Raw genomic sequence first — 57,248 nt, 5'->3', positions numbered from 1 at the left:
TAAGCTGCAACCATGGCGCCCGTAATCGATGCTGTGCGTGTTCCGCCATCAGCCTGTATCACATCGCAATCCAGATGCAGCGTCCGCTCGCCAAAGGCTTCCAGATCGAAGGCTGCTCTTAAAGAGCGCCCGATCAGGCGCTGGATTTCCTGAGTACGTCCAGACTGCTTCCCTTTCGCGGCTTCACGATCCATGCGCATATGCGTTGAACGCGGCAACATGCCGTATTCCGCAGTCAGCCAGCCCTGCCCTTTGCCTTTCAAAAAACCAGGTACTTTATCTTCGATGCTGGCGGTGCAGATAACCTGCGTGTCACCAAATTCAATCAATACGGAACCTTCAGCGTGTTTCGTGAAATGGCGACTGATCACGATGGGGCGCAAAGCATCCGTTGCGCGTCCATCAGGGCGTTGAGTAATAGACATAAATAGTTAAGTTTTTGAAGTAATACGGGAAGATTTGTGAATGGCATTGCGTATTTCAGCAATGGCTTTTTCAATCTCGGCATCGTTGAACATATCCGGCTCACCATTTTCAACCGGAATATCCGGATCAATCTGAACCTGAATCGTCGTAGTGATAGAACCAATTGGCAAGGTGTTGGTAGAAATAATGGATGAGTCCTCAAGACGGTCATCACCTTCCCACATCATGACAAGCGCTGTCGCATTGTCACTCTGTTTACCGGCAATACTGACGGCAGAACGGATCAGCTCAGGAATTGCACGGACAATCGTGTTTTCGTGCAGTTTTTGCGCCAGCATATAATCTGGCAACATCGACCAAAGGCCATCAGAGCACAATAAAATCAGGTCGCCCGGCTGCAATGCCGCACGGCGGGATAATTCAACAATCGGGGAATTCGGCGCACCGAGACAATTGAACAGCTTATTCCGATCAGGATGCGTATGGCGCTCAGCCGGATCCACTTTGCCCTGCGCAATCAGCGTTTCAAGCCGGGAATGGTCTTTGGTACGCAACAGGATCTGCCCCTGGCGCATCCAGTACAAACGAGAATCACCGCAATGCGCCCAGTATGCGTAACCGTTCTGAATCAGGCAAGCGACAATGGTGGTTCTTGGTGTTTCCGGGAGATTATTCATCGCCCGGTAGCGATGAATTTCCTGATGGGCGGCCAAAAAGCTATCTTCAAGAAAACGTTCCGGACGCGCAATGAATGGCTGCGCCTGCTGCTGGAATAAAGACCCGATCGTCTGCATGGCGATTGCTGCAGCCATTTCCCCCAGAATGTGTCCGCCCATGCCATCTGCCAGCAGCAACAAAATAGCGTCACGGGTAAAGCTGTACCCCATGCGGTCCTGATTCACTTTACGACCGCCGATGTGGCTCTCTTGATAAACGGAAAAACGCATGGATAATCAGACTGAAAACAATGGGGTCAAATTAAAAATTTCAGAGTAAATGGTCTGCACAGTCATCCCATGCACCGGGGAACACCAATTTTATATTCAGTTCAGGGTACTTTCCTGTATGGTTGTATGATCGCCATCCGATCTTTTCTTTTTGTCCCGGCGAAACAATGATGATACAGCGATCCTGGCTTTTTCCAGCATGCCTGGTTCGGGTTGAGGCTGCGCCTTGGTTGCCAGTGCTTTTTGCAGTGCAAAAACGCTTTGCGGGCGCTCTAGCGGATCCATTTTCAGACACCAGCGCACCACTTCAATCAGCTCGGGCGAATACATCCCTTCCAATTTACGATAATGCGCCTCCATTTTATCTTGCGTCTTGCGCTGATCAGATGGTTGCGGTGGAGCGCCTATCATACAAGCAAATATAGAAGCTCCTATACTGTAAATATCTGTCCACGGCCCCAGATTTCCATTTTTTTGATATAGCTCAGGCGCGGCAAAGCCAGGAGTGTACATAGGGTATAGCTTGGGAATGTCCGTTTTCAAAGTCTGGCGCGCAGCACCAAAGTCCAGCAAAATCGGTGTTCCGTCCAGACGCAGATAAATATTCGCAGGTTTCAGATCAAGGTGAAGCAGTTTATTGGTATGCACTTCGCGCAAACCGTTCATCACCTGATTAAACATCCTCCGGACAAAACGCTCTGACACCAGCGGCTTTTCGCCTTTATCGCGCCGGCGCAGGATGTGTTCCTGTAAAGAACGGCCAGACTCATACGCCATGACCATATAAACAGTCTCGTTCGCCCGGAAGAAATTGATAACACTCACAACATTTGGGTGAGAAATACGCGCCAGTGCCCGTCCTTCCTCAAAAAAACATTTCAACCCGATCCGGTAAATCGGCAAGTTTTCATTAGAAATAGCGGGAACCAGTTCCCCTTGCTGGCGCAGCGCGAGCGAACTCGGCAGATATTCCTTGATTGCCACCGCATTGCCATCTTCATCCGTCGCCAGATAAACGATACTAAAGCCACCGGAGGCAATTTTCTTTACAATGCGGTATCCGGCAATCTCCAGCCCATCTGGTAAAGGTGCGTTGTTTTGTGCGGCCATTGCTGTTCCAATCCTTTAGATAAAGGGGATTGTGTTGATAATTGGGATATTTGTAAAGACTATATCTTGTTTTACACAACTGCTTTCAATACCTCCTCACTCTGGTCACTCATAAAATATTACACAAATTTCCAAAGGATACATTTTGAGTATTTACAGTATGACTGGTTATGCTACCAGCACCCAGGAAACCGAAGCGGGAACCATGACGATTGAAATCAAGAGCGTGAATTCCCGCTTCCTTGATCTGCAGTTCCGCATCAACGATGATTTCCGCTCTGTAGAAAATCTGTTCCGGGAAGCGGTCTCGCGGCGTGTTGTCAGGGGAAAAGTTGAATGCCGCTTCAGCTTTGGTAAAAAAAATAATGAAAATAACAATAAAGCTCTCAACCATTCCCTGCTGACACAACTAGCCGCATTCCAGCAAACACTGCAAGGGCAGTTTCCACAGGCAGCGACATTGAGCGTTAATGAACTTCTGCGCTGGCCTGGTGTGATCGAAGAAGCTGAAATCAACACCGAACATTTGCAGCAGGCGATCAGCCAGACCATCCAGCAGACACTTGATCAATTCATCATCAGCCGTGAGCGCGAAGGCGCAGCACTGGGGCAGGTTTTGTTAGGCTGCATCACCTCGATGGAAGCCATCGTCGAAAAAATCCGACCACTGCTACCGCAGGTCTTGCAGCAGTTCCAGCAAAAATCCATTACACGCCTTGAAGAAGCATTAGGATTAGCTGCTCCCGACGGTAACTCAGCCGCCATTTCGCGAGAAGAAGCCATGGACCGGATCCGACAGGAAGTGACGCTATACGGTATCCGCATTGATGTCGCAGAGGAACTGTCACGCTTGTCTGCCCACCTGACGGAAACCCGGCACATCCTGCAAAAAGGCGGACAAGTCGGAAAACGTCTCGATTTCATGATGCAGGAACTTAATCGTGAAGCAAACACGCTGGGCTCCAAGGCCGCGCTGAAAGAACTCGCAGACGCTTCAATGGATTTAAAGCTGTTGATAGAACAAATGCGTGAACAAGTGCAGAATCTTGAATAAGCGCGTACATTTGCTTATACTCCCGCCGATATTTTAACGGCGGGAATATTTCCCAATCCAGAGAAAGCGGACCATCCGGCCATTTTCCGCCGGAAATTATCGTTCCTCAAAGGTTACCTATGCTTCCCATCACTTCCACATCCGGCAGTCTCTTTATTGTCGCTGCACCATCGGGTGCCGGCAAATCGACACTGGTCAATGCATTACTGAGCCAGGAACCGCAAATCAAGCTCTCCATTTCATACACCACACGCCCGCCCCGGCCTGGTGAACAGAATGGCCGCGAATATCATTTCACCACCCCGGAAGACTTCCTGGCCAGAAAAGCGCAGGGAGAATTTCTGGAATCTGCAGAAGTACATGGCAATTATTATGGCACTTCCCGTCTGCAGATTGAAAAGCAGATGCGTGCCGGCACCGATGTGCTGCTAGAAATCGATTGGCAGGGTGCGCAGCAGGTGCGCAAACAGTTTCCGGATGCTGTTGGGATATTTATTCTCCCGCCATCGATTCCCGCACTCGAAGAGCGTCTGAAGAAGCGCGGTCAGGACGAACCTCTCATCATTACACGCCGGATTCTGGCGGCAGGCGGCGAAATGGCGCACTCTCCAGAGTTCGAGTATGTTATTATTAATCAAGATTTTGCCACTGCGCTCTCAGAATTAAACGCGATTGTCAAAGCAACACGATGCCGCTTCACCCAGCAATCGGCCCGTAACAGCGCGCTGTTTGCACAGCTAGGTATACATGCAAACCCCAATTAATCATCCATATCAGTCATTAGGAAACATCATGGCACGTATTACTATTGAAGACTCTCTGAAACAGATCCCTAACCGGTTCCAACTGACTTTGTGCGCGACTTACCGTGCACGCCAGCTGCTGCAAGGCCATACGCCGAAGGTGGAGTCCAAAGACAAGCCAACCGTGATCGCACTGCGTGAAATCGCGCAAGGCAAAGTCGGTATTGAAATGCTCAAGAAAGTCCCTGTTTAATCTGGCTGTAACCGAAGTACTGCATAGTATTACTGGCCGGGAGTCGCATCATGAACGTCGCCGAATCTGCACCGTCGTTGACTGCCACTCCGGCTGTACCGGTGACTACGTCCGCCGACCCGGATGCGGCTGAGGGTAACACCGCCAAGCCTGTCGCCCGTAGCTCCAAAAAATCCGTATCCGTCAGCTCCACCGCTTCATCCCCTTCTCAATCATCCTCTACCATTGTTGGCGTTGCTTCAACCAGTGCGCTCAGCGCCCGGCTGGCAGAATACATGTCGCCGGCTGACCTGAAACTGGTCAAGGAAGCATATCGTTTTTCTGATGAAATGCATCTGGGACAGGTCCGTAAATCCGGTGAACCTTATATCTCGCATCCGATCGCGGTGGCGGAAATCTGTGCTGAATGGAAGCTGGATGTGCAGGCCATCATGGCTGCGCTGCTGCACGATGTGATGGAAGATCAGGATGTCCAGAAGGAAGAACTGATTGAACGCTTCGGCGCGCCCGTCGCCACGCTGGTCGATGGCTTATCGAAACTGGAAAAAATTGAATTCCAGAGCCAGATTGAAGCGCAGGCCGAAAATTTCCGCAAGATGCTGCTGGCGATGGCGCGCGATGTGCGGGTGATTCTGGTCAAGCTGGCCGACCGGCTGCACAATATGCGCACGCTGGCAGTCATGTCGCCGGAAAAAAAACGTCGCATCTCACGGGAAACCATGGATGTGTACGTTCCGATTGCACACCGGCTCGGACTCAATAATATTTACCGGGAACTGCAAGATCTCGCGTTTTCACATCTCTACCCGATGCGCTACCGAACGCTGTCCAAAGCGGTCAAGGCAGCGCGCGGCAACCGGCGTGAAGTCGTCAATAAAATCCTGGAAGCAGTGAAAATTACGCTGAAAGAAGCCGATATCCGCGCAGAAGTCTATGGTCGCGAAAAGACGCTGTACGGCATTTACCGGAAAATGCATGACAAGCACCTGAGTTTTTCCCAGGTATTGGATGTGTATGGCTTTCGCATCGTAGTCGACAATTTCCGGGAAAGCTATTATGCGTTGGGAGCGCTGCATGCGCTGTACAAGCCTATGCCGGGCAAGTTCAAGGATTACATTGCGATTCCGAAAACGAATGGCTACCAATCACTGCACACCACGCTGATCGGTCCTTACGGCACGCCGGTTGAATTTCAGATCCGCACACAGGATATGCATCGCGTCGCCGAATCCGGTGTGGCAGCACACTGGCTGTATAAAGATGACGATGGCAGTCTGACCGATCTGCAGCAGCGCACCCATGCCTGGCTGCAGTCGCTGCTGGATATTCAGAAGCAGACTGGTGACTCAGCCGAATTTCTGGAGCATGTCAAAGTCGATCTGTTTCCCGACTCAGTCTATGTATTCACGCCAAAATCCAAGATTATCGCCCTGCCGCGCGGAGCGACGGCATTGGACTTCGCCTACAGCATCCATACCGATATCGGGGACCAGGCGATCGCTACCCGCATCAATCATGAGCCGGTGCCGCTCCGCTCTGAACTGAAAAACGGTGACATCGTCGAGATCATCACGTCACCCAATTCACGCCCGACACCTAACTGGCTGACCTATGTGCGTACCGGCAAAGCGCGTTCTGCGATTCGCCATTATCTGCGAACCATCAATCTGAGCGAATCCACCGAACTCGGCAAACAATTGTTGGCGCAGGCACTGGTAGCAGTCAACCTGAATCCGGAATTACCATCCACACTGATCGACAAATTGCTGAATGAATCAACGGCCAAATCGATGGATGAAATCTATACCGACATCGGTATTGGCAAACGCATGGCGGCACTGGTGGCGCGCCATATTCTGGATCTGGTCGAGGATGATGCGCCCTTCCCGTTCCAGCAATTCGGAGACAAACACGCGTACAAACGTGATCCGGTCATCATTTACGGTAGCGAAGGTTTGTCGGTGCAACTGGCTCCCTGTTGCCTGCCGATTCCCGGCGACGGCATTGTCGGCCAGCTGAAACGCGATCAGGGACTGGTGGTACACAGCGACGATTGCGAACATGCGAAACGCCTGCACATCAAAGAACCCGATCGCTGGATTGATGTGACCTGGGGCGAGGAACTCAATCGCAGTTTTGACACCCGGATCGAGGTCACCGTCACCAATGAACGTGGCGCGCTGGCACGTATTGCTGCTGAAATCGGCGAATCAGAAGCGAATATCAGTCATGTCAACATGGAAGATGGCGATGCCAACGACATGACCCATATCCACTTCACGATACAAGTTGAAGACCGCGCCCACCTCGCGCGCATCATGCGCAACATCAAGCACTTAAGCGGCGTGTCACGCATTCTGCGTGAACGTGGCTGAAGTCTATTACCTAGCTACGTCAGCCTGCCAGCAATATACTCCCCTCGCTTTTAAGAAAAAATACCCTGATGCCCTGAAAGATAAAGGGTGTTTAAATATACTCCCCAGGAGTATATTTAAATAATTGAGTATCATCTTCTGAGTACCGTAACGCCGACAAGCCTGACAACACTTAATGCAGGCTTTTGTGCATCCTTCTCAAGCCCCACCAGACAGCCAGCGCAATCACAGGAATCAGCAAACCTGTCAACATATCCGGGTTGATATTGACGCCCAGAGCTTTGAGCCCCTTTCCGGCATAGGAAAATAATCCGGCCACATAATAACTGATTGCTGCCACCGACAAGCCCTCTACCGCCTGCTGCAAACGCAGTTGCTGGGCTGCGCGCTGATTCATACTTTGCAGGATTTTCCGGTTCTGCTGTTCCTGCACAATGCCGACGCGGGTGCGCAGCAGGTCATTGGTGTGAGCAATCCTCGCCGCCAGCGCCTCCTGCCTTCGCACGATCGCTTCGCAGGTGTGCATGGCCGGAGCCAACCGCCGCTCCATGAACTCAGCAATCGTCGGAATTCCTTCAATCCGGCTTTCGCGCAACTCATCAATCCGCGCATTCACCAGACTGAAATAAGCTTTCGATGCAGAAAAGCGGTAGCTGTTTTCCAGTACCAGTTTTTCGATCCGGGCCGCCAGATCAATGATTTCCCGCAGCATCTTCTGTTCGGCATCTGTATCACTCAATTCGCCTTGCTGACCGCTCGCAACCGTCATCGCAGCGGTCAGCTGCACCAGCTCGTTCTCAATCGCACTGAGTACAGGTGCCGCGGCCTGCGCCTGTGGCAAACCGAGCAATGCCATCATGCGGTAAGTTTCAATTTCCAGAATACGTTGTATCGTCCGGCCCGGCTGCTGATCCAGAAAATCCTGATCACATACGATGAAACGGCTGAAGCCATCTGCCTGAATCAGGAAATCGGTCCAGACCTCACCACGCTCAATCACCTTGCTGCCGACCAGCACTCCACCTTCAAACACGCCATGCAGCAGATTTGCCGGTCCGGCCCAGAATTTGGTCGCAGAAATCAACGCCACATGCGCCGCCACCATGACTTTTCCTTCCAGAGAAGCCAGCCATTGCTGCGGAACATGGCGCAACGGAACCTGATCGAAAATCCGCTCAACCTGCTTCAATGAAGGCGCCGCTTCGGCGCCGGATTCATCCGGATTATCGAGAAAACTATAGGTGGCAAATTCAGTATGACATTCCCACTTCAGCCGGAAGCGCCCAAAATCATGGAAAAAATATTTGGCACCGGCTGCCGGAGCAGCAACACCGAAATGCGTGCAAAAATCCGTCAGGATCGCCAGTTGCTGCGACAGATTATCAGCACCACTTTCCCCTTCGTCATGCGTGAAAATCGCAAAATGGGTCAGCAATTCGGGAGAACGCAGGCGCAACGATGGACGGGAATGAATCTCCGCTGCCAGTGGTATGCGCAAAGGATGATTGATATGTGTGTAATTCAGCGCCATGATGATCCGTTTCAAAATGAGAAATCAGCCCGGATAACTCACATCCAGTATCGTCAGCTCATCGGTTCCCAGCGGAGTTTTCAGCGTCACCACATCACCGATGCGTGCTTTAGTCAGCGCCCGGGCGACCGGTGAAATCCAGCTGATCTTCCCCTGCAAAGGATCAAATTCATCCACACCGACAATCGTCACACGCATTTCTTCTCCTTGCAGATTTTCATAAACCACGGTCGCCCCGAAGAAAATCTGATCCGATCCATGATGAACGCGAGGATCAACCACCTCCGCGATATCCAGACGCTTGCTCAGGAAGCGAATACGGCGGTCAATCTCACGCAAACGACGTTTTCCATAAATATAGTCACCATTCTCAGAACGATCACCATTCGACGCTGCCCAGGAAACGATATTCACTACTTCAGGTCGCGCCACGTCAATCAGATGCAGAAACTCATCTTTCATACGCTGATGCCCCTCTGGGGTCATGTAATTTTTGGAACCGGCCGGTATGGGAGGTGCACCACCCTCCTCATCCTCATCCACGTCGGTTTCTTTGATAAATGCTTTGCTCATGTTGATATTTTATCGGAGTCCGTCAAATTTATTAGTATCTTCTTACCACCACTATGTCATCCCTTATAAAATAAGCGATAAGGCGGCACCGATCAACGCGTGCGGCAACCGGCATGACCCGATCAGGATTGTTCGCGCACACTTTTGCGTCAAAACACTACTGATCTGAAACAGAAATGGACCAGGCATGAATGAATATGCATCAATAAAAATCATTATTACAGACGACTGCGCCATCGTCAGGGAAGGAATTAAAAGCATTATCGCAACAACCAGCGACATGTCATTAACAGGAGAAGCCAGCTCAGGAAGCGAGGCGATCCGTTTGTCACGCCAAATGGATTACCAGGTTTTATTGCTGGATATTGCGCTGGCGGATAAAAATGGCATTGAAGTACTGAAACAGATTAAAACAGAAAACCCAGCCATTCAGGTTCTCATGTTTTCGCACTATCGTGAAGATCAGTATGCCATACGTTGTTTAAAAGCCGGTGCGTCAGGTTATCTGAATAAAAACTGCGCGATCACCGAATTGCTGACGGCAATCCGGCAGGTGGCCGGCGGACTGAAATATATCGGCCCGCAGCTGGCGCAGGCGCTGGCCAACAACCTGAATCAGGAACACGAAGACGAGCCGCACAAAACCTTGTCAGACCGTGAATTTCAGACCATGACAATGATCGCTTCCGGCAAATCTGTGAGCGACATTGCCAAAGAATTATCTTTATCAGTCAAAACTATCAGCGAATACCGTTCCAGAATTTTGCTGAAGATGAAATTGCGGCACAATGCAGAACTGACGCATTATGCGATTAAAAATCAGCTTGTTGATTAATTCGATTCACGATGAATGGCAGGGCAATCATGTCCAATAAAATCCCACCTTCACAAGCCAAAAGTCCGACCGACATTGCCCGGGAAACCTTCCGCCAGCTCGCTATTCAGCGCATTGCACCGACACCGGATGCCTATCGCAAACTGTATAACGAAATCGCCGGTATCCCGGATGAAAATCCGTTGACGGACACCGATACGGTACAGCATGCAGACAACGGGGAAACAAAAAATCCCGTCTCCGAAGCTGAAAACCTGTTGAACAGCTTTGCGGCCAGCCTGCAAAACTCAAACAGTGATTTGTCCACTTTCGGACATCGCTTCAGCCGTGCCGTCAAAACAGGCAACTGGGAAGATTACGCCAAAGGGCTGGAACTGCTGACTCAGCACATCACCAGCAGTCCGGCAGTTTCCGCCACAACAGCCGCGACTAACGCCCCCCCCTCCGTTTCTCCAGCAAGCTCTAATCTGATGGCTACCGGCATATCGCTGGTTGACGCGCCGGCAGAAGACCCCCGTCAGAAACTGCTGAAAGATTTACTCTACCGGACGCTGACGCTTGCACTCAGCTCTCTGCTGAAGTCCAATCCACCGCTCGCCAGCGAATCCGAAGCATTAGGACTCGCCGTCAGGGATGCCGACACGGAAGCAGCATTAAACCAGGTCGGCCAGCGTCTGAAGCAGCTTTGTTTTCAGATCGAACTGCAAAGCGGCGACAGCGCCGAGCAACATGAATTGCTGTTGCGCCTGTTCGATCTGCTGCTGACAAATATTCACGACTTGCTGGACAACGACAATTGGCTGCGCGGCCAGATAGAAGTCGTGCAAAACCTCATCTCAGGCCCGATTGACCACCGCGCATTGCAGGAAGCAACCCGCAGCCTGAAAGACGTCATTTACAAACAGGGCGTTCTGAAAAACAGCATTTCCGAATCCAAGACCTCCGTCAAAAACATGATGGAAGCCTTTATCGATAGACTCAATACCATGGTAGCCAGCACCGGCGCCTATCAACAAAAAATGGATGCTTATGCCGGCAAAATCAGCGCGGCACGTGATGCAAATGAAGTTACCAGTCTGATCAGTCATATTCTGGCAGAAACCAGAGTCGTTCAGAACGAAACCTTGCGCTCACGCGACATCATCATTGCCGCACAAAAGGAGGTGGCCGAAGCTGAAACCAGGATTAAAGAACTGGAAAATAAACTGGCTCACATGAGTGAACTGGTGCGCGAAGATCAGCTGACCGGTAGCCTGAACCGGCGTGGCATGGAAGACATTTTTGACCGTGAGGCAGATCGTGCCGACCGTCGCAACACACCGCTCTGCGTTGCATTACTGGATCTCGACAATTTTAAAAAACTGAATGATGTTCACGGCCATGCCGTCGGGGACGAAGCATTGGTACATCTGGTCAGGATTGTGAAACAAACCCTGCGCTCGATCGACGTCATTGCCCGTTATGGTGGTGAAGAATTTGTCATTATCATGCCAGAAACCGGACTGGATGAAGCAGCGCAGGCAATGATCCGCGTACAACGGGAGCTGACCAGACATTTCTTTACCGCGAACGATCAGCGCCTGTTCATCACATTCAGCGCCGGAGTTGCCATGCGCGCACCGCGAGAACCACAGGAGATCTTACTGAAACGTGCAGACAAAGCCATGTATGAAGCTAAACAGACGGGTAAAAACCGGGTGGTGAAAGCCATATAAGCATATGGCATAAGCTTACTCCAGCACTGCCCAGGCACAGTAAGGTTGATTGGGGTCTCTTCTTAATCTGAGCTGATTTAAGCCTATTGTTTCCATCAGAGCCAAGGTCTCTCCGGGGAAGCGGGGACAATTCAGCTCATCAAATACCAGCAATGACCCTTTCACCAGTCGCGGCAATATTTGCTGCAAAACATCTTTGGTCGGTTGATAAACATCCATATCAAAAATTGCCATAGAAATCACGGCATGCGGATTCGCTATCAACCAGTTTTTGATGGTCAATGAGGCGTCCCCCTTAATCAGTTCAAATTTTTTAATATGGCTGATCGGCGATAAACTCTCATGCAGGCTAAGAATTTCCTCCAGTTGTTCCGCATAATCGTCCATGCTGGAATAATCTCCTTTTGCTACGGCAACGCCATCCTTTTCATGCGGCGACTCAAAGCCGGTAAAGGTATCAAAACCAATAATCTTCCTCGAATAATTATATGGTTCGATGATAGCGCGCAAATTCGACAACAATGCCAATGATGCGCCCCATTGCACGCCAAATTCGCAAATAACACCTGGCACATCTTTAATCAACGAATACAGTTGATTAAAATATAAAATCCGTGACAGTGAAATCCGCTTAATAAACAAATTGGAGTGCAAATTCCAGTGTGGTCCCATATGAGGGACGATCTTGTCACGTAATGCCTGCAAACGTTCATCCGCATTCGTCTCGAACTCACTACGATTTAAGGATTCACCGAGATTTGTTTTCATATCGCACACTCAAAGGATGGATAAAGCCGGGATAGCTCTGATAAAAAATATTTTTCTTGTCCCCTGTCGGACACCCCGCTTCGAGAAATCCGGGGTAAGCCAAATCAGAAATTCTGATCTGCGCAGTCCACCTGACTCTCCCTGACATATTTGGCAAACTACGATGCAGCATCATTTGTTTGAACAAAATGAGATCACCAGGGTCAGCCTCCACAGTGACAGGGGTCGATGTGACATCCTCATCAAGGGATAAATCCCGTTGTAAAAACTGACGCTGCTCTTCGATTAACTTATCAGATATTTTTTTGTAAGGATGGATCCCAGTCTGATGACTGCGAGGTATTAATTGCACAGTTCCATGATGCTCATCAACTCTGCTGAACGGTATCCAGGCTGTCACAGCATTAACGGAGCCAAGCAAATAGAGCGTATCCTGGTGCCAATCAAACAAATGTTTGATATCGTGTGGGCGGTCATAGCGCATATTGCAACACCCCATCAGTACGGGTAATGTCAGACCCAGTTCCCGACATGCTGTAAGTAAATCGAGATTCCCTGACAATCGACTCAGGCAAGGTAAATAATGCAGACGGTCGTAGAGTTGCGACTGTTTTTCCGGAGTCATTATCTCTGGCTGATAGGTGTCAAAATCAAATTCTTTCCCAATAATGAATTGACCGATTTGATTAATTTCTTGCCTGACTTCATGGAATAACCCGACATTAAAAAATTGAGGTAAAACAATATAGCCATTTTCTTCAAAGAATTCTTTTTGTGAAATATCCATGTTTTACCCTTCTATTTCGTCCCGGTATTGCATTGAGGAATAAAGCACCATCAATCTATCCGATGCAATTAACCAATCCGCTTTAAAAAACCATCTGGTGCGACGGTAATCTGCAATTTATATTGCATTGCCCGATCAATCATCCATTCAGGATGAGACTGCAGATAGGCGTGAACGGCTGATTTAGGACTATTGCCCGGATGCCACGGGCGATCATCAAACACATCTGCCGGCACATCTTCGACAAACGTATCAAATACCACGCAATAGCTGTCCTTCGTTACCAGCGGGGCATAAGCATTCAGTTCTGCCAGTACATGTTCATGGGTGTGATTCGAGTCGAGAAACACCATGATTTTCTGCTTGCCTTCAGCCATTTTCTTTACCTGAGCAACGACATCTTCGGCAACACTGGAACCTTGCAACATCGTGATGCGTCGTGACATCGGATGCTGCAAAATCGCCTGCCGGTTATGGTCGCGAATATCGATATCGATGCCGATCACTTTTGCATCAGGATTACCGCCGCAAGCAGCGATCAGCTCCAGCATAGAAGCAGAAAAAATGATGGAGCCGCCATGTGCAATGCCAGTTTCAATGACCAGATCCGGCTGCACCTGCCACAACAATTCCTGCATCGCGATCATATCAATCGGATTCTGGATAATCGGGCGGCCCATCCAGGAAAAGTTATACACGTACTGCCGGCGCATGCTCTGCTCAAGCCAGTCGCGTGACTGCGCCTGAAACGCCTGATCCTGTCCAAGTTTCTCGATACGCTGCGCTCTTTCGAGTTCGAATTGTTGCGTCGGATTATTTGGATTCATGATTCCTCGTGATAGAAAGAAAAAAGAGCCGGTAAGTCTTTCTCCAGCCCGTGTTGAGCAGCACCGAATTCGGCGAATAATTTGCAGGTATCAATAACCGGGAAAGTCAGCTCAGGAGCATCAGCAGCAAATTCGCACCCGATACCCTGCGCCTCAAGAAACCTGGCGATACTGGCGTGCGTCGTATTGCTGCCACTCGCCAGATTGTAAATGGACTGCCTGCCATTCAAGGCAATTAACGGTAAATAACGCACCACATCCTGCACGGAAATATAGTCCTTTTGCGATTGCCGGGCGCTGCGGAACAACACTCTTCCGGTTTTAGCTGATTCACGCAATATTTCCGCCAGAAAATTTTGTGCGGGCATCTGTGTGCCATAGACGTTCGACAAACGGACAATGCGCACGGGACGCTGACTCGCAAGGCACAGGCTTTCCCCCATTAATTTAGAAAGGTTGTACAGGTCACCCGGTACATCAGAGCGCACATGCAGGGTTGCGTTTTCACTGGTACTTTCCGCTCCGGAATAAACGCGGGTGCTCGACAGGTAAGTCAGGCTGGTAAATGTGCAATGCTGTAATACCTGCGACAGCAGGTTGACATGCGCCTCCACCGTTGCAAATGGATGCTGGCGAAAATTGGCAGTCAAGCCTGCACAATAAAACACATGACCAAGCTCTTCTTGTTGCGGAACAGGATCATTTTTCCCGCTGACCCGATATTGCCATCCGGCCTGAGTCAGTGCCGTCTGCAAATGTCTGCCGACAAAGCCATGGCCGCCGATCAGCGTTGCCTGCATTGATGCGCTCATTGCCGCATTCCGATCTGACGCAATGGATTCCCGGCATGGACTGTGTATGCCGCAATCTCGCCACGGACAATTGCACCGGCCCCGATAACGCATCCCTGCCGCAAAATAGCGCCATCAAGAATGACGCAATTTGCGCCGATCCACACATCATCCTCAATCACGATGCCGCCTTTACCCGGCAAAAAGCCTTGCTGGTTAATGCGACGACTTTTATCCTGATAAGCATGGTTCACGGGAGCAAAAGTGCAGTTGGCAGCAATCGCGACGTCGTTACCGATACGAATGCCATTACCAGTGTATAAAACACAGCCGGAATTGATCACGGTACGCTCACCGATCAGGACATCGCCACTGCCGCCGGCAGGTTTAAACTTAACGAAGCTATCAACCGCCGAACCAGCACCGATCAGTATCCGGGTTCCCCGGACCGAATCTTCGATATCCGCCAAAGGAGATATTTTTGCTTCAGGATGAATTTCTATCATGCCATCGACCTTAACATCCACACATTTATAACAACCGCATTTCCGGTATGGCCACCCCAAAGCGCCCGCCCCAGCTGCTGATCTCTTGCAAGTCATGCCGGATTTCAGCTTCCAGATTCCACGGCAGGATCAGCACCACATCTGGCTGTTCACGTATCAGATGTGCCAGGCTGACGATAGGAATCCTGCTGCCGGGCATATACTTACCCTGTTTATGCGGGTTGATATCCACCACATAAGGAAGCAGGTCTGGCCGGATACCCGCAAAATTCAGAAAGGTATTGCCTTTCGCCGCGGCACCGTAGGCGGCGACTTTACGTCCCTCGCGCCGGCATTGAAGCAAAAACTCCAGCAAGGCGAATTTAGCCTGCTCGGCCGCCGCCTGCGCCCTGATATAAAACGCTGTAGTAGTGACTCCGGCATCCTGTTCACGGATCAGCATCCGGGCGACAGCTTCTGTGACGGGGTGATTTCCGGTATCACTGCGTTGCGCCAGCACCCGCAGACTGCCGCCATGTGTTGGCCATTCCTCGACATCAAACACCTGCAGCCCCTGCCCTGCAAAAATATGCCGAACGGCATGCAGCGACAGATACGAATAATGCTCGTGATAGGCTGTATCAAACTGGTTTTGCTGAACCATATTCAGTAAATGCGGAAATTCAAAACTGGCAACGCCGTGGGGCTTCAGAATAGTCCGGAATCCCGATACAAAATCATTAATATCCGGCACATGCGCCAGCACATTGTTGGCAACCGTCAGATCAGCTGTCAGGCCTTGCCCTGCCAGAGTCTGCGCCAGAGTTTGCCCAAAAAATTCCTCATGAATCGTGAGCCCAATGTCTCGTGCAGCTGCTGCGGTGCTGGCGGTCGGTTCAACGCCGTAACAGGGAATACCAGCCTGCTGCACATATTGCAGCAGATAACCATCATTGGCAGCAACTTCCAATACCCTGCTTCCGGAATTCAGATGGAATCTTGTCTGCATGTCCTGCACAAAGCGCCGGGCATGGGTCAGCCAGCTGGATGAGCAGGAACTGAAATACGCATAATCGGCGTCAAATAAATTTTCCCTGCCTGTAAAATCCAGCGTCTGTACCAGCCAGCAATGCTGGCAAACCATCAATTTCAACGGCAGCCAGATTTCTGCCTGCTGCAATGCTTCAGGACGCAAATAGGCATTCGATGGCGGTGCGCTGCCCAGATCAAGAAAACCGGTCGTTAATGGCTGCTGACAATGGCGACACTTCATACACTGACTCCTGCAAAATCATCCGGCAACCATGCCGTTGCGGCATCTTTTTCCGACTGGACGGTAAACGGCAGCGGCCAGGTGATCGCCAGACGCGGATCGAGGACATGTATTCCGAATTCACTCTGAGACACATAAGGCTGGCTGTGGCAGTACAGCATTTCCACATCGTCTGTCAGACTTTGAAATCCATGTGCGAAACCAGCCGGAATCAGATACGAACAGGCCTGCTCTGCGATCAGATGCACAGCATGCCACTGCAAAAATGTCGGCGACCCTGCCCGCATGTCAACTGCCACATCCCAGACTTCACCACGCAGACAGGTAATCAGCTTATCCTCGGCATGAGGCGCCCTCTGCATGTGCAAACCGCGGACACTGCCCCGTTCACGGGTCAGTGTATGGTTGATCTGGGCGACAGGCTGATTCCAGCCAAATATCTGCAGATCTTCCGCACAAAACAGGCGTTGCAAAAAGCCGCGGCTGTCCCCGAGCAGCTGACGCTGTATCAGGTGCAGCCCTTTCATCGGTGTTTCAATCAGTTCAAAGCGTTCTGTCATCATCCTCTCTCGCCCTGACACTTGGAAAAAAATATCCGTTGAAATCAGATACTCCCCCCGCAGAACAGGATAATTTCTCTATCGACCAGATAAATCAAGAGCTAAAAAATATACTCTCCCGGAGTATTCTTTGGCATCAATTTGCCTCATAGGCTTCCAGATCACGTGCACATAGTACGGCAGCGGGGATACCCTGCTCAAAATCACGATACCAGCGCATGCTCCGGGCTATCGATTCCTGCAAACTCCAGCGTTCGTAAATCTGCAATTCTTCCCTGGCCTTACGAACATCCAGCGCCAGCAGGCCTGATTCATGTGGTCCTTCTTCCCGGGTGGCAAATTCGGTACGCCCACGGCCATACGCCTGTGTGGCGAACTGAATCACCTCGCGCACAGTGGCAGCACCATCCGGTCCAAAATTCCAGGCGCAGGCATAACCAGGGTTTTGCGGAAGCAATTCCGCCAGGCACAAATACGCCGACAGCGGCTCCAACACATGCTGCCACGGACGCACCGCATCCGGCCGGCGGATATGCAGCAATCTATCCTGCTGCCAGGCACGCACCGCATCCGGCAACAGCCGGTCGCATGACCAGTCCCCACCGCCAATCACGTTTCCGGCACGCGCAACCGCCAGCGCAATGCCCTGTTCGCGTAAAAATGCGTCGCGGTAACTCGCAATCACCATTTCAGAAGCAGCTTTGCTGGCGCTGTAAGGATCATAGCCCCCCAGTTCTGCCGTTTCCGGGTAAGGTGCCATGTGCTCCAGATTTTTATACACTTTATCAGTGGTAATCAGCACAGCCGCACGTATCGACGCCACACCGCGCATCGCTTCCAGTAAATTCGCGGTACCCATCACATTCGTCGCAAAAGTCTCCAGCGGATGCGCATATCCCGGACGCACCAAGGCCTGTGCCGCCAGATGAAATACCACTTCCGGCTGAATCCGCTGCAACTCCTGTTTCAATAGTCCGGCATTCCGGATATCCAGATACCGGCTGTCAATCTGCGTCGCCAGCCCCAAAGCTTCCGACAAATTAGGTTGCCCCTCTGGCGGCAACGCAATTCCGGAGACGTGTGTCCCCATTTTTTGCAACCAATAGGCAAGCCATGCACCTTTGAAGCCGGTATGTCCGGTCAGCAGCACCCGCCGTCCCCGCCAGTGAGCCGGGTCTGGTCGACGCGGTACAGACCTCACCATTTTTTCCATGGTGCTTTTCCGCTCTGCCATAAATCTTCCAGCAGATTTTTTTCACGCAGAGTATCCATCGGCTGCCAGAATCCGCTGTGTTCATACGCCATCAGCTGCCCTTGTCCGGCAAGAGCATTGAGTGGTTCAGCCTCCCAGCTGATGCTGTCATTTTCAATGCGGTTCAGTACTTTCGGTGACAAAACAAAATAGCCGCCATTAATCCAGCCGCCGTCACCGCGCGGTTTCTCAATAAATCCGGCAACCTGGTTTCCGTCACGTTCGAGCGCACCATAGCGGCCTGGCGGCAAGACGGCAGTCACCGTAGCGTCCTTGCCATGCTGACGATGAAAGGCAATAGAGGCGGCGATATCCACATCAGACACACCATCGCCATAGGTGAAACAAAAGGCGTCGTCATTTTCAATATAGCGGGATACGCGCTTCAGGCGACCGCCCGTCATGGTGTCCTCGCCGGTATCGACCAGTGTGACCTTCCACGGCTCTGCGTGGCGCTCATGCACTTCCATGCGGTTATGCTGCATATCGAACGTCACATCCGACATGTGCAGAAAATAGTTGGCGAAATACTCCTTGATCATATAGCCCTTATAACCGCAGCAGATCACAAATTCATTCACGCCATGTGCAGAATAAGACTTCATGATGTGCCACAGAATCGGGTGCCCGCCGATTTCTATCATTGGTTTGGGGCGCAAATGGGTTTCTTCAGAAATGCGCGTTCCCAGACCGCCAGCCAGAATCACTGCCTTCATGCCTGCTGTCCTTTGCAATAGATTTCCCACATCTGGCGATAGGCAGCCTCGACCGAACGTGCGAAAGCAGGTTCATTCATCACCTGAGATTGCTCCAGTTCCTGCCTGAGGTTTTGGCGGATATGTTTCAAGCCGGGCAGGTCATGCGCCAGAATAACGCATTTCTGCGCGTATTCTTCCTCACTGTCAGCGATCCATTCCGGATGGCCAGCACCAGTCAGAATGGATGCCCCCAGTCTGCCGACAGAAGGTCTTCCTGCTAACGTAATAAAAGGAACGCCCATGTAGAGAGACTCAATCAGCGTCATGCCTGAGTTATGTGGAAAACAGTCCAGACTGATGTCAATATTACGCAGCACATCCCATGGCGGAGTATGAAAACCAATATCAAGCCTCTCCCTCTGAATCCCATATGCTGCAAAGCGAGCCGCCATTTCCTCGCAGATCTGAGGATCTTTAAAGTCACCGCTGTCAATAATCAGTCTGGCAGTTGGCATCGCATCCAGAATTGCAGCCCAAATCCGGATCACCTTATGGTTAATCCGGATCGACCGGGATAAGCACCCAAAGGTCACATACCCGTTACGCTCAGCCGGCAACTGACCAGCATCCCCCATAGAATGGACCCCAAAAGGGCGATATACAAAAAATGGCCCATCTAAAGGCCACAGCTTTTCGGAAAATAAATGTGCACAATCCTCCGTTATTCCAGCATGGTCAGTCAGATAGTAGTCAATGGCAGTCAAGCCTGTGGTGTACCCGAAATCAAGCCAATGCAGAGAAACCGGCGCAGGCTTACGAGCCATAACGGGCAACCGGTTGTCACTCGTATGCCCGGCAACATCGATCAAAACATCGATACCATCAGCCCGTATCCGCTCAGCCATCTCATCATCACTCATGGCATTTGTGACAACCCAGTGATCCACCGCGTTTCGGTACAAGCCAGTGTACTCATCCTCCCTGACTGAATTCGAATAGGCATAAATTTCTACATTGTCATGATTGTGACTTTCTATGAGTGGCAATAGAAAATGCTTACACACATGATTATAAAAAGACTGGCTGACGTAACCGACTTTCAGTTTTCTGGTCAAAGATGGATCGTTCAAAAAAGGACGCCAATGATCCTTGTAAGGCAGTCCATTTTTGACGTTGTAGTCCTGATACACGCTATAAATCAGCTCTGCACTCAGATCAGGCTGGTAATTCAGACAAAACAACAGACTTGTGTAAACAGCTGAATTAAACGACGTATTTCTCAGATTCTGGTAAGACAAAGCACGGATGTATGCCTGAATGGCTTCATCGATACGACTGGCATCTCTCAGGGCGTTACCATATACCAGCCAGACCTCCTGAATATCGGGATGCTGATTCAATGTATTTTCACATGCGGCAATTGCATCCTGTAACTGTCCCAACAAACGAAACGCCTCTGCCCGGTTTGCATAAACCGGCAGCAATTGCGGGTTTAAATTCAATGCACGGTCATAACAGTCAATCGCATCCCGATATCGTTGCACCTGCGAATAAGCCACGCCCAGATTGGCAATTAATTCTGCATAATCAGGTGCGATTTTTAAGGCATGTTCATAAATTTTAATGGCATCCGACGCACGCCCTACATATCGGTAAGCATTCCCAAGGTTATTACATGCCGGCACCAGATCAGGCTGAATCTTCAGCGCCCGCTCAAGATAATCAATTGCCGCACCATAGCAGGACATGGAAATCAGGACATTACCAAGATTAGACATCACATGCTTATTATTAGGCATCATTGCCAATGCCCGCTCCAGTGCCTGCCGCGCCTCGTCAAACCTGCCCAACTCAATATAGCTAATCCCCAGCAGATTCCACGCTTGCCCATCCGCCGAACGACTTTGCGTCAACCAGGAAGCGGCTTCTGACATCACCTGGAATTGGCGCTGCTGATGCAAATAATTGATCGTTTCATGATAGGCCGTTTTGAATTCATTCTGATATGGTGCAAGCTTTAACATTCTCTGACCATAATCAATGGCATCCTGCGCATTTCCTTGCAAGAGAGCTATTTTTTGCATGACAAAAAATAAATCGGGCTTATTTTGTGAATGCAACAAGCGCTCCCCCAAAGACTTTGCAGCATCCAGATTTCCGGCATTCAGCAGCGCCAGAACATCTTTCACACCCTTGATTTGCCCTGCATTCATCTTTGCCATCATGCATCCCTTGCAAAAAAATATTCACTCAGCCTCATTCTAATAGGCAATAAGTAAAGTCAAGCATTAAAAAAAGCCATAAAAATGCCCTAAATCACCCCTCAAGTTTTTAAAAAACACGCCGATGAGCGGAATAGCATTCAAAACTTGAGGAAAATATTTAATATTTATTTGCGGCAATTTCCTAAAAGTTTTTCCGAGACGTCCGTTACCCAAAACAACGGCGGTGCAACAGTCATCAAGACAGACCAAAGTTTGAGGCTCAAACGCCGAATTGAATAACTCTGAAGGAGAATTAACATGGCTTCATATATTAATACCAATATTTCATCCCTGAATGCTCAGCGCAATCTGAACATGTCTCAGGCTTCTTTGCAGACTTCGATGCAGCGCTTGTCCTCCGGTCTGCGTATCAACAGTGCAAAAGACGATTCCGCAGGTCTGGCAATTTCTCAACGTATGACTTCGCAGATCGGTGGTCTGGATCAGGCAGTCCGTAATGCCAACGACGGTATCTCGCTGGCGCAGACAGCTGAAGGTGCATTGTCTCAGGTCACTACCAACTTGCAACGTATCCGCACCCTGGCCGTGCAATCCGCCAACGCCAGTAACAGCGCCTCTGATCGTGCCGCGCTGAACAACGAAGCCAATCAGCTGGTTTCTGAAATTAACCGTGTCGCCAGCTCCACTAACTTTAACGGCGTGAATCTGCTGGATGGTTCCTTTACTGCCCAGGCATTCCAGGTTGGCGCAAACAGCACCTCCAACGACAGCATTTCCATCAGCAGCATTGCCAGCGCCAAAGCGAGTTCTCTGGGTGTTGGTTCCAGCTCAAGCTATTCCACCACCATTAATGGCGCAACGATTACCAGTGGTGCAGCACTGACAGCCGGTGGCCTGACCATCAATGGCTTCAGCGTCGGCGCATCTGCTGGTCTCGATGGCGTATCCAACACCAGTGCGGACGGTAGCGCGATCGCCAAAGCTGCTGCGATCAATGCAATTAGTGGCTCTACTGGCGTGACAGCCAGCGTCAATGCCTCCACGCTGACTAATACTGCAGGTTCGACTGCAGGTTCTACCACATTCACGCTGAATGGCGTTTCCATCACAACAACAGTAACCGGCAACTCCGCGGTTGCTGCGACGGAACTGTCTGCAGCAATCAACGCCGTCAGTAGTCAGACTGGCGTGACAGCCACAGCGAATGCCTCCACAGGCACTTACTCCCTGACAGCAGCTGACGGTCGCAATATCACTCTGGGCGCAGCAAGCGGCGCCGCCTCATCAACAACAGGTATTACAGCAGCGACAACATTCGGTTCGATCAGTCTGAGTTCGACCAGTACCAATGGCATCACCCTCGGTGGTACTCAGGCAACAGCGGCCATCATTGGTGCAGCAGCAGGCTATACTTCAGCAACAGCAACTGTCGGCGCAGGGGTATCCTCCCTGAACCTGAGTACGGCGGCAGGTGCCCAGGCGGCGCTTTCAACGATTGATGCGGCGATCCAGCAGATCTCCACATCACGTGCATCTCTGGGTGCGTATCAGAACCGTTTCTCTTCTGCAGTCGTCAGCCTGCAAACTACCTCTGAAAACCTGACTGCTTCCCGCAGCCGTATTCAGGATGCAGACTTCGCGGCAGAAACAGCAAACATGACCCGTTCACAGGTCTTGCAACAGGCTGGTACAGCAATTCTGGCGCAGGCTAACTCGGCACCAAACGGCGTTCTGGCGCTGTTGCGTTAATCACTGGGCATTTAACCCAATGATGTAAAAATCCCCCGGTCATGTTGACCGGGGGCTATTCATTCAAGGGTATAGATCATGGATATCCGACAAATTGGAAGCGCACCTTCTGCGCAGCCATTCTCAGACAGAATCAGTCACACTGATACTGTCCCCTCTGAAAATCTGACAACACCCCAAAGCAGTGGACTAATCACGCCAGTTACTTCTGCCAGCAAAACAACAGATACAAATGCCGTCGATAAGGCTGTGGCGGATATCAATAAAGTGATTCAGTCTTTATCGCAAAATTTACAATTCAGCGTCGACAAAGATAGCAAGCGCGTAGTTGTAAAAGTGATTGATCAGCAAACCAATCAGGTGTTACGGCAAATTCCGAGTGAAGAAGCGCTTGAAATATCAAAATCTCTGGATAAATTACAAGGATTACTGATCAGACAGCAAGTCTGATCAGTTCAGATTTTTTATAAATAGCCTATAAAAACCCTTCTGATAGCCGAATTAAAATCAACTTTGGTTTGCTACAGTAACGGTTATGAAAGGAGAATGTAGTGGCTACCATACAATCAGCCGGTATCGGTTCTGGCTTGGATGTGAATAGTATTGTCAGCAAGCTCATGGCAATTGAAAGTCAGCCATTGCTGGACATTGCAAAAAAACAAGCCAGTTACCAGGCGAATCTGACTGCATTTGGCAGCCTGTCCGGTGCGTTGAGCGCATTACAGACCTCCCTTTCGGGACTCAACAGTCTTTCGACCTACAAAACACTGAATGCAACTTCGTCTGATACGACCGTCGCTACAGCGACTGGCAGCAGCATTGCAACGGCAGGCGCATACAGCCTGAATGTCACTCAGATCGCACAGGCACAAACCATTTCAAGCACTGGTCAGACCACTACGACCAATACAATTGGCACCGGTGCTGCAACCACCTTGAGCTTTCAGTTCGGAACGATTACAGGCACGGCAACCAATGGCACATATACGGGAGCAACGTTCCAGCAGGATGCGACTCAGGCCATAGGTACAGTCACCATTAATAGTTCTAATAATTCATTGCAAGGCATTCGTGATGCTATCAACAATGCAAATATTGGCGTTCAGGCATCGATCGTTGGCGATGGAAGTGCGACACCTTATCATCTGGTGCTGAACTCTGCCAAAACTGGCGTGACCTCCAGCATGAAAATCTCGGTGACAGGAGATGCCACGTTACAAAATTTATTGGGCTATGACCCGGCAGGTGTACAAAATCTAAAAGAAATCAAAATCGGGCAAAATGCCAACTTAACTTTGAATGGTCTGGCAGTGACCAGTACCAGCAATACGGTTTCAAATGCAATTCAGGGCGTTACCGTTAATTTATCTAAAATTGGTACTGCCAATATTACACTGGCAGCCAATACTGCTGCCGTACAAAGCGGAATTAATGGCTTCGTTACAGCATACAATAGCCTTAACACCACATTGTCAACTCTGACCGCATACAATCCGACAACGAAAGTTGGTGGACCGTTATTAGGTGACTCAACGACCCAGGGTATACAAAACCAGATCCGCAATGCCCTCTCCGGCGCAGTCAACGGTCTTGGCGGAGGGTTGATCAATCTTGAGCAAGTTGGCGTCACCTTCCAAAAAGACGGTACATTAAGCGTTGATTCCACTAAGCTGCAAAACGCATTGAATACTAATTTCGGAGATGTTGCCGGTCTTTTTGCAGCAGCAGGAAAGGCCACCGACAGTTTAGTCAGTTTTGTAGGCTCATCAACCAAAACAACCGCCGGAAACTATGCCGTCAACATTAGCCAGGTTGCAACCCACGGCTTACTAACCGGGAATCAGAATCTGAATGCTGCACCGGTAACAATCGCAGCAGGAACCAGTATCAACGTTACGCTGGATGGGACTACTGCCGCAGTTAACCTGACGGCCGGCACTTATACAGCATCCGCGTTGGCATCGTTAATTCAGTCATCCATCAACGGTAACACGACACTCTCCGGATTAGGTCTTTCTGTCACTGCATCGATTGATGCGAGCGGTTTTCTGAATTTGCAATCAGCGAGTTATGGTAGCAATTCAAGCGTCAGCATTGCAAATAATACCGGTACAACGGTGTCCAACTTTACAGGAACCGTGACCAGCGGGGTGAATGGCAAGAATGTCGCGGGAACGATCAACGGAGTCGGTGCCACAGGCAGTGGTCAGATTCTGACAGGTGCAACTGGCACCAGTGTTGAAGGTCTGCAAATTCTGGTAAATGGTGGTGCAGCAGGTGCAAGGGGAACCATCAATTTCTCCCAGGGCTATGCGTACAAACTGAACACGGCAATCACCGGTTTTTTGAGTACAACTGGCGCAATCAACAACGCGACTAATGGCATCAACAGCACTCTCAAAGATTTACAAAATCAAACAACGGTGATCAATCAACGTTTAGCAACAAAACAAGCTTTATATCAAAGGCAATTCTCTGCACTGGATACAGTGATTTCCAACCTGAACAGTACACAAAGTTTCCTCACACAACAAATCAATGTTCTCAATGGTCTGTCTAATAAATAAGAGAAAATAAAGGAATCGTTATGTTTGGCTCATCGCAATCCGGCGTCAATGCTTATCAGAAAATTGGGGTTGAAACCGGCGTCCTTGCAGCATCTCCGCATAAACTGATCGTGATGCTGTTTGAGGGTGCAATTGTCGCAATTGTAAATGCCCGTCAACAAATGGAAAATGGTGATATCCCCAACAAAGGACGTTCTATTTCAAAAGCCATTTCCATTATCGAAAACGGCTTGCGTGCCAGTCTGAACAAACAGGTCGGTGGTGAAATCGCCATCAATCTTGATAATCTTTATGAGTATATGAGTCGGCAACTTTTATTGGCCAACCTGAATAATGATGAAAATACTCTGGCAGATGTTCAAAAACTGTTGGCAGATTTAAAAGATGCTTGGGAAACTATCGCCCCACCACCTGTGATTGCACAAGAACCTCAAAAAACAGGTTACGACCAATTGCAACCACGACCAACTCACGCATTTGAGGCATGATCCATGATGGAAAATTTGGAAATTATTCACTTATATGAAAATGTCGCCGTCATTACAGATCAGATGTTGCAGGCAGCGCGTGAGCGGGACTGGGAATTGTTAACACAACTGGAAACCAGTTGTACGACAACCGTTCAAAAAATTCGTGATAGCGAACAGCCTGTGCCATTAACTGCGGAGCTGAAAGAACGTAAAATCAGCGTGATTAAAAAAATATTGGCCGATGACCGAGAAATCCGGGATATTACAGAGCCCTGGATGGCAGAACTCGCCGAGTTGATGAAAAATTCAAGCGTGACACAAAAGTTGAATCGTACTTACGGGGCCAGTCCGGCCTGAGATATATGCCCTACCGCCTCGATAATGCACTCAGGCCCAGTATCAATATCGAGGCACCGGCCGCTATACAGGGACTAGCTCCTATTAAACAGGAAGTTGCCTCAAAACTGGCGCAACTCGTGGTAGGACAACAATTGACCGGGAAAATTCTGTCTCAGGCGTCCCCAGGGACGTTCAATGTCAATCTTGATGGCGCTAATATTCAGCTAGCGCTTCCCGACGGACTCAAAGAAGGCGATCTGGTTCAATTACGGGTTCTCAGTAGTCAGCCGCAGCTGACGTTTTCTCTGGAGAGTCAAACCTTCCCATCGCCCCGACTGCCGATACCTGTAACGCTAAATACAGCGGAGAATGCATCCATACCAGACAAGCTGGACTCACCAATAAACATTCAGCCGGACAAGTCTCATCCATCCATCTTACCTACCGCTCAATTTGTGGCAGGCAGCAGCGTGATCACCCTCAGCGACATCAGCAAACTCATCAATCTGATTGATCAACAAAAAAATCCACTACTACAGCAAAATGGAATTATTGCAAAAACACCCGTATTAAATTCCCCGGATGATTTAAAGTCAGTCAGTAAAACAGCACATCTTTTGCAGCAGCAGATCACACATAGCGGTTTATTCTATGAATCCCACCTCAATGAATGGGTTGATGGGAAACGGAGTCTGAATGATCTCCAACTCGAGCCACAGTCCCAACTCAGCACTTTATCCGCAGAGCAAGCCAGTAATACCAATACGATCAGCAGCAATAAAGAATTGACGCAACTGATACAACAACAGCTGCACACATTGGAAAATCAGTCTGTTCAATGGCACGGGGAAATTTTTCCCGGACAAGTCATGGATTGGATTATAAAAAAAGACAATCAACATCCATCTCAATATGGGCACCAAGAACAGTCCATCCCTCAATGGAGCAGCGTCGTTCAGTTTAATCTGCCGACACTGGGAACAGTATCTGCAACGATTACACTCCGCGGGCAGCACATCAATTTTGCATTACAGGCAGAAAATCCTGAAACTGCACTTTTACTCACCCAGCAAACTAACAACCTGGCATCATCAATGAGCGTCGCAGGCGCCGTTGTTGATGGTATTCAGGTAAAACGATCATGAATACCCAACCCGATAAAAATGCCGTTGCGATTGCATATCAAAGTGGCGATAACGCACCCCGCGTCATTGCCAAGGGGAAAGGTTTGATCGCAGACGAAATCATCACACGGGCCAAAGAGCATGGCATTCATGTGCACGAATCCAGAGAACTCGTCTCTTTGTTGATGAAAGTTGATCTGGATACCCATATTCCACCCGCACTCTATCTCGCAGTTGCAGAACTACTCGCTTGGCTTTACCATATAGAAAATGAAAAGTCTGCAACAGATCGTAACCATTACCCTGCGCGTCAGACCTCATCCATGGGATATACCGGTAAATAAAAGTCAATTATTAACATGCAAGCAACTCCTACACTCGGTACAGAAAATCAAAGCCCATTTCAGGTTGACTCGCGCCGGGAAATTATCTCGTTGTTACGTGGATTAAAAGATCACAATCAGTTAATCAGTATGCTGATTCACGAAGGATCTGAAGTATTTATCACATCCATTCTGGAAGTGGATGAAGTCAATAATCTGGTCATTGTAGACAGTGCTCCCGGTTCACAGGCAAACCAGAAAATTATTGATGCACAGCGTGTATCTTTTGAAGGACTGCTGGACAAAATCGGTATTCAGTTCTCAACAACAGGAATTGAGCGTACCGATTTCGAAAACAGACCAGCTCTTCGGTTCCATATTCCTCCCAGCCTGATCCGTTTGCAACGCAGAGAATACTATCGCATCAATACCCCACTCTCGATACCAATTAAAGTAAGTTTTCCGGTCGATATCGATGCTGGCACAGAAACATTAAAACTAACGCTGGTAGACATCAGTTGCGGTGGCATCGCGGTACTGGACGAAAAAAAAATTCTCGACTGCAGTGTAGGAAAAACCTATGATCACTGCAAAGTAGACTTGCCGACCATTGGTCTGGTCGACGTTTCCTTGCAAATCAGAAATTTTCAGGAACTAGTTCTATTAAATGGTAAGGCCAACCGACGGGTAGGATGTCAATTTATTAATTTATCAAACTCAGTACTCGCAAGCATCCAGCGCTATATTATGAAACTGGAGCGTGAACGAAATTCGAAAATGACAGGAATACGATAGAAGCAGTAATAGCGCTACCTCGCTGCTCATATCTGCATATTCATAATATCGTGATAAGCAGACACCAGTTTATTCCTAACCTGAACCGCTGTCTGAAAAGAGATGTTCGCCTTTTGCATGGATATCATCACATCCGACAGGCTTACCTTGTCATCCCCCATCGCAAATTGCTGTCCTAACTGCTGTGAACTGATCTGCACCTGGTTCACCTGATCCAACGATGCTTTAAGAGCATCTGCAAAATCGATTTTTGATGGTGCCGCCGAGCCTATCTGTTCCGCCCCATCCGACACGCGTTTCAGTCCCGATCCTGTTTCCATCCTGGCAGCAGCGGCACTTAATTGCGCGACCATCGCGTCAATTCTGCTGCGATCTATTCCGTTAATCATTGATACTCCTTCGCCATGATTCATGTCATCACAATAGCACTACAGCAAACAGGCATTTCTCCGAGCAAAAGGGGAAAACTGTATTTACTCTCTGAATTGAATTTGCCAATAAAGTACAAAATAAGCATTAAGGAAAAAACCAACTCCATTCAGAAATAACACTATGCACTCATTTTATTTAGCAGTGACCTCAAACAGGGTGATTTATGGCAACAGCTGAAAACGTCATCACCGGAACGGAAGGTGCAGAGATTCCCAAACTGTTTGGCCTGCCACAAACACCTGGCATGCGGACAGCCATGCTCTCCGCTGGTGCGGCACTGATCGTTGCCATCATGGTAGGGATCTGGCTCTGGAGCCAGCAACCGGATTACAAAGTCCTGTTCTCTAATTTCAATGACCGTGATGGCGGTGCCATCGTTGCATCACTGCAGCAGATGAATGTACCTTACAAATATTCGGATACCGGCAATGCAATTCTGGTTCCGGCAAATCAGGTTCACGATGCGAGATTAAAGCTGGCAGCACAAGGATTACCTAAAGGCGGAAATGTCGGTTTTGAATTAATGGAAAACCAGAAATTGGGGATTTCTCAATTTCTTGAGCAGGTCAACTTTCAACGTGCGCTGGAAGGTGAACTGGCGCGCTCTATTCAGGCAGTTTCTGCAGTCCAGTCTGCCCGCGTACATCTGGCCATTCCTAAATCCTCCGTATTCATCCGGGAGCAGCAAAAACCGACTGCCTCAGTTTTATTGAATTTATATCCAGGCCGCATACTCGATACACAACAGGTCAACGCGATCCTGCATCTGGTTGCCAGCAGCGTTCCTGAACTGACCACAAAGAATGTCTCTATCGTTGACCAAAACGGCAATCTCTTATCAGAAACCAGCAAACAGGCTGGCAGCAATAATCTTGACCCATCGCAGTTGAAATACGTGCAGGATTTTCAGCAGAATATCGTCAAGCGCATTGAGTCGATTATTTCACCGATTGTCGGCTCCAATAATGTCCGGGCAGAAGCAACTGCCGATATTGATTTTTCCAGAAGTGAGCAGGCAGCAGAAAGCTATCGCCCCAATTCACCACCGGAAGCCTCGACGATACGCAGTCAGCAATCAAGCGAGAGCTACAATAAAAACAATGCCCAGTCCGGCATCCCCGGCTCACTGACGAATCAGCCCCCAGTTCCGGTAACTGCACCAATTGTTGCCAGCGGCGGTGCCACTTCCGCATCCGCAACGAATACCGGTCTGGTTCAAAAAGATTCCACCATCAACTATGAAGTGGACAAGACTATTCGTTATACCCAGCAAAATATGGGAGGTGTCAAACGTCTTTCTGTCGCCGTTGTTGTGAATTACAAAACTGAAACCGATAAATCCGGCAAAGTCACTACCCGTCCTCTGACGGATATTGAAAAAAATCAGATTGCCGATCTTGCCCGTGAGGCAATGGGATTCAACAAGGATCGCGGCGATACCCTGAACGTCGTCAACAGCCCCTTTGCTGGCCCGGAAAAAGAAACTATAGTGGAATTACCACTGTGGAAACAGCCGGAAACCATACAGCTGGCAAAAGAAATCGGTAAATATTTATTGGTTGCAGCAATTCTCGGATATCTGTTTTTTGGCTACCTTAAGCCCCTGTTATACAAAATCATGGGTAAAGATGCAGAGGCCGAAAAAGCGAAAGCTGAAGAAGCAGAAAAACTGGCCGCAGCAGAACGCGCGATGGAAGAGAAAGATGATGATGCCGCCATTGTGGAACTCTCCGGTGAGCATGAACCGCATGTCAGAAACGGTACCAGCTATGAAATGAATCTCGAAATGGCCAGAGATCTGGCAAAAGAAGATCCGAGAATCGTTGCGAACGTAATCAAAAAATGGATAAACAATGAGTGACGAAGGCATACAAAAGGCGGCGACCTTTATGTTGACGCTGGGAGAAGATGGCGCAGCTGAAGTCATGAAATTTCTCGGCCCGCGAGAGGTACAGAAAATCGGCGCAGCCATGGCAACGATCGGTGCCATTCCCCATGAAAAAATTGCGAAAGTACTGGAAGAATTTAAAGCTGAAGCCGATATCAATTCGTCGGTCGGACTCGACTCAGACGAATACATCCGCAACGTGTTGACTAAAGCTTTGGGTGACGATAAAGCATCCTCATTGTTGAATCGCATACTTGGCGGCAAGGATGCCAGTGGCATTGAAAGCCTCAAGTGGATGGACTCCCCTTCCGTTGCCGATTTGATTAAAAATGAACATCCACAGATTATTGCCACGATTCTGGTGCATCTTGAAAGCGATCAGGCATGCGAAATATTGAATAATTTCTCCGAACGTCTGCGCAACGATGTTGTTTTGCGTATAGCAACGCTGGATGGGATACAGCCGACGGCGCTCAGGGAATTAAACGACGTCCTGACAAAACTGCTGACCGGCAATGAAAGCCTGAAGAAAAAATCCATCGGCGGCGTCCGGGCTGCTGCTGAAATTCTGAACTTCATGAGCGGTGAAAACGAAGCGTCCGTCATGGATAATCTGCGTAAATATGATGGCGACATGGCAGAAAAAATCATGGATGAAATGTTCGTATTCGACAACATCATGGAAATTGACGACAAGGGCATTCAACTCTTACTACGGGAAGTACAGTCAGATTCACTGATTATTGCGCTTAAAGGTGCCAATCAGGACATGCGTGAAAAAATCTTCAAAAATATGTCGCAACGTGCTGCAGAGATGATGCGCGAAGATCTTGACTCCAAAGGCCCTGTCCGGCTATCGGAAGTGGAAGCGCAACAGAAACAGATTTTGATGATTGTGCGTCGCCTTGCCGATGAAGGACAAATCATGCTCGGCGCCAAAGGTGAAGATTCTTATGTCTGACGCCCTCCAGAAACGCGATGTATCCGCTTATCAGCGTTGGGAAATGGCCTCGTTTGGAGAAACACGTCCGAGTCGCCTCAAAGAAATGACACCACCGCCACCTGCACCAATTGTGGTACCCGTCATATCAGAAGCAGAAGCGCGCCAGATCAGGGAAAATGCACATCAGGAAGGATATGCCCAAGGTTATCAGGAAGCCTATGAGCGTGGCTTGCGGGAAGGCCAGGAGGCCGGTCTGACCGAAGTCCGGGAAAACATGCATCCGGACATTCAGAGTCTGCGTGAGCTCGCAGTCAATTTTTCCGCTGAAGTTCAGCATGCGGGAAAAAATACCGGCAAAGAATTGCTGGCCCTGGCGATCAATCTGGCAGAAAATATCATCAAGATAAAGATTGAAAATGATGAGTCTGTGATTCTCCCCATCGTGGAAGACGCTATCTCCCAGCTGACAACTGTTAGCTTGCCGGCGCAGATATTTTTACATCCGGCAGATGCCGCGATCATCAGAAACGCCATCGGAGAATCTCTGCAGGCGAATGGCTGGCGCATCACCGAAGATACCCAGTTGAAGCGCGGTGACTGCCGTTTAGAAACGGCTCAAAATATCATCGATGCCAGCGTAGAAACCCGTTGGTCCAAACTGATCTCCGCCATGCGGACAAGGACACTCTGAGAATGGGTATGGAATCAACACTCACGGAATCCTGGAAAACGCTGCTGACGGAAAGTAAAGAGCGCAGTCAGCATGCCGAGAGCGTGTCTACTGCTGGCCGTGTCACCAAGGTCACAGGTCTTGTCATGGAGGCCGTTGGTCTGCGCCTGCCAGTTGGCAGTGCCTGCTCGATTCATTTACAGAGCGGCGGAAAAATTGATGCAGAAGTGGTCGGTTTTGACGGAGAGCGCTTATTTCTGATGCCACACAGTGATCTGGAAGGCGTCACTCCGGGGGCTCCGGTATATCCTGCGGAAATGCCAATGCAAACTCCGTTACCAGGACAGCACCGCCGCCTGGCAGATCGCAGCCGCCGCCTGCCTGTCGGTTATCAGTTGCTGGGGCGTGTTTTAGACGGTAACGGCCGACCACTCGATACGTTGGGTGCCTTGCACACCGACGAATCTGCTTCGCTGGGTGCCCGCATCTACAATCCGCTCGAACGAGCACCAATCGTTGACACCCTGGATGTCGGCGTCCGGGCCATCAATAGCATGCTGAGTGTGGGTAGAGGACAACGTCTGGGACTATTTGCCGGCTCCGGCGTCGGTAAGAGCGTCCTGCTTGGAATGATGGCCAGATACACCACAGCAGAGATCATCGTTGTTGGTCTGATTGGCGAACGGGGCCGCGAGGTAAAAGAATTCATCGAGCAGATACTTGGACAGGTAGGGCTGGCCCGTTCTGTGGTGGTGGCAGCTCCTGCGGATTCCCCGCCACTGATGCGTTTGCAAGGGGCAGCCTACGCTACGACGATTGCAGAATATTTCCGGGATAAGGGACACAACGTACTGCTGATTATGGATTCGCTGACACGTTATGCGATGGCACAACGTGAAATTGCACTCGCAATCGGTGAGCCCCCGGCAACCAAAGGATATCCACCATCCGTATTTGCCAAATTACCCATTCTGGTCGAGCGTGCCGGTAACGGCAAAGAAGGTGGCGGCTCCATTACAGCCTTTTACACAGTATTAACAGAAGGCGACGACCAGCAGGATCCGATTGCGGATTCTGCCCGTGCTATTCTGGACGGTCACATCGTACTGAGCCGGGCGCTGGCAGAAAGCGGTCACTACCCGGCAATTGATATTGAGCAATCGATCAGCCGTGCAATGCACAGCATTACCACCCCGGAACATCAGCAACTCGCCAGAAAACTGAAACAACTTTATTCACGCTATGAACGCAGCCGTGACCTGATCAGTGTTGGTGCGTATGCTCCTGGCAGCGATCCTTTACTGGATGAGGCAATCCGCCTGCACCCTCAGATAATTTCATTTTTGCAACAAGATATTCTGCAAAAATGCACCATATCCGAGAGCTTGGCCGGACTTCGGGCTCTATTCCAGGTTTAGAAATGATCTGTCCCGACTATACTTGCTATAAATGGCTAAACATTCTGCAATCAGCACGCTCATCGAAATAGCGGAACGGGAAACCGACGATGCGGCAAAACGCCTAGGGAAAGCAATTAAGCATCATGAAGAAACCATCAGCAAATTAAATTTATTAATCCAGTACCGGGATGATTACGACGCAAAATTTCAGCAAGCGGCAAGAGCAGGAATCAGCGCAAGCCAGTACGCAAACTTTCTCGGTTTTTTAACCAAGCTGGATCACGCAGTCGATGGTCAGAAACAAGTCATCCGGGATGCGGAGCATAGAGTCAATGCAGCAAAAGCAGACTGGCAGGCATACGAGAAAAAGCGGCTTTCCTATAATACGCTCGATGAGCGGGCAAAAATTGCACAACAGCGCAAAGAGTTGAAATACGATCAAAAACAGACTGATGATTTTGCGGCACGCAACCATTTTTATAAATCACAGACATAGCATCTGATCACAGGATAAACGGAATAATCGGGATACTTTATGCAATCAGTTAATATCGTCAATGTGTCTTCATCCGTGAACAATCCAGGTCAGACAACAAAAAATAGTTCCGGCAATAATACTGACGGTGCATTTAACGTTTTGCTACAAAAAGAAATCTCCGGCAATCAGCCGGCGAACAACCTCCCTACACCGCCTGCAGCAAATCAGCCTGCAAAGAATACGTCGACAGAAGAAAAGAACGACTCCCTCCAGAAAGCCGATGCACCAGCTTCTCCGGTGACCAACTCGATCTCTGAAACCAATCAGGCTCAGGTAAAGAAAAAAACAAAAACGGATCAGGATGATGACAACAGTGCTGGCGGCGTTCAAAAAGATAGCAAGCCAGATCAGTTAATCCAGTTTTTCGGAGCACTATCTGCACTGCCAAAAGCAGATAATGCAAAAACCGTGACTGACAAAAAGCAAGTCAGTAACAACGTCGACGCCGCCGCCACCGGATCGATCGCCCCTCATTCCTTACCTCCGTCATCAGATGCAGGCGCACTCCAGGTTGCATCCCTTTTGCATTCTGATGCAATTACAACTGACCTGAAAAAAACATCCACAACCGATCATTTACCCCGTGAATTCGTGACTTCTGAGTCTGGTATTGAGAACATCAGGGAAAAAAAGGATATTGGTAAAAAAGACTTTGCAATTCAATCTGATGTCTCGCAATCCACTGTAACGACAGCTGATCCAAAACTTCAAAAAACCGAAACCAAGGGGGAACCGGCAATAGCCATCTCGCTCACCAAAGATAATGTCAATCTGAAGTCTGGCGACAGTGCTGTCAGTTTCGCAGACCACCTGACGCTCAAGCAGACTGAGGAAAAATCCAATACCGCAATCACCGCCCCCCTCTATCTGCAACAGACCAATGCCATTCAGACCGCAACTATGACAGGGATCGTTGGCAGTAACCAGATCACACCGAATCTGAATTCCCCATTGTGGGATAAAGCAGTTGGACAAAAAGTCATCTGGATGGTCGGCGAAAGCATGCAGTCGGCAGAGCTGACACTGAATCCACCTGACCTTGGACCACTCCAAATCGTCCTGAACGTAACCAATGACCAGGCAAATGCCACCTTCATTTCAGCACATCCTGATGTCAGAGATGCACTTGAGGCATCTCTGCCAAAATTGCAACAGATGATGAATGATGCCGGGGTGCAGCTTTCTAATTTTTCAGTCCAGTCCGGAGCCGCCAATCAGGATCAAACGGGCAGAGAATACCGGTCTCAGTCATCCCATCAGTCCAATGGGGCAGAACACAGGAATACGTCCGCAACTGACAATGAGACAATTCAAACCACTGCCATCAGAATGGTCACCCGCCTCGGCGAGGTTGACACTTTTGCTTAAAGTTTCAGACACTGGAAAAATCACTGTTCAAACAGGTAAAATGAGCGCAAGGCTAAATTTGCATGCGCTTGCAAATCAGTAGGTGTTTGAAGATAACGGCAACACAATTGAAAAGGTGAACCTGATTTCCCTCTCTTTTCCTCAGTTATCAATCGCTTGTTTCATGGATAATGTAGAAAATCGTGGCTGAACTAGCCCCTGGAGAAAAGATATGGCGAAAAAACCTGCCAAAGCAGCCCCTGACAGTGCTGAAGCAGCACCTACTGGAAAATCAAAGAAAAAATTAATCATTATTGTCACTGCGGTAGTCGTTTTGCTGGCAGCAGCAGGTGGTGGCGCTGCATTTTTCCTGTCCAAAAAGAATTCGACATCAAAAGACAAAGAACATAAATCAGAACCAGCAAAAGCGCCGGTTTTTCTGTCGATGGAACCTTTCACGGTAAACTTGCAGTCAGATGGTGGAGATAAATACTTGCAGGTGACGATGACTTTGCAAGTCGAGAGCGATGAGCAATCCACCATCATCAAGGCAAACATGCCGCAGGTCAGAAGTCGTTTGCTGCTGCTGCTTTCCAGTAAGGAAGCAGGTGAAATCATCTCCACAGAAGGTAAAGACAAGCTGGTAGAAGAAATTATTGAAAAAATCAATCAACCTTTTTCTCCGAAAGGTGAGCCGCAAAAGGTCACTGGCGTTTTCTTTACATCTTTTGTCGTTCAATAAACCATGTCCGATAATTTTCTCTCCCAGGAAGAAGTCGATGCGCTGTTAAAAGGCGTTACGGGAGATCAGGATGACTCACAATCCCAGGAAGATACTTCCGGGGTTCGTCCTTATAATCTCGCTACTCAGGAGCGGATTGTACGTGGGCGCATGCCTACCCTGGAAATTATCAACGAACGATTTGCCCGTTTGTTACGGATCGGGCTTTTCAATTTTTTACGACGCAGTGCTGAAGTCTCCGTCGGAACGGTCAGAGTCTCGAAATACAGCGAATTTATCCGCAATCTGGTGGTCCCAACCAATCTGAATCTGGTTCACATGAAACCGCTGCGCGGCACATCATTGATTGTTCTGGATCCCGGACTGGTATTTTTATTGGTTGATAATCTGTTTGGTGGTGACGGCAGATTTCATACCCGTGTTGAGGGGCGCGATTTCACGCAAACTGAGCAGCGTATTATTCAACGTATTCTGGAAATCGTTTTTGAAACTTATTCCAAGTCCTGGGAACCGGTTTACCCGATTGAATTCGAATACATCCGATCGGAAATGAATACGCAATTTGCAAATATCGCAACACCAAATGAGGTCGTCGTATCCACCACATTCACCATTGAATTAGGCCCTGTCAGTGGCGAAATGCATATTTGTATGCCCTACTCCACCATTGAACCAATCAGGGATATTCTCACCAGCAGCCTGCAAGGTGAAACCCTGGAAGTCGACCGCCGCTGGGTGCGTCTGATGACGCAACAAATTCAGATCGCCGAAATCGAAATCGTTGCTGATCTGGGTACAACCCGAGTCACACTGGGTGATATATTGAATATGAAAGTTGGTGATATTGTCCCGATCACTATTCCTGAAATTATTTCAGCGAAAGTAGATGGTACGCCTGTTATGGAATGCAAATATGGTGTGTTTAATGGTCAATATTCATTACGCGTGGAAAAACTGATCAGTTCCAGCGTACAGGAAGTCGCACAGGGAGAAAACAATGGATGAAAATTCAGAAGTGCCAATCAGCGAGGATGATTGGGGGGCAGCGATTGCCGAGCAGGAAAAAGCAGAAGCTGCCGCTGCTGCTACAAATAATGCCAAAACCGAACCTGCAGCAAGTCCTGCCATTTTTAAAGAATTCAGTGGACGGGGAAGTACAACCGAAACACATAACGATATCGATTTCATTCTGGATATTCCGGTTCAACTGACGGTTGAGCTGGGCAGAACGAAAATTGCAATTAAGAACCTACTCCAACTTGCGCAAGGTTCTGTCGTGGAGCTGGATGGTCTTGCGGGTGAACCTATGGATGTGCTTGTAAATGGCTGCCTGATTGCTCAAGGTGAAGTGGTGGTCGTGAACGATAAATTCGGTATTCGCCTGACCGATATTGTGACTCCGGCAGAACGTATTCGTAAGCTGAACAAATGACTAGGTTTTCCGGATATTCCCTTCTCTTTATCCTGGTAACGGCTGGCAGCAATGCTGCTGCTGAAACACCGGGAGTCACGCCTGCAACGGGATTTTTACAGATATTATTGGCGCTGTTCTTTATTCTGGCACTGATTTTCAGCGGAGTCTGGCTATTAAAACGCTTTAACCCTGCAATCGCCGCAAACAGAATTCCACTCAAAGTATTGGGAAATCTGAGTGTTGGCAATAAAGAGCGCATCATGATTATCGAAGCCGGTGACCAGTGGCTGATTGTCGGCGTCACCGCGAACAATATTCAAACCCTGGGTACTTTACCCAAACAGGAAAGCCTTTTGTCAGCAGGAACTGCTGACTCCTCTACTTTTCAGGACTGGCTCAGACACACACTTGAAAAGAAAAAATCTGCAACTGCGGATCATTAACCCAGCATTCTCCCGCATGAAATCTTTCCGAATTCCATTGCTGATTATTTTTCAGTTACTGCTCCTGATCTACAATCTGTTTCCCGAAACAGCATTCGCTCAGTCTCAGGGCGGATTACAGGCAATTACAAGCACTCCAGCATCCGGTGGTGGACAAAACTATTCTCTGAGCGTGCAGACCCTGTTATTCCTGACCGCACTGGGATTCATTCCTGCCGCGCTACTCATGATGACCAGCTTTACCCGAATCATCATAGTACTATCATTATTGCGACAGGCGCTGGGTACTCAATCGGCGCCACCCAATCAGGTACTGGTCGGTCTGGCGTTGTTTCTGACCTTATTTGTCATGGGGCCTGTTTTCGATAAAATTTATGCTGATGCTTATACTCCCTTTGCGGCAAACAAGATTTCGATGACAGAAGCAATGGATAAAGGTGCGGTGCCGCTGAAGCAATTCATGATGAAACAAACCCGGCAGGCGGATCTGGCTCTGTATGTCAAAATCTCCAATACGCCTGAATTGCAAGGCCCGGAAGAAGTGCCGCTACGCATCCTGATTCCAGCCTTTATTACCAGCGAATTAAAGACTGCATTTCAGATCAGCTTTGCGATTTTTATTCCCTTCCTCATCATCGATATGGTGGTTGCAAGCGTTCTCATGTCCATGGGTATGATGATGGTATCTCCATCCATTGTTTCGCTGCCGTTTAAACTGATGTTATTTGTTCTGGTGGATGGCTGGCAGCTGCTGATTGGTTCACTGGCACAGAGTTTTTACTAAGGAAAAACCATGACTCCTGATAGTGTGATGACCCTCGGCAGGCAGGCAATTGAAGTAACGCTGATGGTCTCTGCGCCACTGCTGCTGGTCGCTCTGGTGATTGGTTTGCTGGTCAGTATTTTTCAGGCAGCAACGCAGATCAATGAAACTACGCTGTCTTTCATTCCAAAACTGATTGGAATTTTCCTCACACTGATCATCGCAGGTCCATGGATGCTCAGCGTATTACTGGACTATATGCGACAGACTTTTACCAGCATCGCAACCATGGCAGGCTAACCGTTTGCTGACTGACCATGATTACCATTGCCAGTAGTCAGATAATCAGCCTGATCAGCGCTTTTATCTGGCCATTAACCCGGATTTTAGGATTAATTTCTATTGCGCCTCCGTTCGGCAATAATACCGTCCCGGTTCAGATCAAAATTGTTCTGGGTGTCATGATCGCCTTCATTGTCGCCCCAACCATTCCGGTACATCCTGCGAGTGACCCGGTTTCACTGACCGGCATCATGATCCTGGCTCAAGAATTGGTGATTGGATTAGGTATGGGTTTTGTAATGCGGATTGTTTTTGCCGCTATAGAAATGGCCGGCGAAGTATCCGGCCTGACAATGGGATTAGGGTTTGCAAGCTTTTTTGATCCCCAGACTCAAGGACGATCTTCCGCGATATCACAATTTCTGGTGCTGACTGCCACGCTGTTTTTTCTGACTTCAAATGGACATCTGGCATTGCTGAGTGCATTGATAGACAGTTTTCAATCGATCCCCATCTCTCCAACGCTGGAAAGCGGCTTTAATTTGCAACGCCTTGTGGTCTGGGGGGAACAGATCTTTATCACAGGCCTCAGACTTTCTTTACCCATCGTGGCTGCCTTGTTAATCACAAACGTTGCGCTTGGCATCCTCACACGGGCAGCGCCGCAGTTGAATCTGTTTGGTATCGGCTTTCCGATCACGATCGGTGTCGGTTTCCTGATGCTCGGATTAATACTACCTTACCTCAGCGTACCTTTTGATCAGCTCTTCAGACAGGGCTTTGAAACTATTCAGTCATTGCATCGTCCTCTTGCTCCGTCCTCCATACTACCTGCACGCTGACCATCCATGACAACCCACATATCCCCAGAGAGTCGCTCGCTTCTCTTTTGCTCACAGATCCGCGAACTGGAAAGTTTTGGGAAAACGCAACAAACAGAATACTCCCTGATGCAAAAAGCAGGAATAGCCGCAGCGAGGCTGGCAGCGGGAATCCTGCAGGAGAAACACTTACCGGTTTTGATCATTGCTGGTCCGGGTAATAATGGCGGTGATGCCTGCGAGACAGCTGCACGGCTCGCTATGATGGGCTGGCACTGCACATTGCTGATGTATGGCGAACCCGGAAAATATTCTGAGGATACCAAAAAAAGCTACACATTTGCCTCGGAACTGCCTCTTACGCTACAAGGATATCAAGATCTTTCGGACATTTTATCTACCCGGTGGGCACTGATTATCGATGGTCTATTCGGTATCGGGCTTACCAGGGATATGGATGAGCATTACGCTGAATTAATTAATGGCATCAATAAGCTGACTGTACGTAGCGATACTGCGGTATTGGCACTTGATCTGCCAAGCGGCATCAATCCGGATACAGGGGATTTCACTAACACCCAAATGTTGGCAATCCGGGCAGATTACACTCTGACTTTCATTGCCAACAAACCCGGACTCCATACTGCATACGGAAAAGATTTTGCAGGTAAAGTATTCGTCGATGATCTCGGCATTCAGGTAAGCAAAATTCCCGAAAGCAGATGCTTGCTTATCGAAGTCGATATTGAAGCCGATATGCTGGCACTATCAAGCCTGCGGCGATTACCCAATACACATAAGGGACATTACGGCCATGTACTGATCATCGGTGGAGTACAAGGTATGAGCGGAGCCTGCCTTCTGGCAGGCAGGTCTGCATTATTGGCTGGTGCCGGCAAAGTGAGCATTGGTTTTCTGGATGCAGCAGCCAGTTTTGACGCATTACACCCCGAGATAATGTGTAAAAACATTCGTGACTTCACAGTTACTAATGAAGTTCTGGTTGCCGGCCCCGGTATGGGCACCAGTCATGAGGCGAAAAAAATTCTGCAAGATATGCTGCGAAAAAACACCCCCATCGTCATCGATGCGGACGCGCTGAACCTGATTGCGGCTGAACCTGAACTGCAGGTCGTATTGAGACAAAAAACAAGCCCTGTCATCCTAACGCCGCATCCATTAGAAGCCGCACGCCTTCTGGGGAAATCAATCACTCAAATACAACATGATCGCCTGAGCGCCGCAAAACAGCTCGCAACAACATTCAACGCTATTGTGATCTTAAAAGGTGCCGGAAGCATTGTCAGCAACCCGAATGGCGATATCCTCATCAACACAACCGGTAACCCAGGCTTGTCCACCGGCGGGACTGGTGATGTATTGGCTGGCCTTTGCGGTGCATTGCTGGCGCAGGGTATGCCAACTATTGAAGCAGCTAAATTCGCCACCTGGATTCATGGCAAAGCAGCTGATGAACTGGTTGATTCTGGTATCGGCCCCATTGGATTATGTGCCGGAGAATTACCACAAGCAATCCGGAACATCCTGAACAGACTCGTCCGACAATCGGACTTTCCCTCACAAAGACAACGACCAGTTTAACTACTCAACGAGGCTGTTGATCTGTTCCGGATTGATTTTATCCTGCGCTTTCGTTTGCTCGCACGCGATCCCCGCACAAGAAATAGCTGCGGTCAGTTTTTCAATCTGCTCTTGCTGCGCAGCGGCGTGATCAATCAGCTTATGTAAAACCTTGGATACCGGATCATCATTGTTTTGGGTAACTCCATATGCTGAAAACAGATTCGCCTGCGGACTATCAGTAACATCATCTCTTCTGATCAGATGTGCAGGGTTACCGACAGCTGTCGCACCGGCAGGTACGGCTTTCAAAACAACTGAATTAGAGCCGATTTTTGCTCCCGTACCGACCGTAAAACTACCCAACACTTTAGCTCCTGCGCCCACAATAACGCCCGCCTCAAGAGTCGGATGTCTTTTAGCTCCGCGTGATAAGGACGTCCCCCCTAAAGTGACACCTTGATATATCGTGCAGTCATCACCAATCACCGCAGTCTCACCGATAACCACGCCAAATCCATGATCAATAAAAACCCGGCGTCCTAAAGTTGATCCCGGATGAATTTCAATTCCGGTCAAAACCCGTGCCACATGAGATATAAATCGTCCAAGCCATTTCAATCCATGACTCCAGCACCAGTTTGCCCAGCGATGCATCACGATTGCCTGAAATCCCGGATAACAGGTAATGACTTCCCATGCGTTGCGGGCAGCAGGATCTTTTTCAATAATACTGGCGATATCTTCGCGGAGACGACTCAACATGACAGGTAAGCAAATAGAAAAACGAGTTACATACTAACGTATCTGTAAAAAGTGCGCCGAAGCGCACTGATATTACCAAACACTACCAAACGAAATATTCAGAAATTTCGATCAGACAGACCGCTGGCGCCTGGCTTCATAGAGACAAACACCCGATGCAACGGACACGTTCAGGCTTTCTACGGTTCCCAGCATTGGAATACTGACCAGCTGATCACATGTTTCCCGCGTCAACCGACGCATCCCCTCACCTTCGGAACCCATCACTACTGCGCAACCAGATGTAAAATCGACATCGTAGATGGTCTTATCTGCCTCGTCAGAAGTCCCGACCAGTAAAATATCACGCTCCTTCAGCTCGCGCAGAGTTCGTGCCAGATTGGTCACTGTAATGTATGGCACGGTCTCAGCTGCACCACTTGCTACTTTAGCTGCCGTCGCATTTAATCCTACTGCGCGATCTTTCGGCGCAATGACGGCATGCGCGCCCACTCCATCTGCAACACGCAGGCAAGCCCCCAGATTATGCGGATCGGTAATGCCATCAAGAATCAGCAGTAATGGTGGGCCTTCAATCGCATCCAGCAATTCATCCAGATTTCTGGCCAAAGACAGCTCACCAGCCTTGGCAACAACACCCTGATGGCGGCGGGTACCCACAATGTTTGAAAGTCGCTGATCATCTGCCTGAATAATGCGGATGCCTGCTGCTTTTGCGGTATGCAGTAACTCTTGCATGCGACGGTCACTACGTTCGGCATCCACATAAATTTCATCTACGGATGAGGCTTCATGACGAATCCTTGATGTGACTGCATGAAACCCAAAAATCATTTTACTTTTCATATAACTTTTCTTTATTTAACTTAGCGTCTTCTTTTGACCGGTTTTGATGGTTTTGTACCGGTGCTTTTCTTCCTGGCGGAGGATGTTTCTCTCTCTTTAACGCTGCTTGCACTGACAGTATTTGACCGTTCCCGTTTTTTGGGCTGTCGCTCATTTCCGGCATTTCGAATATGAGCATCCGCTTGGAGAATCTGCCGTGCAGAAGAAGATGCTTTCTTTGCCTTCTCAGGCGCAGAAGCCCCTTTTTGATAAGCAGGAGTGGCAATATTAGGCTGAACAATACTCAGATCAATCTTGCGCGCATCCAAATCCACCCGACTGACCTGAACTCTGACCTTGTCTGTCAACTGATAACGTTTTCCGGTTCGCTCTCCACGCAACTCGTGTCGAGCCTCATCAAACTGGAAGTAATCGGCCCCCAATTCTGTGATATGAACCAAACCTTCAATGTAAATATCATCTAACTGCACAAAAATACCGAACTGGGTTACTCCGGAAATTGTTCCGACAAATTCCTCTCCGAGTTTATTTTTCATGTAGTAGCACTTCAGCCACGCTTCTACATCGCGTGAAGCCTCATCGGCACGACGCTCATTGGCGGAGCAATGTGTTCCCAACAAATCCCAGACCGTCTGATCTTTTTCAACAGCTTTTTTTCCGGCTGCTTTATCGGCGACCAATTGTTTGCGGGCAGCATTGGAAATTGTCGTATTCAAAATACTAAAATCAATTCCCTTTGGTTCATAAATCTTACCTTGCAATACCGCTTTAATTGCACGATGCGTTAACAGATCGGGATAACGTCGTATCGGGCTGGTGAAGTGCGCATATGCGTCATAAGACAGTCCGAAGTGACCAATATTGTCCGGACTGTAGACCGCCTGCTGCATTGAGCGCAATAGCATTGTCTGTAATAGCGAGGCATCGGGGCGACCTTTTATTCTCTCCATTAACGCCGCGTAATCCGATGCTGACGGAGAATCCCCCCCCCCCAGGAACAATCCGGTCTGTTTCAGGAAGTTACGGACCTGGACTAATTTCTCTTTAGTCGGCCCGGCGTGCACACGGAATGTTCCTGGATGTTTATATGTCTCCAGTAAATTTGCTGCACAGACATTTGCCGCCAGCATGCATTCTTCAATCAGCTTATGTGCATCATTTCGGGTACGAGGAATGATTTTCTCAATTTTCCCGGCATTATTACAAACGATGTAAGTCTCAGTCGTCTCAAAATCTATTGCACCACGGGCATGTCGCGCTTTCAGCAGTGCCTGAAAAACCTCGTATAAGTGCAATAAATGGGGCACCAATGTGAGACGCTTTGCTGCCTCAGGTCCTTTGGTATTTCCCAGAATTGCAGCGACTTCGGTGTATGTGAAACGTGCTGCGGAATGAATCACTGCGGGATAAAACTGATACGCCTTTACTTCACCTTGTGCTGTGATCACCATGTCGCACACTAAGGTCAGGCGATCCACATCCGGATTCAGTGAGCACAAGCCATTTGACAGCTTCTCCGGCAACATAGGAATAACGCGACGAGGAAAATAAACCGAGGTGCTGCGTAATAAAGCATCTGCGTCAAGCGCATCATTCGGCATAACATAATGACTGACGTCTGCAATAGCCACGATCAAACGGTAGCCCTTTACCCTGCCAATTTTCACCGGCTCGCAATACACTGCATCATCAAAATCGCGTGCATCCTCACCATCAATGGTCACTAGAGGAATATCGCGCAAATCAACTCTGTCGTTCAGATCTTTAGGCTGCACTTCCGCGGGCAGTTTTGCAGCCGCTTTTTTTGCGGGTTCCGAAAATTCATGGGGAACCCCAAATTTTCGGACAGCAATTTCAATCTCCATTCCGGGATCATCGACTTCTCCCAGAATCTCCACAATTTTGCCTGATGCCTGAGAGTAACGCGTAGGTTGCTCAGTCAACTCAACACTCACAACCTGGCCAGCTCTGGCCTTACCCGGAGACCCTGCCAATAAAATATCCTGACTGAATCGTTTATCTTCCGGGGCAATAATCCACACGCCATTTTCGTTGAGTAACCGGCCAATGACATGTGTATTAGCGCGCTCCAGAATTTCAACGATACTTCCTTCCAGACGACCGCGGCGATCGGTGCCGGTAACACGGGCAAGAACCCGGTCTCCATGCAATACTTTCTGCATTTCCCGTTCGGGTAAAAACAAATCTTCAGTATTATCGTCAGGGATCAGGAACCCGTAACCATCTCTATGGCTACTGACTTTTCCAGAGATAAAATTTTCATGGTTTGAAAGCTGATAATGACCAGATTGACTGATCTTCAGTTGGCCATCCCGCTCCATTGCACTTAATCGACGTGTCATGCCTTCAAGCTCCTCGGTTTTTGTGCCTAACTTGTCTGCGATCTCTGTAACTGTCAGATTAACTTTAGCCGTGCGAAGGACGCCTAAAATTTCTTCCCTGCTGGGAATTGGATATAAATGTTTATTCAAATGGTATCTATTTCTTTTAAATGTAAAACATGCCCCATGTTTAATATGGAAACACGGCTATAGTTTACCGGAGCAACGACTAATCACCTAACGTTATTCAAGTATCACCCAGTAAAAATCTTGACATTCTCCAACAATAATCTATAATTGCGGTCTTCCGTNCTATTTCTTTTAAATGTAAAACATGCCCCATGTTTAATATGGAAACACGGCTATAGTTTACCGGAGCAACGACTAATCACCTAACGTTATTCAAGTATCACCCAGTAAAAATCTTGACATTCTCCAACAATAATCTATAATTGCGGTCTTCCGTAGCCCACGTGGCGGAATTGGTAGACGCGCATGGTTCAGGTCCATGTGCCGCAAGGTGTGGGGGTTCGAGTCCCTCCGTGGGCACCAAGCTTAAAGGAAAGCCCGTTGATTAATTTCAACGGGCTTTTTCCGTTAACGCAAGCAAAAAAATATACCGAAACATTGCATAAAAAATTCATCATCTCAACACAGGCCCACTTACTTCCTATATAATAATCTCTTATGCAGCCCACGGGGCGGAATTGGTAGACGCGCATGGTTCAGGTCCATGTGCCGCAAGGTGTGGGGGTGCGAGTCCCTCCGTGGGCACCAAGCTTAAAGGAAAGCCCGATGATTAATTTCAACGGGCTTTTTCCGTTAACGCATGCAAAAAAATTTACCGAAACATTGCATAAAAAATTCATCATATCAACACAGGCCCACTTACTTCCTATATAATAATCTCTTATGCAGCCCACGTGGCGGAATTGGTAGACGCGCATGGTTCAGGTCCATGTGCCGCGAGGTGTGGGGGTTCGAGTCCCTCCGTGGGCACCAAAAATACAGAAAGCCCGTTGATTAATTTCAACGGGCTTTTTCGTTTTATCACCCTGAAATCAATCACTAAATCTACCTTCATTTCTTTTTTTGATGATTACGCATAATAAAAAAGGAGCAAAAAGCTCCTTTTTTATTATGTAACTTCACCTTTTTTCAACCAGGCATTTAATTGATGCGGTCTGATGCTGTCATATTCTTCAAATGGCTGATGAATCCATGGATTAGTTTGCAGATAGTCCAGATAATAATCAGGTTTCACGGAAGAACAGGCCTTATACCAGATGACCGCAGATTTCACCTCACTGACCGATGGAAAATGCTCTCGCAAATGTTGCAACACCCGCTCCAGAGTTATTCCCGAGTCCACCAAATCATCCACAACGAGCACTCTGCCCTGCAAACTCCCCTTGGTCATGGAGATATATTTACCAATATCCAGGGATCCCTGTACAGTGCCAGCTTCTTCCCGATAAGAACTGGTTGATAAGATAGCTAATGGGACGTCAAAAATCCGGGAAAAAATATCGCCCGGACGCAAGCCACCACGAGCAAGACACAGCACCTGATCAAATTTCCAGCCGGACTCATGCACCTTCAGTGCCAACTGCTCAATTGATCGGTGATAAGCCTCCCAGGAAACCCACAAATCTTTATCTGTCGATACTGGTGTATTCATATTCAACTAAATTCCTTCTTCAAACAAACGGATGACGCAATACAATAGTTTCCTCCCTGTCTGGCCCCGTGGAAACCATATCAATGGGAACGCCGACCAGCTCTTCAATACGTTTGATGTAATTGCGCGCATTTACCGGCAGTGCATCCATGCTCTTCGCACCCACCGTCGATTCAGCCCATCCTGGCATTTCTTCATAAACTGCTTCACACAAAGAAGCCTCTTCCGCTCCCACCGGGAAAATATCTACGGCAACGCCATTCACCTTATAGCCAGTACATAATTTCAGCTTATCCAGTCCATCCAAAACATCCAGTTTTGTCAGACACATTCCCGAAACACCATTGATTTGTACAGAACGTTTCAACAATGCCGCATCAAACCAGCCGCAGCGGCGCGCGCGGCCCGTGACCGTTCCAAACTCATGCCCAACGCTTGCCAGATGCTGGCCAACACCCTGATCGGTTGGCAGTTCCGATGGAAATGGGCCGGAACCAACCCTTGTCGTATAGGCCTTGGTAATGCCCAAAATATAATGCAGCATGTTCGGTCCGACACCTGCGCCGGCTGCAGCATTTCCAGCCACACAGTTACTGGACGTCACGAAAGGATAGGTGCCATGATCGACATCCAGCAAACTGCCTTGCGCACCCTCGAATAACAAACTTGCCCCCGCTTTATGCGCCGCATACAAGGCCGTAGAGACATCGGCAACCATCGGCCGGATACGTGGCACCAAGGCCAACGCATCATCCAGAGTCTTTTGGTAGTCGACTGCCGGTGCCTTCAGATAGTTGGTGAGCACGAAATTGTGGTACTCCAGATTCTCTTTCAACTTTTCGGCAAAACGTTCCGCATTCAATAGATCCGCAACTCGAATCGCACGACGCGCAACTTTATCCTCATAGGCAGGGCCGATTCCCTTCCCTGTCGTACCAATTTTTGCAGCTCCGCGTGCGGCTTCGCGTGCGGCATCCAGTGCGGTGTGATATGGCAGAATCACCGGACACGCTTCTGAAATTTTCAGCCGGGAAACGACCTCAACACCATTGGCCTGCAACTTATCAATCTCACGCAATAAATCAGGAACTGATAACACAACACCATTGCCGATATAGCAAGCAGTTCCTGCGCGCATGATCCCGGATGGAATCAGTTGCAACGCGGTTTTCTGACCACCGATCACCAATGTATGTCCGGCATTGTGCCCCCCCTGGAAACGGACAACACCTTGTGCGTGATCAGTCAGCCAGTCGACGATTTTTCCCTTGCCCTCATCACCCCATTGCGTACCGATAACGACGACATTTTTTGCAGTTTTATTGTTTGACATCACACTTAACCTACATTTTGAAGAATCCATTGTTGACCATCGAAAACCACTGTACGGCTACAGTCGAATTCGTCTTGTTCATTTTCGTGACCAGGGAAATTTTGAATCACAATTTCCCCCTCACTGCGCCATTGGGCAATTTTTAATAATAATTCTGGATCACGACTCCACGGTGCACGTATGGCACCCTTTCTCTCAGCAACAGGCATCAATCGAGCCAGTTCACGCAAATCCAGAGAAAAACCCGTTGCAGGCCGTGCGCGACCAAATGCTTCGCCAACATGATCATAGCGGCCACCACGAGCTACCGCGTTAGGTAATCCCGGTACAAATGCACTGAACATGACACCACTATGGTAGTGATACCCTCGCAGATCAGCCAGATCAATGGTGACCTGCGCAGTGCCCACCAGAGTCGTCAGAGACTGGAGCTCATGCAACGCATCCCGCACACCCGGAATATCCGGCAACTGCTGCTGCGCCCTCACTAACACGGAGGCATCACCATACAAAGTCGGCAAAGCCGTTAATGCCTGTCTCACCGGAGCAGAAAAATCACGACTTATCTGATCAATTGCGGGTATATCCTTCGCTTCAAGCAAAGAAAACAAAACATCCTCATGTTTTTTTGCAGTGTCATCAAGGTCGAGAATCGCCTTTAAGACGCCGACATGGCAAAGATCGAGGCGAACTTCGCCAATACCGGCCAGACTCAGACAGCCTAAAACAATTTGCTGAATTTCAGCGTCCGCCTCCAAACCATTATGTCCGTAAATTTCCGCACCAATCTGAATTGGCTCCCTGGTTGCGTGCAAACCAGAAGGCCTCGTATGCAGGACATGTCCTGCATAGCAAAGCCGGGTGACGGATTGGCGGTTTAGCAAATGCGCATCTATCCGCGCTACCTGAGTCGTCATATCTGCACGAATACCCATCGTGCGACCAGACATCTGATCTACCAGCTTGAATGTACGCAAATCCATATCCTGCCCGGCACCGGTCAGCAAAGATTCTATGTACTCCAGCAATGGCGGCATGACCAGTTCATAGCCATATAATCTGAAATGGTCCAGAAAAACACGACGCAAGTCTTCTATCTTGCGTGCCTCGGAAGGCAGCACATCGGCAATATTTTCAGGGAGAAGCCAATTAGGCATTGGTGCGCAATCAAAATATAAATTAAAAAAAACCACAAAAACGGCTTATATCCGGTCAACAGCGACCTGAACCATCATTGATTCAGATCGCTGTTGAAGAACAACCAGAAAGTAAATTACTTATTCCGTGATGAGGAATTATTACCTGATGTACCGGGTGCTTTGAAATACTTAAAAAATTCTGAATTCGGATCAACGACAACAATATCGCTTTTGTTTTTAAAGCTGGCTCGGTAAGCCTCCAGGCTACGATAGAATTTATAAAACTCCGGATTCTGTCCAAACGCCTGCGCATAAATCTGAGATGCCTCTGCATCACCCGCGCCGCGTATTTGCTCTGCTTCGCGATAAGCCTCTGCCAGAATAACGATTCTTTGCCGGTCCGCATCAGCCCTGATTTTTTCAGACTCGGCCGCTCCCGTGGAACGCAATTCATTGGCTACCCGCAAACGCTCTGCCTTCATGCGATCATAAACAGAGTTATTTATCTGCTCGACATAATCAACGCGCTTTAATCTCACGTCGACGATCTCAACACCAATCTGCTTTGCTTCCTCTGCGACTTTACTCTTGATGGCTTCCATGACCTTGCCACGCTCGCCGGAAATTACCTCCCGAACGGTGCGCTTCGTAATTTCATCATTCAACGCGGCTTTAACGATTTGAGACAGACGGTCTTTGGCACGACGCTCATCCCCGCTAAAACTGACGTAATACAACTTCGGCTCGGAAATTTGCCATTTCACATAAGAATCAACCAGGATATTTTTCTTTTCGGCCGTGATAAACCTGTCAGCATCGGCAGAATCAATGGTCAGAATACGCTTATCCAAAAACAAGACATTCTGAAACGGTGGCGGCAATTTAAAGTGCAAGCCTGGTTCACTAATAACAGACTTCACCTCGCCAAATGCAAAGACAATGGCATGGGACTTCTGATCAACTACAAAAATTGTCGAATAAACGACCAACAAGCCAGCCGCAATTGCCAGAAAAAGGGAGAGTATTTTATTCATTATCTCGTCTCCCGATCGCGAGAATCGCGCACATCTCTGCTTCGGCTATCTTTTCCATAGCGCATTTCAACTGTGGGAATTTGTTCGCCCTGAACTTGGGCAGAATTAGGCGCAACAGCAGCAGTTGCCGGTTTATTTGCGACAGATTCACCCTGAGAAATCATTTTCTCCAGAGGTAAATAGATCATGTTGCCCGTTTGCTTGGTATCCATCAGTACTTTACTGGTGCTGGCAAATATCTGCTGCATAGTTTCAAGATACATCCTGTCGCGCGTCACTGCCGGAGCTTTCTGATACTCACTCAATACCTGCTTGAATCTGGACGCGTTGCCTTCTGCGTTCGCCACGATGCGGGAGCGATACCCTTCCGCCTCCTGCAAAGTCCGCGATGCTTCACCACGGGCTTTAGGAATGATCTCATTGGCGTAAGCTTGCCCTTCATTTTTTTGACGCTCTTTATCCTGACCGGCCTTCACGGCATCATCAAAAGCTGCCTGAACCTGCTCTGGTGGTTGGACACCCTGCATGGTGACATTCGTGATCTGCACACCTGCCTTATAGCGCGTCAGAATCTGCTGCATCAAACTTCCCACATCCAGCGCAACTTTCTCGCGGCCTTCGTACAAAACAAAGTCCATCTTGCTTTTACCAACAATTTCACGAACCGCTGTTTCAGCAACCTGACGGATCATCTCTTCCTGATCCCGATTACTGTATAACCATTCAGAGGCATTTTTTAATTTGTACTGAACAGCGAACTGAATATCAACGATATTTTCATCGTCAGTCAACATCAGGGACTCATTTGCCTGTTTATTTTTAACACTGGAGCGATAACCGACTTCGACCGTGCGCACCTGAGAAACATTCACAATTTCATGCCCCTGAATCGGATATGGCCACCGCCAGTTCATACCAGCCCCTGTGACGTGACTGTATTTACCAAAGGTTGTGATAACAGCTGTCTGACCTTCCTGGACGATAAAAACACCACTGACCAGCCAGACAAATATAAAAATCAGGATCAGTGCCCCAATCCCCATTCTGGCGCCAGCAGAGTCGGGATTAAAGTTACCTTTATCTCCACCACCCTGCTGCCCCAAAAAGCGTGCAATACGCTGATTCAGATCTTTCCAGACCTGTTCCAGATCAGGTGGTGTGTCAGGTGTTTTTTTTCCGTCATTATCACCTTTAGACCCCCGACCCCACTGAGGATCATTTAAAGACAAAATAGCGCCTGCCCTCTTGAGAAGTGAACCTATCATTTCTTTTGATATCCGATCAATAGTACGCTGCATTAATGCGCATGAAAACGCAAATCATCAACACTGATGTCCGATTTTTCGTTTGATATACTGACTGCTTTAGATATGGCGTATTCAGCGACGACATCGCGCAAAATGCTCAGTCCGGCCCCAGTTTTGGCGCTCAGAAAAATCCGGTCAATTTTACCATATTCATTTTTGCCACTTGCCGGCTCCATACCGGCCAAATCAATTTTATTCAATACAATAATCTGTGGAATATGATCTGCACCAATTTCCTTTAACACGCTGTTGACCTGCTGAATCTGCTCCATACGCACTGGACTGCTGGCATCGACCACATGCAGCAACAAATCCGCATGGATTGTCTCCTCCAGAGTCGCCCGGAATGCTGCCACCAACTGGTGCGGCAAATCCTGAATGAATCCGACCGTATCTGAAATCACCACGCTCCCGGCATCACCTAAATACAGGCGTCTGGAAGTTGTATCAAGTGTCGCAAATAACTGATTAGCAGCATACGCACCAGCTTTAGTCAGTGCATTGAACAGTGTGGATTTACCGGCATTCGTATATCCAACCAAAGATACTGAAAAAGTTTTACTTCTGTCACGGGAACGACGCTGAGTTTCCCTTTGCCGCTGCAACTTCTCCAGCTTCCCTTTCAACATCTTGACGCGCTCTCCAAGCAATCGCCGGTCAGTTTCAAGCTGAGTTTCGCCTGGCCCACGCAGGCCAATGCCCCCTTTTTGACGCTCAAGGTGAGTCCAGCCCCTGATCAGTCTGGTTGCCAGATGTTGCAACTGAGCCAACTCAACCTGAACTTTACCCTCATGGCTTTTTGCTCTTTGCGCAAAAATGTCAAGAATCAGGCTGGTACGGTCAATCACCCGAACTTTCAGGTGGCGCTCCAGGTTACGCTGCTGTGCGGGAGATAATGCATGATTAAAAATAACAAGATCAAGATGCCCGTCGGAAACTGCGGTCAATACTTCATCCGCTTTACCAGCGCCTATAAACAAGGCGGCATCAGGACTGGATCTTTTGCAACTGATGGTTGTGACTGGCTGAGCCCCTGCAGACTGCGCAAGAAGTGAAAGCTCTTCCAGGCTAACGGCAAAATCGTCTTTACCAAAGTCAACACCGACTAATGCGGCGCGCATACTTAAAGACATTTTTCCAATTGAGAAAGAATCAAAATTTACTCTGCTGCTTCGGTATCGGAATTAATACTGACAGCACGTGCAGGAACGACCGTAGAAATAGCGTGCTTATAGACCATTTGAGTAACTGTATTTCTCAGCAACACGACATACTGATCAAAAGATTCAATATGACCTTGCAACTTTATTCCATTAACCAGATAAATAGATACTGGGATATGTTCTTTGCGCAAAGCGTTTAAAAACGGGTCTTGTAGTAATTGCCCTTTATTACTCATAACAGCTCCATGGTGTTGTTGTGATCAGGAGTTGGGGATTGTTTGATTATTTTCAAGCAACCCTGCTCTTTAAAAAACTGACTTGCTCTAAAATAAAATTTGAAAAAAACTTTCAAAACTCTATTCTGAATACTTATTTTGATTTATCAAAAGGATTTTTACCGGATCGCATTTCAATTCTCAGCGGAGTTCCCACCAATGAAAAGGTTTCTCTGAAATGTTTTTCAAGATAACGCTTATACACATCACCCACAGCATCCAGCGCATTTCCATGAATCACAATAATTGGCGGATTTTGTCCGCCTTGATGAGCATATCTTAATTTAGGTCGGATAGAGCCTTTTCGCTTCGGTTGCTGATGCTCAACAGCCTCAATTAAAGCCCTGGTCAATTTTGGCGTTGACAAATTAACCATGGCAGCAGCATAAGCGGCATCGATCGACTTCAATAAAGGACCAATTCCAGTCGATTTTAATGCAGAAATGAAATGAAATTTTGCAAAAGTGAGGAAATTTAATTTCCGCTCAATATCTATTTTAATTTCATCCCGTCGGTCACTCTGCAATCCATCCCATTTATTGACGCCAACAACCAAGGCCCGCCCGGATTCCAATATAAAACCAGCAATGTGGGCATCCTGTTCCGAAATATCCTGTTGTGCATCTAGCAAAAGCAAGACGACATTTGCCTCGGAAATAGACTGCAGTGTTTTGACAACTGAGAACTTTTCAATCGCCTCAAACACCTTACCTCTGCGGCGAATACCTGCAGTATCAATAAGAGAATAATGCTTACCATCCCGCTCGAAAGGAATTTCAATAGAGTCGCGGGTCGTCCCTGGCATGTCAAATGCGATGACCCGGTCCTCTCCCAGCAAAGTGTTGACCAGTGTTGACTTACCCACATTAGGACGGCCAACAATGGCAATTTTTATTCCTTTGACGACATTTTCAGGTTCATCAATTTCAGGCGGTCTCTGAGCAAAAGCAATATCAAGAGACTCTTGTACAAGATCAGCAACACCATCACCATGAGCCGCAGAAATCACGTAGGGGTCACCAAGTCCCAACTCATAAAAATCAGCTGTTACCGAAGTGTATTTCATCCCTTCAGCCTTATTGACCACCAACATAACAGAACGACCGGATTTTCGTAAAAAATCCGTAATCGTTTTATCATGCGGCGTCAGGCCCTGACGCCCGTCAACCATGAAAACAACGACATCAGCCTCTGCGACCGCCTGCTTAGTCTGCTTTGCCATTTCATGCAGAATACCTTCCTTGGCTACAGGCTCAAACCCCCCTGTATCTATCACCAAAAAAGGTCTTTCGCCAATGCGCCCTTCACCATAATGACGATCCCGGGTCAACCCCGGTAAGTCTGCTACAAGGGCATCGCGTGAACGTGTAAGCCGATTGAACAGCGTGGATTTGCCGACATTAGGTCGGCCGATAAGTGCAATAACCGGCTTCATTGAATATTACTCGGTTGCCAATGCAACCACTAACCCTGATTTTGTTTGAACAATTAAATTGGAACCGGCAACAACGGGGGCTGCCAGTATCTGACTACCGTCAGTAGCGATTCGCCCTATGAAAGAACCGTCTTCTCTCGATAAAAAGTGGACATAGCCAGCCAGATCACCGACTGCCACAGCCCTGCCAAAAGAAACGGGAGCAGAAAGTTTACGATAAGATAATTTATCGTTTTTCCAGGCACTGCCGCCACCATTTCTGGAATAGGCATTGATTCCACCGCTCACGTCGGCGGCGAAAATAAAGCGCTCATCGCCACCGACACCGACTTCGCTGGATAATTTTTTGGCCCACCTAGCGGCACCGGTCTGAAGATCAAAACAGCCAACTCGTCCCTGATAGGAACTCGCGCAAACATCATTACCGACTACGACTGGCAAACCAGACACATCAGCAACCCGTTCGAGTTCAGTTGAACCTTTAGGTTCACCGACTGCGGCTTCCCATCTCAGACTGCCGTTCGTCATCGACAAAGCCGACATCCGTCCGCCTGGTAATGCAACAATAACCTGATCGCCAGCCACCACCATTCCTGGTACAGCACGTAATGTCAGCGGTGGCAGCGGGCGCTCGGCAGACCACTTACGCACACCTGACGCTACAGCATATGCACTGATTTTATTGTCAATACTGCGGACAATTACCTGATCATCAGCGACTACAGGGGCGGACAAAATTTCTGTTGTATCCTGAATTTTCCAACGCAACTGACCATCTCCGGAAAAGGATAATAAATGCCCTTTCTCACCGGCCACAAATATCTGCTCCGAACCCACACCAACACCGCCAGTCAGACGCATGCCAGCATTGATCCGCCACTCCGTACGTCCACTTAAAGCATCTATCTTCATTAAAGTACCATCAGCTGCAGCGACATAGATTTTTGTCCCGGAAACCGCCGGAGAAAACACGTAATTCGCTGCGCTGCCGACTTGAACCGCCCATGTCTGTTTTACACTGAGAGACGACTTGAAATCAGTAAGTGCTGCAGGCGCATTTTTCACCTCACTTTTCGATGAAAATGGATTCCAGGATGAACAACCAGCTAAAACCGATGCAACCAGAACTGCGGATAATTTGGTGGATAAACGCATAAACACACTCCTGTTATTTACTTGCAGATTCAATGCCACCACCAATTGCATCAAGCTTTAACTGAACCAGTTGTTTGATCGGATCCTTATCGGTCATTTTACCTATCGCCGCCTGATATGATTTTCTCGCTTCTGTCACTTTTCCAAGAGCGACATAAACATCACCCTTCCTGTCTTCTACCTGCACCTGCAATTCTGCAGGAAACTCACCAGTAAGCTGTTTTAATGCATCATCATAAGATTTATCGTCCAGCAAAAGCCCTGCCAAACGCAGCTTTGCCAAGACCTTATATTCTTCAGACTTACCCGAATCAATAATCCATTGCAGTTGAGACTTCGCACTTTTTAAGTCGCCAGAATCAAAAAAAGCCTTCGCTGTGACGAATGCCCCCATCGAAGCATAAGCGGTCGATGGAAATTTTTCCTTCAGGTCAGTCGCCGTCCTGAGTATTTTTGGTGCATCTTTATCGGTTACTGATTTCAACAGCTCTTCATACAACTGAGAGGCCTGACCAGCCTGATTGTTCTGATAATTATTCCACTGAGACCATGCCACATAACCAGCAAGTGCAATGATCACGATCCAGGTGATCAGGTTGCCGTATTGTTTCCATGCCGCTTTTAAAGTTGCCAGTTGCTCTTGTTCTTCTAAATCGTAAGCCATATTTTGATAAATTAATGATTGATATGAACATGATGAGGATCATCACAGCAATGCGCATCATCCGTTGCGCCCGTGATTTGATCTACCAGATAGTCGACTGCGGCATTGAATGGCACATTGGTCTGGTGACCATCTTCGGAGCGCATCGCTTTAATTGTTACTGATTCATTGGCAAGCTCATCTTCACCAAGAATAACACTATAAGCACAGCCGCTCGCATCTGCTTTTTTCATCTGGGATTTAAAATTCC

58 protein-coding genes and 3 tRNA genes (2 of these 61 only partly in view) are annotated in these 57,248 nt (G+C 48.5%); 31 read left to right on the top strand and 30 right to left on the bottom strand.

Features of this window, described 5'->3' with window-relative positions:
- The 3 genes from rph to HV832_RS10605 form a co-directional block, all read right to left on the bottom strand.
- Positions 1 to 425 carry the 5' portion of a ribonuclease PH gene (gene rph / locus HV832_RS10615; RefSeq protein ID WP_176803805.1) on the bottom strand. 313 nt of this gene lie to the left of the window's left edge, so only the first 425 of its 738 coding nucleotides appear in the window; the start codon lies at positions 423 to 425; its stop codon lies off the left edge, out of view.
- A gap of 6 nt (positions 426 to 431) precedes the next feature.
- Positions 432 to 1,373, bottom strand: coding sequence for a PP2C family protein-serine/threonine phosphatase (locus HV832_RS10610; RefSeq protein ID WP_176803804.1), 942 nt, complete (start codon positions 1,371 to 1,373; stop codon positions 432 to 434).
- Positions 1,374 to 1,469: 96 nt separating this feature from the next.
- Positions 1,470 to 2,483, bottom strand: a complete 1,014-nt coding sequence (locus HV832_RS10605; RefSeq protein ID WP_176803803.1) for a serine/threonine protein kinase — start codon at positions 2,481 to 2,483, stop codon at positions 1,470 to 1,472.
- Between the two features lie 145 nt (positions 2,484 to 2,628).
- Here HV832_RS10605 and HV832_RS10600 point away from each other — a divergent pair, with 145 nt between their 5' ends.
- From HV832_RS10600 to HV832_RS10585, 4 genes are all read left to right on the top strand, one after another.
- On the top strand, positions 2,629 to 3,537 hold the full coding sequence (locus tag HV832_RS10600; RefSeq protein ID WP_223827251.1) for a YicC/YloC family endoribonuclease: 909 nt from the start codon (positions 2,629 to 2,631) through the stop codon (positions 3,535 to 3,537).
- A gap of 119 nt (positions 3,538 to 3,656) precedes the next feature.
- Positions 3,657 to 4,301, top strand: coding sequence for a guanylate kinase (gene gmk / locus HV832_RS10595; RefSeq protein ID WP_176803802.1), 645 nt, complete (start codon positions 3,657 to 3,659; stop codon positions 4,299 to 4,301).
- Positions 4,302 to 4,329: 28 nt separating this feature from the next.
- Positions 4,330 to 4,533 (top strand): DNA-directed RNA polymerase subunit omega, encoded by a 204-nt coding sequence (gene rpoZ, locus HV832_RS10590; protein ID WP_176803801.1) that lies wholly within the window; start codon positions 4,330 to 4,332, stop codon positions 4,531 to 4,533.
- A gap of 50 nt (positions 4,534 to 4,583) precedes the next feature.
- A complete protein-coding gene (locus tag HV832_RS10585) occupies positions 4,584 to 6,908 on the top strand; it encodes a RelA/SpoT family protein (RefSeq protein ID WP_176803800.1) in 2,325 nt (774 codons plus the stop codon).
- A gap of 172 nt (positions 6,909 to 7,080) precedes the next feature.
- Here HV832_RS10585 and HV832_RS10580 read toward each other — a convergent pair whose 3' ends face one another.
- Together HV832_RS10580 and greB are read right to left on the bottom strand one after the other, a co-directional pair.
- On the bottom strand, positions 7,081 to 8,439 hold the full coding sequence (locus HV832_RS10580; protein WP_176803799.1) for a DUF3422 family protein: 1,359 nt from the start codon (positions 8,437 to 8,439) through the stop codon (positions 7,081 to 7,083).
- A 24-nt stretch (positions 8,440 to 8,463) separates the two neighbouring features.
- Positions 8,464 to 9,012 (bottom strand): transcription elongation factor GreB, encoded by a 549-nt coding sequence (gene greB / locus HV832_RS10575; RefSeq protein WP_176803798.1) that lies wholly within the window; start codon positions 9,010 to 9,012, stop codon positions 8,464 to 8,466.
- Between the two features lie 187 nt (positions 9,013 to 9,199).
- Between greB and HV832_RS10570 the strand changes: the two genes are divergently transcribed.
- Both HV832_RS10570 and HV832_RS10565 read left to right on the top strand, forming a co-directional pair.
- Entirely contained in the window at positions 9,200 to 9,847 is a 648-nt protein-coding gene (locus HV832_RS10570) for a response regulator (RefSeq protein WP_176803797.1), read from the top strand.
- A 29-nt stretch (positions 9,848 to 9,876) separates the two neighbouring features.
- On the top strand, positions 9,877 to 11,562 hold the full coding sequence (locus tag HV832_RS10565; protein WP_176803796.1) for a GGDEF domain-containing protein: 1,686 nt from the start codon (positions 9,877 to 9,879) through the stop codon (positions 11,560 to 11,562).
- Between the two features lie 15 nt (positions 11,563 to 11,577).
- On the opposite strand, the gene HV832_RS10560 is transcribed toward HV832_RS10565, so the two are convergent.
- From HV832_RS10560 to HV832_RS10515, 10 genes are all read right to left on the bottom strand, one after another.
- Entirely contained in the window at positions 11,578 to 12,330 is a 753-nt protein-coding gene (locus HV832_RS10560) for a TylF/MycF/NovP-related O-methyltransferase (RefSeq protein WP_176803795.1), read from the bottom strand.
- On the bottom strand, positions 12,311 to 13,117 hold the full coding sequence (locus HV832_RS10555; protein ID WP_176803794.1) for a phytanoyl-CoA dioxygenase family protein: 807 nt from the start codon (positions 13,115 to 13,117) through the stop codon (positions 12,311 to 12,313). The genes HV832_RS10560 and HV832_RS10555 overlap by 20 nt, the downstream gene beginning before the upstream one ends.
- A gap of 68 nt (positions 13,118 to 13,185) precedes the next feature.
- Positions 13,186 to 13,944 (bottom strand): cephalosporin hydroxylase family protein, encoded by a 759-nt coding sequence (locus HV832_RS10550; protein WP_176803793.1) that lies wholly within the window; start codon positions 13,942 to 13,944, stop codon positions 13,186 to 13,188.
- Positions 13,941 to 14,756 carry an NAD-dependent epimerase/dehydratase family protein gene (locus tag HV832_RS10545; protein ID WP_176803792.1) on the bottom strand — a complete coding sequence of 272 codons (816 nt, stop codon included), beginning with the start codon at positions 14,754 to 14,756 and terminating at the stop codon, positions 13,941 to 13,943. The genes HV832_RS10550 and HV832_RS10545 overlap by 4 nt, the downstream gene beginning before the upstream one ends.
- On the bottom strand, positions 14,753 to 15,241 hold the full coding sequence (locus tag HV832_RS10540) for an acyltransferase (RefSeq protein ID WP_176803791.1): 489 nt from the start codon (positions 15,239 to 15,241) through the stop codon (positions 14,753 to 14,755). The genes HV832_RS10545 and HV832_RS10540 overlap by 4 nt, the downstream gene beginning before the upstream one ends.
- A 25-nt stretch (positions 15,242 to 15,266) precedes the next feature.
- The gene (locus HV832_RS10535) at positions 15,267 to 16,493 is read right to left on the bottom strand and encodes a class I SAM-dependent methyltransferase (RefSeq protein ID WP_176803790.1); all 1,227 of its coding nucleotides are present in this window, start codon (positions 16,491 to 16,493) and stop codon (positions 15,267 to 15,269) included.
- Positions 16,490 to 17,056 (bottom strand): dTDP-4-dehydrorhamnose 3,5-epimerase family protein, encoded by a 567-nt coding sequence (locus tag HV832_RS10530; protein WP_317889314.1) that lies wholly within the window; start codon positions 17,054 to 17,056, stop codon positions 16,490 to 16,492. The genes HV832_RS10535 and HV832_RS10530 overlap by 4 nt, the downstream gene beginning before the upstream one ends.
- A 133-nt stretch (positions 17,057 to 17,189) precedes the next feature.
- Complete coding sequence (gene rfbG / locus HV832_RS10525; protein WP_223827250.1) at positions 17,190 to 18,287, bottom strand: CDP-glucose 4,6-dehydratase; 1,098 nt, start codon at positions 18,285 to 18,287, stop codon at positions 17,190 to 17,192.
- On the bottom strand, positions 18,251 to 19,021 hold the full coding sequence (gene rfbF / locus HV832_RS10520; protein WP_176803789.1) for a glucose-1-phosphate cytidylyltransferase: 771 nt from the start codon (positions 19,019 to 19,021) through the stop codon (positions 18,251 to 18,253). Before rfbF ends, rfbG begins: the two co-directional genes overlap by 37 nt.
- Positions 19,018 to 21,216 carry an O-linked N-acetylglucosamine transferase, SPINDLY family protein gene (locus HV832_RS10515; protein WP_176803788.1) on the bottom strand — a complete coding sequence of 733 codons (2,199 nt, stop codon included), beginning with the start codon at positions 21,214 to 21,216 and terminating at the stop codon, positions 19,018 to 19,020. The genes rfbF and HV832_RS10515 overlap by 4 nt, the downstream gene beginning before the upstream one ends.
- Positions 21,217 to 21,525: 309 nt before the next feature.
- On the opposite strand from HV832_RS10515, the gene HV832_RS10510 reads away from it, so the two are divergent.
- The 8 genes from HV832_RS10510 (at position 21,526) to HV832_RS10475 (ending at position 28,595) form a co-directional block, all read left to right on the top strand.
- Positions 21,526 to 22,977 (top strand): flagellin N-terminal helical domain-containing protein, encoded by a 1,452-nt coding sequence (locus HV832_RS10510; RefSeq protein ID WP_176803787.1) that lies wholly within the window; start codon positions 21,526 to 21,528, stop codon positions 22,975 to 22,977.
- A gap of 78 nt (positions 22,978 to 23,055) precedes the next feature.
- On the top strand, positions 23,056 to 23,427 hold the full coding sequence (locus tag HV832_RS10505) for a flagellar protein FlaG (protein WP_176803786.1): 372 nt from the start codon (positions 23,056 to 23,058) through the stop codon (positions 23,425 to 23,427).
- Between the two features lie 101 nt (positions 23,428 to 23,528).
- Positions 23,529 to 25,544 (top strand): flagellar filament capping protein FliD, encoded by a 2,016-nt coding sequence (gene fliD, locus HV832_RS10500; RefSeq protein WP_176803785.1) that lies wholly within the window; start codon positions 23,529 to 23,531, stop codon positions 25,542 to 25,544.
- Positions 25,545 to 25,564: 20 nt separating this feature from the next.
- Positions 25,565 to 26,032: a flagellar export chaperone FliS gene (gene fliS, locus HV832_RS10495; RefSeq protein ID WP_176803784.1), complete on the top strand. Its 468-nt coding sequence runs from the start codon at positions 25,565 to 25,567 to the stop codon at positions 26,030 to 26,032.
- A 3-nt stretch (positions 26,033 to 26,035) separates the two neighbouring features.
- Positions 26,036 to 26,371 (top strand): flagellar protein FliT, encoded by a 336-nt coding sequence (locus tag HV832_RS10490; protein WP_223827249.1) that lies wholly within the window; start codon positions 26,036 to 26,038, stop codon positions 26,369 to 26,371.
- 5 nt (positions 26,372 to 26,376) lie between these two features.
- Positions 26,377 to 27,498: a flagellar hook-length control protein FliK gene (gene fliK, locus HV832_RS10485; protein WP_176803783.1), complete on the top strand. Its 1,122-nt coding sequence runs from the start codon at positions 26,377 to 26,379 to the stop codon at positions 27,496 to 27,498.
- Positions 27,495 to 27,821: an EscU/YscU/HrcU family type III secretion system export apparatus switch protein gene (locus HV832_RS10480; protein WP_176803782.1), complete on the top strand. Its 327-nt coding sequence runs from the start codon at positions 27,495 to 27,497 to the stop codon at positions 27,819 to 27,821. The genes fliK and HV832_RS10480 overlap by 4 nt, the downstream gene beginning before the upstream one ends.
- 15 nt (positions 27,822 to 27,836) lie before the next feature.
- Positions 27,837 to 28,595 (top strand): flagellar brake protein, encoded by a 759-nt coding sequence (locus HV832_RS10475; protein ID WP_176803781.1) that lies wholly within the window; start codon positions 27,837 to 27,839, stop codon positions 28,593 to 28,595.
- Between the two features lie 26 nt (positions 28,596 to 28,621).
- Here the strand turns inward: HV832_RS10475 and fliE are convergent, their stop codons facing one another.
- Entirely contained in the window at positions 28,622 to 28,984 is a 363-nt protein-coding gene (gene fliE / locus HV832_RS10470) for a flagellar hook-basal body complex protein FliE (protein ID WP_176803780.1), read from the bottom strand.
- 206 nt (positions 28,985 to 29,190) lie between these two features.
- Between fliE and fliF the strand changes: the two genes are divergently transcribed.
- The 14 genes from fliF (at position 29,191) to HV832_RS10400 (ending at position 41,880) form a co-directional block, all read left to right on the top strand.
- Positions 29,191 to 30,888, top strand: a complete 1,698-nt coding sequence (gene fliF / locus HV832_RS10465; protein ID WP_176803779.1) for a flagellar basal-body MS-ring/collar protein FliF — start codon at positions 29,191 to 29,193, stop codon at positions 30,886 to 30,888.
- On the top strand, positions 30,881 to 31,876 hold the full coding sequence (gene fliG / locus HV832_RS10460) for a flagellar motor switch protein FliG (protein WP_176803778.1): 996 nt from the start codon (positions 30,881 to 30,883) through the stop codon (positions 31,874 to 31,876). The genes fliF and fliG overlap by 8 nt, the downstream gene beginning before the upstream one ends.
- Positions 31,869 to 32,549 carry a flagellar assembly protein FliH gene (locus HV832_RS10455; RefSeq protein ID WP_176803777.1) on the top strand — a complete coding sequence of 227 codons (681 nt, stop codon included), beginning with the start codon at positions 31,869 to 31,871 and terminating at the stop codon, positions 32,547 to 32,549. The genes fliG and HV832_RS10455 overlap by 8 nt, the downstream gene beginning before the upstream one ends.
- Positions 32,550 to 32,557: 8 nt before the next feature.
- Positions 32,558 to 33,946 (top strand): flagellar protein export ATPase FliI, encoded by a 1,389-nt coding sequence (gene fliI / locus HV832_RS10450; RefSeq protein ID WP_176803776.1) that lies wholly within the window; start codon positions 32,558 to 32,560, stop codon positions 33,944 to 33,946.
- A gap of 31 nt (positions 33,947 to 33,977) precedes the next feature.
- On the top strand, positions 33,978 to 34,424 hold the full coding sequence (gene fliJ / locus HV832_RS10445; RefSeq protein WP_176803775.1) for a flagellar export protein FliJ: 447 nt from the start codon (positions 33,978 to 33,980) through the stop codon (positions 34,422 to 34,424).
- A 39-nt stretch (positions 34,425 to 34,463) separates the two neighbouring features.
- Positions 34,464 to 35,834 (top strand): flagellar hook-length control protein FliK, encoded by a 1,371-nt coding sequence (locus tag HV832_RS17310; RefSeq protein WP_223827248.1) that lies wholly within the window; start codon positions 34,464 to 34,466, stop codon positions 35,832 to 35,834.
- A gap of 211 nt (positions 35,835 to 36,045) precedes the next feature.
- Positions 36,046 to 36,555 carry a flagellar basal body-associated protein FliL gene (gene fliL / locus HV832_RS10435; RefSeq protein WP_176803774.1) on the top strand — a complete coding sequence of 170 codons (510 nt, stop codon included), beginning with the start codon at positions 36,046 to 36,048 and terminating at the stop codon, positions 36,553 to 36,555.
- A gap of 3 nt (positions 36,556 to 36,558) precedes the next feature.
- Positions 36,559 to 37,560: a flagellar motor switch protein FliM gene (gene fliM, locus HV832_RS10430; protein WP_176803773.1), complete on the top strand. Its 1,002-nt coding sequence runs from the start codon at positions 36,559 to 36,561 to the stop codon at positions 37,558 to 37,560.
- Positions 37,553 to 37,987: a flagellar motor switch protein FliN gene (gene fliN / locus HV832_RS10425; protein WP_176803772.1), complete on the top strand. Its 435-nt coding sequence runs from the start codon at positions 37,553 to 37,555 to the stop codon at positions 37,985 to 37,987. The genes fliM and fliN overlap by 8 nt, the downstream gene beginning before the upstream one ends.
- Complete coding sequence (gene fliO / locus HV832_RS10420) at positions 37,984 to 38,412, top strand: flagellar biosynthetic protein FliO (RefSeq protein WP_176803771.1); 429 nt, start codon at positions 37,984 to 37,986, stop codon at positions 38,410 to 38,412. The genes fliN and fliO overlap by 4 nt, the downstream gene beginning before the upstream one ends.
- A gap of 16 nt (positions 38,413 to 38,428) precedes the next feature.
- Positions 38,429 to 39,196 (top strand): flagellar type III secretion system pore protein FliP, encoded by a 768-nt coding sequence (gene fliP / locus HV832_RS10415; protein ID WP_176803770.1) that lies wholly within the window; start codon positions 38,429 to 38,431, stop codon positions 39,194 to 39,196.
- Between the two features lie 9 nt (positions 39,197 to 39,205).
- Positions 39,206 to 39,475 (top strand): flagellar biosynthesis protein FliQ, encoded by a 270-nt coding sequence (gene fliQ, locus HV832_RS10410; RefSeq protein ID WP_176803769.1) that lies wholly within the window; start codon positions 39,206 to 39,208, stop codon positions 39,473 to 39,475.
- 17 nt (positions 39,476 to 39,492) lie between these two features.
- Positions 39,493 to 40,299, top strand: coding sequence for a flagellar biosynthetic protein FliR (gene fliR / locus HV832_RS10405; protein WP_176803768.1), 807 nt, complete (start codon positions 39,493 to 39,495; stop codon positions 40,297 to 40,299).
- Between the two features lie 6 nt (positions 40,300 to 40,305).
- Positions 40,306 to 41,880 (top strand): NAD(P)H-hydrate dehydratase, encoded by a 1,575-nt coding sequence (locus tag HV832_RS10400; RefSeq protein WP_176803767.1) that lies wholly within the window; start codon positions 40,306 to 40,308, stop codon positions 41,878 to 41,880.
- On the opposite strand, the gene cysE is transcribed toward HV832_RS10400, so the two are convergent.
- The 3 genes from cysE to rnr all read right to left on the bottom strand — a co-directional run bounded on the left by cysE (position 41,881) and on the right by rnr (position 45,962).
- Positions 41,881 to 42,624 carry a serine O-acetyltransferase gene (gene cysE, locus HV832_RS10395; RefSeq protein ID WP_176803766.1) on the bottom strand — a complete coding sequence of 248 codons (744 nt, stop codon included), beginning with the start codon at positions 42,622 to 42,624 and terminating at the stop codon, positions 41,881 to 41,883.
- 111 nt (positions 42,625 to 42,735) lie between these two features.
- The gene (rlmB, locus tag HV832_RS10390; RefSeq protein WP_176803765.1) at positions 42,736 to 43,470 is read right to left on the bottom strand and encodes a 23S rRNA (guanosine(2251)-2'-O)-methyltransferase RlmB; all 735 of its coding nucleotides are present in this window, start codon (positions 43,468 to 43,470) and stop codon (positions 42,736 to 42,738) included.
- Between the two features lie 20 nt (positions 43,471 to 43,490).
- Complete coding sequence (gene rnr, locus HV832_RS10385) at positions 43,491 to 45,962, bottom strand: ribonuclease R (RefSeq protein ID WP_176803764.1); 2,472 nt, start codon at positions 45,960 to 45,962, stop codon at positions 43,491 to 43,493.
- A gap of 317 nt (positions 45,963 to 46,279) precedes the next feature.
- Between rnr and HV832_RS10380 the strand changes: the two genes are divergently transcribed.
- The 3 genes from HV832_RS10380 (at position 46,280) to HV832_RS10370 (ending at position 46,814) form a co-directional block, all read left to right on the top strand.
- Positions 46,280 to 46,364, top strand: a tRNA-Leu gene (locus HV832_RS10380).
- A gap of 140 nt (positions 46,365 to 46,504) precedes the next feature.
- Positions 46,505 to 46,589: transfer RNA gene (locus tag HV832_RS10375), tRNA-Leu, on the top strand.
- Between the two features lie 140 nt (positions 46,590 to 46,729).
- Positions 46,730 to 46,814, top strand: a tRNA-Leu gene (locus HV832_RS10370).
- 136 nt (positions 46,815 to 46,950) lie between these two features.
- On the opposite strand, the gene HV832_RS10365 is transcribed toward HV832_RS10370, so the two are convergent.
- The 11 genes from HV832_RS10365 to hisS form a co-directional block, all read right to left on the bottom strand.
- Positions 46,951 to 47,493, bottom strand: a complete 543-nt coding sequence (locus HV832_RS10365) for a phosphoribosyltransferase (protein WP_176803763.1) — start codon at positions 47,491 to 47,493, stop codon at positions 46,951 to 46,953.
- 19 nt (positions 47,494 to 47,512) lie between these two features.
- Complete coding sequence (locus HV832_RS10360) at positions 47,513 to 48,826, bottom strand: adenylosuccinate synthase (RefSeq protein WP_176803762.1); 1,314 nt, start codon at positions 48,824 to 48,826, stop codon at positions 47,513 to 47,515.
- A 5-nt stretch (positions 48,827 to 48,831) separates the two neighbouring features.
- Complete coding sequence (locus tag HV832_RS10355) at positions 48,832 to 49,983, bottom strand: ATP phosphoribosyltransferase regulatory subunit (protein WP_176803761.1); 1,152 nt, start codon at positions 49,981 to 49,983, stop codon at positions 48,832 to 48,834.
- A gap of 116 nt (positions 49,984 to 50,099) precedes the next feature.
- Positions 50,100 to 50,999, bottom strand: coding sequence for a protease modulator HflC (gene hflC, locus HV832_RS10350; protein ID WP_176803760.1), 900 nt, complete (start codon positions 50,997 to 50,999; stop codon positions 50,100 to 50,102).
- A complete protein-coding gene (gene hflK / locus HV832_RS10345) occupies positions 50,999 to 52,264 on the bottom strand; it encodes an FtsH protease activity modulator HflK (protein ID WP_176803759.1) in 1,266 nt (421 codons plus the stop codon). The genes hflC and hflK overlap by 1 nt, the downstream gene beginning before the upstream one ends.
- A 32-nt stretch (positions 52,265 to 52,296) precedes the next feature.
- The gene (gene hflX, locus HV832_RS10340) at positions 52,297 to 53,427 is read right to left on the bottom strand and encodes a GTPase HflX (protein ID WP_176803758.1); all 1,131 of its coding nucleotides are present in this window, start codon (positions 53,425 to 53,427) and stop codon (positions 52,297 to 52,299) included.
- Positions 53,428 to 53,465: 38 nt separating this feature from the next.
- Positions 53,466 to 53,705 carry an RNA chaperone Hfq gene (hfq, locus tag HV832_RS10335; RefSeq protein WP_176803757.1) on the bottom strand — a complete coding sequence of 80 codons (240 nt, stop codon included), beginning with the start codon at positions 53,703 to 53,705 and terminating at the stop codon, positions 53,466 to 53,468.
- A 133-nt stretch (positions 53,706 to 53,838) separates the two neighbouring features.
- Complete coding sequence (gene der, locus HV832_RS10330; protein ID WP_176803756.1) at positions 53,839 to 55,179, bottom strand: ribosome biogenesis GTPase Der; 1,341 nt, start codon at positions 55,177 to 55,179, stop codon at positions 53,839 to 53,841.
- A gap of 6 nt (positions 55,180 to 55,185) precedes the next feature.
- Positions 55,186 to 56,334 carry an outer membrane protein assembly factor BamB gene (bamB, locus tag HV832_RS10325; RefSeq protein WP_176803755.1) on the bottom strand — a complete coding sequence of 383 codons (1,149 nt, stop codon included), beginning with the start codon at positions 56,332 to 56,334 and terminating at the stop codon, positions 55,186 to 55,188.
- Positions 56,335 to 56,347: 13 nt separating this feature from the next.
- Positions 56,348 to 56,998, bottom strand: a complete 651-nt coding sequence (locus tag HV832_RS10320; protein WP_176803754.1) for a YfgM family protein — start codon at positions 56,996 to 56,998, stop codon at positions 56,348 to 56,350.
- An 11-nt stretch (positions 56,999 to 57,009) separates the two neighbouring features.
- A protein-coding gene (gene hisS / locus HV832_RS10315; RefSeq protein ID WP_176803753.1) for a histidine--tRNA ligase crosses the window boundary here: on the bottom strand, positions 57,010 to 57,248 show its 3' end. The gene runs 1,117 nt beyond the window's last position; the window shows 239 of its 1,356 coding nt (coding positions 1,118-1,356); the start codon falls outside the window, past its right edge; it ends in the stop codon at positions 57,010 to 57,012.

The organism is Cognatundibacterium oligocarboniphilum (genome assembly GCF_013377855.1).
Classification (GTDB): domain Bacteria; phylum Pseudomonadota; class Gammaproteobacteria; order Burkholderiales; family Burkholderiaceae_D; genus Undibacterium; species Undibacterium oligocarboniphilum.
Note: the sequence above shows the minus strand (reverse complement) of the source record. Positions and strands in the feature narration are given on the sequence as shown.

What these genes read in the sequence shown, in the direction of transcription:
- HV832_RS10540 (WP_176803791.1), bottom strand. Translation starts at nt 15,241, where the DNA reads ATGATAGAAATTCATCCTGAAGCAAAAATATCTCCTTTGGCGGATATC.
- fliG (WP_176803778.1), top strand. Translation starts at nt 30,881, where the DNA reads ATGAGTGACGAAGGCATACAAAAGGCGGCGACCTTTATGTTGACGCTG.
- fliS (WP_176803784.1), top strand. Translation starts at nt 25,565, where the DNA reads ATGTTTGGCTCATCGCAATCCGGCGTCAATGCTTATCAGAAAATTGGG.
- HV832_RS10505 (WP_176803786.1), top strand. Translation starts at nt 23,056, where the DNA reads ATGGATATCCGACAAATTGGAAGCGCACCTTCTGCGCAGCCATTCTCA.
- fliN (WP_176803772.1), top strand. Translation starts at nt 37,553, where the DNA reads ATGGATGAAAATTCAGAAGTGCCAATCAGCGAGGATGATTGGGGGGCA.
- HV832_RS10320 (WP_176803754.1), bottom strand. Translation starts at nt 56,998, where the DNA reads ATGGCTTACGATTTAGAAGAACAAGAGCAACTGGCAACTTTAAAAGCG.
- HV832_RS10475 (WP_176803781.1), top strand. Translation starts at nt 27,837, where the DNA reads ATGCAAGCAACTCCTACACTCGGTACAGAAAATCAAAGCCCATTTCAG.
- fliM (WP_176803773.1), top strand. Translation starts at nt 36,559, where the DNA reads ATGTCCGATAATTTTCTCTCCCAGGAAGAAGTCGATGCGCTGTTAAAA.
- fliR (WP_176803768.1), top strand. Translation starts at nt 39,493, where the DNA reads ATGATTACCATTGCCAGTAGTCAGATAATCAGCCTGATCAGCGCTTTT.
- HV832_RS10610 (WP_176803804.1), bottom strand. Translation starts at nt 1,373, where the DNA reads ATGCGTTTTTCCGTTTATCAAGAGAGCCACATCGGCGGTCGTAAAGTG.
- fliE (WP_176803780.1), bottom strand. Translation starts at nt 28,984, where the DNA reads ATGATTAACGGAATAGATCGCAGCAGAATTGACGCGATGGTCGCGCAA.
- HV832_RS10585 (WP_176803800.1), top strand. Translation starts at nt 4,584, where the DNA reads ATGAACGTCGCCGAATCTGCACCGTCGTTGACTGCCACTCCGGCTGTA.
- hfq (WP_176803757.1), bottom strand. Translation starts at nt 53,705, where the DNA reads ATGAGTAATAAAGGGCAATTACTACAAGACCCGTTTTTAAACGCTTTG.
- HV832_RS17310 (WP_223827248.1), top strand. Translation starts at nt 34,464, where the DNA reads ATGCAATCAGTTAATATCGTCAATGTGTCTTCATCCGTGAACAATCCA.
- HV832_RS10570 (WP_176803797.1), top strand. Translation starts at nt 9,200, where the DNA reads ATGAATGAATATGCATCAATAAAAATCATTATTACAGACGACTGCGCC.
- hflX (WP_176803758.1), bottom strand. Translation starts at nt 53,427, where the DNA reads ATGCGCGCCGCATTAGTCGGTGTTGACTTTGGTAAAGACGATTTTGCC.
- HV832_RS10480 (WP_176803782.1), top strand. Translation starts at nt 27,495, where the DNA reads ATGAATACCCAACCCGATAAAAATGCCGTTGCGATTGCATATCAAAGT.
- HV832_RS10530 (WP_317889314.1), bottom strand. Translation starts at nt 17,056, where the DNA reads ATGATGACAGAACGCTTTGAACTGATTGAAACACCGATGAAAGGGCTG.
- der (WP_176803756.1), bottom strand. Translation starts at nt 55,179, where the DNA reads ATGAAGCCGGTTATTGCACTTATCGGCCGACCTAATGTCGGCAAATCC.
- HV832_RS10565 (WP_176803796.1), top strand. Translation starts at nt 9,877, where the DNA reads ATGTCCAATAAAATCCCACCTTCACAAGCCAAAAGTCCGACCGACATT.
- fliP (WP_176803770.1), top strand. Translation starts at nt 38,429, where the DNA reads ATGAAATCTTTCCGAATTCCATTGCTGATTATTTTTCAGTTACTGCTC.
- HV832_RS10545 (WP_176803792.1), bottom strand. Translation starts at nt 14,756, where the DNA reads ATGAGCGCATCAATGCAGGCAACGCTGATCGGCGGCCATGGCTTTGTC.
- gmk (WP_176803802.1), top strand. Translation starts at nt 3,657, where the DNA reads ATGCTTCCCATCACTTCCACATCCGGCAGTCTCTTTATTGTCGCTGCA.
- HV832_RS10535 (WP_176803790.1), bottom strand. Translation starts at nt 16,493, where the DNA reads ATGAAGTGTCGCCATTGTCAGCAGCCATTAACGACCGGTTTTCTTGAT.
- HV832_RS10605 (WP_176803803.1), bottom strand. Translation starts at nt 2,483, where the DNA reads ATGGCCGCACAAAACAACGCACCTTTACCAGATGGGCTGGAGATTGCC.
- fliQ (WP_176803769.1), top strand. Translation starts at nt 39,206, where the DNA reads ATGACTCCTGATAGTGTGATGACCCTCGGCAGGCAGGCAATTGAAGTA.
- rpoZ (WP_176803801.1), top strand. Translation starts at nt 4,330, where the DNA reads ATGGCACGTATTACTATTGAAGACTCTCTGAAACAGATCCCTAACCGG.
- HV832_RS10550 (WP_176803793.1), bottom strand. Translation starts at nt 13,944, where the DNA reads ATGAATCCAAATAATCCGACGCAACAATTCGAACTCGAAAGAGCGCAG.
- fliF (WP_176803779.1), top strand. Translation starts at nt 29,191, where the DNA reads ATGGCAACAGCTGAAAACGTCATCACCGGAACGGAAGGTGCAGAGATT.
- bamB (WP_176803755.1), bottom strand. Translation starts at nt 56,334, where the DNA reads ATGCGTTTATCCACCAAATTATCCGCAGTTCTGGTTGCATCGGTTTTA.
- rfbG (WP_223827250.1), bottom strand. Translation starts at nt 18,287, where the DNA reads ATGGCAGAGCGGAAAAGCACCATGGAAAAAATGGTGAGGTCTGTACCG.
- rlmB (WP_176803765.1), bottom strand. Translation starts at nt 43,470, where the DNA reads ATGAAAAGTAAAATGATTTTTGGGTTTCATGCAGTCACATCAAGGATT.
- hflC (WP_176803760.1), bottom strand. Translation starts at nt 50,999, where the DNA reads ATGAATAAAATACTCTCCCTTTTTCTGGCAATTGCGGCTGGCTTGTTG.
- hflK (WP_176803759.1), bottom strand. Translation starts at nt 52,264, where the DNA reads ATGATAGGTTCACTTCTCAAGAGGGCAGGCGCTATTTTGTCTTTAAAT.
- HV832_RS10490 (WP_223827249.1), top strand. Translation starts at nt 26,036, where the DNA reads ATGATGGAAAATTTGGAAATTATTCACTTATATGAAAATGTCGCCGTC.
- HV832_RS10400 (WP_176803767.1), top strand. Translation starts at nt 40,306, where the DNA reads ATGACAACCCACATATCCCCAGAGAGTCGCTCGCTTCTCTTTTGCTCA.
- HV832_RS10365 (WP_176803763.1), bottom strand. Translation starts at nt 47,493, where the DNA reads ATGAATACACCAGTATCGACAGATAAAGATTTGTGGGTTTCCTGGGAG.
- fliL (WP_176803774.1), top strand. Translation starts at nt 36,046, where the DNA reads ATGGCGAAAAAACCTGCCAAAGCAGCCCCTGACAGTGCTGAAGCAGCA.
- cysE (WP_176803766.1), bottom strand. Translation starts at nt 42,624, where the DNA reads ATGTTGAGTCGTCTCCGCGAAGATATCGCCAGTATTATTGAAAAAGAT.
- HV832_RS10560 (WP_176803795.1), bottom strand. Translation starts at nt 12,330, where the DNA reads ATGAAAACAAATCTCGGTGAATCCTTAAATCGTAGTGAGTTCGAGACG.
- HV832_RS10515 (WP_176803788.1), bottom strand. Translation starts at nt 21,216, where the DNA reads ATGAATGCAGGGCAAATCAAGGGTGTGAAAGATGTTCTGGCGCTGCTG.
- HV832_RS10555 (WP_176803794.1), bottom strand. Translation starts at nt 13,117, where the DNA reads ATGGATATTTCACAAAAAGAATTCTTTGAAGAAAATGGCTATATTGTT.
- HV832_RS10355 (WP_176803761.1), bottom strand. Translation starts at nt 49,983, where the DNA reads ATGCCTAATTGGCTTCTCCCTGAAAATATTGCCGATGTGCTGCCTTCC.
- fliJ (WP_176803775.1), top strand. Translation starts at nt 33,978, where the DNA reads ATGGCTAAACATTCTGCAATCAGCACGCTCATCGAAATAGCGGAACGG.
- HV832_RS10510 (WP_176803787.1), top strand. Translation starts at nt 21,526, where the DNA reads ATGGCTTCATATATTAATACCAATATTTCATCCCTGAATGCTCAGCGC.
- fliK (WP_176803783.1), top strand. Translation starts at nt 26,377, where the DNA reads ATGCCCTACCGCCTCGATAATGCACTCAGGCCCAGTATCAATATCGAG.
- HV832_RS10580 (WP_176803799.1), bottom strand. Translation starts at nt 8,439, where the DNA reads ATGGCGCTGAATTACACACATATCAATCATCCTTTGCGCATACCACTG.
- fliO (WP_176803771.1), top strand. Translation starts at nt 37,984, where the DNA reads ATGACTAGGTTTTCCGGATATTCCCTTCTCTTTATCCTGGTAACGGCT.
- fliI (WP_176803776.1), top strand. Translation starts at nt 32,558, where the DNA reads ATGGAATCAACACTCACGGAATCCTGGAAAACGCTGCTGACGGAAAGT.
- rfbF (WP_176803789.1), bottom strand. Translation starts at nt 19,021, where the DNA reads ATGAAGGCAGTGATTCTGGCTGGCGGTCTGGGAACGCGCATTTCTGAA.
- HV832_RS10455 (WP_176803777.1), top strand. Translation starts at nt 31,869, where the DNA reads ATGTCTGACGCCCTCCAGAAACGCGATGTATCCGCTTATCAGCGTTGG.
- HV832_RS10360 (WP_176803762.1), bottom strand. Translation starts at nt 48,826, where the DNA reads ATGTCAAACAATAAAACTGCAAAAAATGTCGTCGTTATCGGTACGCAA.
- greB (WP_176803798.1), bottom strand. Translation starts at nt 9,012, where the DNA reads ATGAGCAAAGCATTTATCAAAGAAACCGACGTGGATGAGGATGAGGAG.